Source organism: Bacillus sp. 22475 (genome assembly GCF_052044835.1).
Classification (GTDB): domain Bacteria; phylum Bacillota; class Bacilli; order Bacillales; family Bacillaceae_G; genus Bacillus_A; species Bacillus_A cereus.
In genome coordinates this window covers 1-53,313 of record NZ_JBQENW010000031.1, presented here as the reverse complement: position 1 = coordinate 53,313, position 53,313 = coordinate 1, and the positions used below count along the sequence as shown (strand labels likewise).

The window sequence follows — 53,313 nt, the reverse complement described above, 5'->3', positions numbered from 1 at the left end:
CTAACATTCACAAACCTTGCACTTGTCCATCCCCCACGGCTAACAGTTTAAATGTTGTTCAAACTACCCCATCAATAGTCTCGGTAAATTCTGCGATTCCACTAGATACCGTGGTAAATTCTAATGGTACGGCAATCTCATTCACACCACCAACAACTGTTTTACTTGAAGGTGGAAGAACCTATTTGGCAATCTATGAAGTGCAAGTTATCATTCAACCAGGAGGTAATTCGGCAGGTATCACTATGTATCTTAATAATAATCCAATCATTGGCTCTGGTACTTCTCTGGGATATACTGCAGGATTCACTTCTGTATCAGCACCCGCTATTTTCACTACACCTTTAGGTATAACAAGTACTCTTACTGTTAATGTAGGACCATATTCTAATACATTAAATACATTGGGCTTAACTCTTGCTGTTGTAGCATTAACATAATAAAATGTAACACTCTCTAAAATGATTTTATTTATCCCTTAACTGTCTATTGGGCTAGCCTCTAAGAACTCCACATAACTACATATAGAAAAAGAACATTATTTGGTTCCATAGTACTAGGTGACTCGGCTAGCACAATTGCTGAGTCACCTATTTATCTATAATAAAATAACGCTTTTGTTTAATTTATTACTTGTTCTTTTTTATGCATTATTCTATTACAATCCATTTTCATGTTATAATTACCAACAGTACATATTTTAATAGGCACAACAAATTCCTATTATTTCTAAATGGATTAACAAATAAAAATACGTGTAAAAGAATTCAGTGTTTTACTGAATTCTTTTTATGGATCTTTCAAAATCTTTTACATCTTCCTTCATTCCTTCTTTTTAATAAACTTCAAATTTTATTACAATAACGCTTTTTTAAAATACAATCGCTTGCCTATAAACTTTGTAACCTTCATTTTCTTTCCTATGATTACAACATCCTCCTAACAACCAAGTATTGGTTATATATCCCATATGAACACCTCTATTTTATTGGCATATACTTTGAAGGAAAAAACATTTCACATTAAACATATACCTACAAACTCAGTTGCTAATAATTTACCAAAAATTACTTAATATTCAATTTTTAAAAGGAGGTATTTATGAGATATAATCGAAAATCAAATTCCAAAAATCCGTGTGATAAATTTCAGCAACCCTGCTTTATTTCTATATCCCCTTGTGATCAAAGTAATTGCTGTACACCTGTTTTTTTCTCGAATTCTCAACAACAAGAATTATTACAAATAATAAATCAATTAAATCAAGCCATCCTTTCTTTTTTCACAACACCAAATCCAACAACTATACAAATACTCCAATCAGCATTACAGGCATTAAATGATTTATTAATAACAGTACAACCAAATACACCAAATAGAAATTTAGTTATAAGAACTATAAATCAATTAATTAATTCCTTACCTACCGCATCCCTCACTCAAATCTCAGCATTATTCCAATTTCTATTCCAAAGCTTGTCTTCACTTATAAGTTGTTCAAATATATCAGACCCCTTATTGCAGCAAACATTCAACTTAATTTTACAAGGAATCTTAAATAGTTCGCTATTAAGTAACATCGGAACACCGGGGCCGACTGGAGCCACTGGACCTAGAGGATTTCCTGGACCTAGAGGCGCTCAGGGTTCTCAAGGTGTGCAAGGAATTCAGGGGCCGGAAGGACCAGAAGGACCGGAAGGACCTCAAGGTGTGCAAGGGATTCAGGGACCTGAAGGGCCGGAAGGACCGGAAGGACCTCAAGGCGTACCAGGGATTCAGGGGCCGGAAGGACCACCGGGACCTCAAGGACTTCAAGGCGTACAAGGGATTCAAGGGCCACCGGGACCACCGGGACCTACTGGTTCAGGGACCGGAATGGGAATTCCTGGGCCACCGGGACCTACTGGGCCTCAGGGTATCCAAGGGATTCAAGGACCGGAAGGACCGGAAGGGCCCACTGGCCCTCAGGGTGTACAAGGAATTCAAGGGCCGGAAGGACCATCAGGAGCCACTGGACTTCAGGGTGTGCCAGGAATTCAAGGGCCGGAAGGACCACCAGGAGCCACTGGACCTCAAGGGGTGCAAGGAATCCAAGGGCCGGAAGGACCACCGGGACCTACTGGAGATTGTGATTGTCCACCAGGACCTACTGGGCCAACCGGACCTACATGTAATTTCCTAGTATATGCTACAAATGCAGGACTCATAGATGACCCTACAAATGATACAGTATCTGTAATTAACACCGGAACAAATATAGTAGTTGATACAATTACTGTAGGTAATGCACCACTTGAAGTAACCGTTTCACCAAATGGAGCTCGTGCCTATGTTACTAATATTTTTTCTAATACCGTTTCCGTTATTGATACTGCTACGAATACTGTTATCGCTACCATTCCTGTTGGAACTAATCCAATAGGTGTAGCTGTTTCTCCAAATAACACAACTGTTTATGTTGGAAATCATGGTAATAATACGGTTTCTGTCATTAATGCGGCAACAAACACAGTTATTAATACTATTCCTGTTGGCATCGCTCCACAAGGGATTACTGTTTCCCCAAATGGTGCCTTTGCATATGTTGCAAACGAATTAAGCAACACAATTTCTGTCATTAATACTGCTACCAACACAGTTATTGCTACCATCCCTGTTGGTATTCGTCCTAGAATAATCGTGTTTACACTAGATGGTACTCGTGCGTATGTCACGAATCAAAACAGCAATACGGTTTCTGTTATTAACACCGCTACCAATGCAGTTATTAATACAATTAACGTAGGTACCGAACCTGTTGGCATAGATATTACACCGGGTGGAAACCTTATTTACGTTGTAAATAAAGTTAGCAATAATGTATCGGTAATAAATGTGGCGACAAATACTGTGATTGATACAATTTCTGTTGGTTTATCCCCTGATCAAGTAACCATCATACCTGATGGCACTCGAGCATATGTTACAAATCAAGCTAGTAATACTGTTTCCGTTATTGATATTGCTACGAATACTGTTATCACTAATGTCCCAGTAGGTGTCGCTCCAACCGGAATAGCTACTGGAACTATTTGTGAATAAAATAAAGAAGTGAAAGCCACAGATAGTTTTTATTAAAATTGATAGTATGTGATATTCTTTCTTTAACTACGTTCAAACAACCAGGATAAACCTCTATATTCTGTTAATATTCTTTTCTGTTTTGTCTTACAGAACCTGCAGATCAGCTAGCTGTTGTTAGCTGATCTCTTTCTATAAAACCCAAATCACATACCAATTAATTTACTAACATTAAATTTTTTAGAATTTAATAATAATATTTATCTATAAAACCATTACCCTTATACAAAGAGCTATGAGCCTTTCCACTCATGACTCTTTTTTTACGATTTTCACTTCACATCTACGCGATTTTGACTAGCTTCTCGACTAAATCCGTCTGGGTATCTTTCTAAAAATAATCATTTTATCTTTTCAGTAAACTTAGTATCTACACGATCAACCTTACCGTTTATCTAAACCGCGACTTGCTCACCAAATCCGCTCATTGGTGGATTGACTACTGTTACATTTTCGTCCTAAACTATTAAAAGTTTGTTGCTACTAACATCAATTTTTACTTTTTTCATATGTCCATCTACCTTTTACTACCACATGTACTCAACAACATCAGTTTTAAAAGCCACTTCCCAAATAAACTCTTACTGGAATTACTACACGACCTAGCTCGTCCACTTTTCTTGAAACACCTGTTTTTTCATACCTTACTTTCCTTAAGTATTTTTATATTTATTTAGAATCTCATGCAAACGTTTCTTATTACCAATCAGTTCTGCTTATCAAGATTTAGATTTAATTAATTGTAATAAATCAGGTGGGGGGTTATGCAGAAATGCTTTCAAGGAAAAATTTTATAAGGAAATAAAAAATGCAGCAGTGAAAAAAATTAAAACTCGTAATTTAAGACATCCACACGCAACTATACTATTGAAACAAGGAGTTAATCCTAAAATTATCAGTGAGAGATTAGGTCATACAGACATTTCATTAACTCTTAGGATTTATTCTCATGTTTTACCGAACATGCAGGAAGAAGGAGTAAAAAATTTTAGTAAAAGTATCTTTGGATAGCTAACGTTTGAGAAATGTTTGCATTTTATAACAAAAAGCCAAACTAATCTTGTATTAACAAGGTTTATTCACCTTAACATATGTTATTATGTATAATACATATGTTAAGTAAATTCAGAATAACGAGGCAAATATTATGGACTTTGTTTATATTAATCAAAACGTATTAAATAATCTTCTATACATTTTATGTAGTATATTTGTTTTTTATTTCATATATGATAGCCGGCACTATTTAAAGAAATATAAAATACTACTGATCACCCTTTGTTCTAGTATCCCGCTTATTTTATGTATGCGATACCCTATCTATATGGATGAAAGTTGTATTCATGATTTAAGACAAATTCCGGTCATACTAGGTACGCTTTATGGTGGATTCCCTGTCGGTATCATATTGTTTACAATTTTATTAATTACAAGATTTATATTTTATGGCTTTAATATGCTGACAGTCGTTGTTTACGGAATAATGTTCATCGTTACAGCACTCGCATCTTCAAAATTTAATACATATAATAGAAAACTTAAAGTAGCTTTTTCCATGTTTTTAACCTTTTTCCTAGCAATATTTACAACTTTAATTGTATTAACTTTATCAGATTTTGAAGTAAATAATTTGTATATTATTTATTTCATGATATTACCGACTACTTTAATGTTATTTATTGTTTATATAAATGAAGTTATAAAAGATGCTGTATTAATGCGCTCAAAATTAATTAAAATGGAAAAAATGGAGATTGTTAGCCAACTCGCTGCAAGTATATCGCACGAAGTAAGGAATCCTTTAACGGTTGTAAAAGGATTTACACAGCTTTTAAAAACACCAAATTTAACTCCTGAATCAAGAGACGAATATATTAAACATATACTTGAAGAGTTAAATCGTGCCCAAGAAATTATCGATGATTACTTAACGTTTGCCAAACCTGCTCCAGAAAAATTAGATCAAATTTCAATAAAACAAGAGTTAAATCGGGTTATTAATATGATATTGCCATTGTGTAATATGAATACGATACATATTACACAGGATTTTTCTGAGGCAACCATTGTTGGTAATAAACAGCACTTTCAACAATGTTTTTTAAACTTAATAAAGAACAGTATTGAAGCAATGCCTAATGGTGGTACCTTAAATATTTCCTCATCTATCAATAATAGTAAAGTTGAAATACGAATTGAAGATAGCGGAGTTGGAATGTCACAGGAGCAAATACATCGATTCGGTGAACCGTATTTTAGTACAAAAACAAAAGGAACCGGTTTAGGTACGATGGTTGCTGTTAAGATTATTGAGACGATGCATGGAAGTTTAAAAATCAGAAGTATCGTTAGTAAAGGAACGACTTTAACGATTACGTTCCCGAAATATAATAAGAATACGCATTAAAACAAATAAAAAAGGAGCATAGTCGCTCCTTTTTTATTTGTTTCGATACATAAGTATCTTCAATGTTTTTTTAGTTTACATTTGTGAAGACTAATTAAAAATTAGTATCCTCCGCCCCAGCAGCTGCATCCTACAATTATTAATAGAATGAATAACACAACTAGTAAAGCAAAACCTCCACCAAAACCACAAGAACCACCGTAACTCATATTTTCTCCTCCTTTTGGTTTGAAAACTAATAGGTAGTTGATCATTTTAACTGGTTCGTATTATACATTATGTATATATCCCTTTTTTGAGCATGTCTACATAAAAATAAGTAAAAGCACTCGTTTAAAGAGTGCTTTAAAATGGATACCAAAAGTTTTGAAATACGTTTAATTTTAAATATACCGCAACAATAAATATGAAAATACCGGCAAATAAAGCGATGAAATCTTCACGTTTCGCCTTACTTGTATAAAACCATGTACGTTTATCCTTCTTTCCAAATCCTCTTAAATCCATTGCATTTGAAACCGTATCTATTCTTTCTAGAGAATGAATGATTAGTGGCCAGAAAATTAAAACACGGTTCTTCATACGAACCCATAAACTTGCTTCTCCTTTTTCAAAAGCCACTCCTCTCGCTTCTTGCGCGTGTTTAATAATTTTATACTCAGACTGGATGTCAGGAATATAACGTAGTGCAATATTTATTGCATAAGTAATCTTATAATGAATACCAAGTTTACTTAAGCTACTTACAAATTCGCTTGGATCTGTCGTGTAAATAAAAAGAAGTGTAAATGGTAATAACGTAAAATACTTTAATGAAAGTGTAGCTGCATAAAATAATGTTTCATATGTAATCGTTGCATATCCAACATGTAAAAACGCGGTATATGATTCAGTTAATTCAGATCCATGAGTTGGTGTAATAAATAAAATCATGACAGAGTTTAATAAACTAAATGTAAATATGACACTAAAAACAATTAAAATTTTACGAAATGGAATTTTAGCAACGCTGAGTCCGATACACCCAATAATAAATAATATTAGCAACACCCGAAAATCAAAAAACAAAAAAGTAAGCGTCATACAAAAAATAAATAAAAACAATTTCACTACCCCATCCATACGATGAAAATATGTACTATGCACCTTCCTCCCTCCTATTACTGTCTAAATAAAGCTCCATAAATTTTTCTGGACATGCAATCCCACTAAATTTAACAAGCTTGGTTAAAGAACTCTCTCTTAAGTTGGCTCTTTGTAACGTTTCTTGATCGCCTAATACATCAAACACTGTATTATCCGTAATAATTTTCCCTTCATGTAGAACTACTGCACGGTCTGTATATTCTAGCGCGAGATTCATATCGTGAGTGATAAAAACAAATGAAATTCCCTTTTTAGCCAAGTTTTTAATAAACGACATAAATTGTTTATAATGATAATAATCTTGTCCCGCTGTCGGTTCATCTAATATGATAAGCTTAGGATTTGTTGTTAATACAGATGCGATTGTTAATCTCTTTTTTTGCCCATAGCTTAGTGCTTGAATTGGCCAATTACGAAATGGATATAAACCACAAATTTTTAAAGTTCCTTCTACTCTATTCTTAATTTCTTCCTTAGAAAAATTATGTAATGTTAATGTAAATGAAACTTCTTCAAAAACAGTAGGCTGTGTAATCATATGATTTGGATTTTGCATCACGTAAGATATGATTTCCCCACGTTTACGAATAGACCAAGAACTAATATCTTCACCTTTTAACAAGATTTTCCCATTTTTCATTTTATTTATGCCTATAAGACTATGAGCTAATGTTGATTTCCCTGCTCCATTATGTCCTAACAGTGCCACAATTTCTCCTTCATATATTGAAAGGTTTACATTTTCTAATACTTTTTGTTTATTAGAGTATGAAAATGATAAATTCTCCACTTTAAGTAATTCCTTGTTTTTAGTATTCCCTTTTAATATGACTTGTTTCTCCATCCACTCTTTTATAACATTGCTTACCTTTTCTTTTTGAAGGTTTTCCATTGGATATATTACGTCATTATTACTATCAAAATGTAATCTCTTTAATGCTTCGATGTAAATAGGCTCTCTTAAGCCGATACGTGGTAATATATTTGACGCTAAGATTTCTTTTGGTGTTCCTATCGCAATGACTTTACCTTCATCAATTAATATAACTTTGTCTAAATCCAGGTTTAAAATTTCTTCTATTCTATGTTCGATAATAACAATCGTTTTATTATATTGTTCATGTATATCTTTCATAAGTTTTATCGTATGTAAGGCGCTTAGTGGATCTAAATTAGCTAACGGTTCATCGAACAATAATATATCCGCATTTGTTGTTAATAAACCCGCTAGAGAAACTGTTTGCTTTTGACCTCCTGATAATTCATGTGGACTTTGTTTATGAAACGTATGCATCTTCACCTTTCTTAATGAGTCCGAAACAATCTTTTTCATGTCATCTTGCTTTACACATTCATTTTCTAAATAAAAAGCTACATCTTCTTCTACTGTCAGACCAATAAATTGAGCATCTTGATCTTGCAAAATTGTTCCTACCTGTTTACTTTGTTCAAAAATACTTCCTTCCCTCGGGTCTTTACCGGCAATTAAAACGTTACCTGTACTATTCCCTTCGTAAGAAAATGGGATTAGCCCATTTATACAATGAGCTAATGTCGACTTTCCTGAGCCACTTCGTCCAGCAATTAGCACTTTTTCCCCAGGGTATATATGAAAGGTAATATCACTTAAAGTAGGCTGCACAGCATGCCCATATTGAAAGGTGAATTGTTCAAACGAAATAATTGGTTGCATGTTAACATCCCTACTTTTCAATTTTTAAATGTGTATGTTTCTTATTGGATTTCGCCAAACCAATTGTAAGTGGCAATCCAAGTACTAAGAAAACGATGACATCGGAAATTGTTGCTCCTAATACTTGTATAACAATTTTGTCAAATGGTTCTCCCATCACAATAATATCGAATGCCCCAGCAAATATAATAGCAATGACAATACCAACTAGCCCAGTAATTGCTAAATAAGAAATATCCCCCTTGTTAAATGACCCGTTTTTCACACTAAAACCAACTCTTTTTTGAATAAGCCCCATTGAAAAACCAATAATACTTGAACTAATAACCCAGCCCCACCAAATACCCCAGCCAGCAATCGTATCTGTTACGGTATGACCGATAAGTCCGATTAACAGTCCTGCCACTGGACCAAATAATGCTCCAAAAACAGTTAATATAGCTAATGCTGGTTTAATAAATGTATTCGGTGCAATAGAAAATCCCCAAAGTCCTAATATCCCGTATAATGCTGCTCCAATACCAATTGCTACTACTAACTTTGTTGATAATTTGTTCATGACAATTCCCCTCTCGTATTAGTCAACTTTTATTACTCTATATTTAATTTAAAAATGAATTATGCATCGACACTCCCTTTCTATACAACAAAAAAATGACCTCTTACATAAGAGGTCATTTTCTTTCACGTTCAAGAATCCTCTTATCTTTCAAAAAACACATCGTGTCCTCTGCGGAATTAGCACCTTCCTATAAAATTGCATAGGGGTTGCTGAGGTTTCTTAGGGCCGTTCCCTCCACCTCTCTGGATAAGTATTAATTTGTAATTCGTATTATGGCACTAAAGAATGTAAATTTCAACACTTTTCTTACTATTTTTATTTTTTTATTAAACAGTGCATTTAAATCATTGTATTCTTATCGGAATTATGAAATAATTAATTCAAAATCGTTTCGGGAGGAATGCATTATGAAAGTTATTGGTTTGATTGGAGGATTAAGTTGGGAATCTACATCATTATACTATAAACATATTAATACACTTACACTCTCTCAATACGATCAAAATGCAAAGTTAGTTTTATATAGTATGGATTTTGGTGAAGTAACTACTTTATTACAAAACCATCAATATGAAGAAGTGAAAAATGAACTAGTTACAGTTGCAAAGAAAGTTGAAAAATCTGGGGCTGAATGTTTATTAATGTGTTCAAATACCGTACATCTATTTGCCGAGGAAGTAGAACAAGCAATATCTATCCCGCTTCTTCACATTGGTGATGTAAGTGCTAAAGAAATGGTAGAACAGAATATAAAACGTATCGGACTATTAGGAACAAAACAAACGATGGAGCAAGATTTCTATAAATCACGATTAGCGAAATATAACATTGAGACAATTATCCCAAATGACGAGGAAAGAACTTTTATCCACCATGTCATATTAGATGAATTAAGTAGAGGGATCATTTCAGAAACATCTAAAGAAAAGTTATTACAAATTACAAAAGCATTAATTCAAAACGGCGCTGAAGGTATATTATTAGGCTGTACTGAAATACCTTTACTCATCTCCCAAAATGATCTTACTGTTCCCGTTTTTGATACTGCTTTTTTACATGCAAATACTGCTGTACAATTTGCTGGATAAGAATATACAAGCATAAAGGTGAGAACCTCTATGCTTGTGTATACAGTTACGACTATTTATCCCGCTATTTGCAGGCAGTAAAGCCCCACCAATTAAATTTTTACTTTATTTAAAAGAGATTCAATAACTGCAATTGCTTCTTTTGAACCACCACACTCTAAAAAGCTATCATTAAGTTTTCTTATACCATGTTTATACTTTTCATTTGAAAGAACATCTGTTACGGCCTCTTTTAAAGTGTGCACATTAACATGTTCTTTCAATAGTCTATGTGCTGCTTCAAGCTCAGTTAGTCTTTGCGCTATCATTGGCTGGTCTTTATCATGCGGTATTATTACAAATGGGACATTATAATGAATGGCATCGTGTACGCTATTCATACCGCCATGTGTAATAAAAACATCTGCTTCATTTAATATTTCTGATTGAGGTACGTATGGAGCAATTATAAAATTATCTGGCGCTTGCTTTATTTTTGAAATATCATTTCTATCACCAATTGCCATTACAACTATCCCATCAAAATCTGAAAAAGTATCAATACAAGTATTAAAGAATGGTTCGAGTCCTTCAAGCAGTGTTCCCATTGAAATGTAAATAACTTTCTTCTCTTTAAGTGATTCCAGTGGAAACTTTATATTTGTTTTACGCTTTGAAATGCTCGGTCCAATAAAAATGTTATTTTCTCCGAACGATTCGCTATTAGGTTGGAAATAACGACTTGTGTATACGAAACAAACATCACCCTTATTATTCATAAATTGAAGATTATTCTTTGGTTTTACTCCAAATTTATGTTCCATCTGATTTAGTAATTTTTCAGAGATCTCCTCTGGTTGGAATGGTATATCTGCATTTGGATGAAAAGGTAATGTCTTCAAAAACTCTGAAGGAATTAAAAATATAGGTGAGGAAACTACACCTGGAACTTGTAAATACTCCTTTACTAACTCTCCCGCGCCAAATATATCATAAATTACGAAATCAAAATTTATACTTTCACATAATTTTTTCGTAATTTCCAATATATATAAAGAAGTTTGAACATGCACATGAAAGAAAGCATTTAATCCAAATGAGGTTTCAGCATCAATAGAAATCTCCTTTAATAGATCCGGATGAGTATGTACAGTAGCTCCTAAATCTTCAATTCTATCCTTAAAGTTTGCCGTTGTAATATAATGTACGTAATCCCCTCGTTCAGTAAAGGCTTTTACTAAATTTAATGTAGGGTTTACATGTCCCTCTGCCGGAAAATTAACTACTAAAATATTTAGCACTTATTCCTCACTCCTTACATTTCACTGTTTTAATTAAGCATACTGTTATTTGTACAAGTAATCTTCCTCTAATAGTCCTAATATGCTTGCTACATTATGTTGATAAATAATTTTCAGCCATCAACAAAAAAAGCATCTACCTATGTAGATGCCTAACCGTGATAAGGAGTGTTCTGTGAGGTTAGAACAAGCTTTTCTGCTTGTCCTATGCTATCAATATATGATTTATTTTATAAAATGTGAATCGTTAATAGAATTATTTTATCCATTTTATATGATCAAATGGATAAAATACCATTTCTACCTTACCTATTATATTTGACTCATCAATAAGTCCAAGTGTATTCCTACTATCTTTACTATGATTACGATTATCACCTAACACAAATAATTTATGCGTAGGAACTTTTATTTCTCTAAAATTTGAAAAACGATTGGATACTTGTAACATATCTAAATGTATATACGACTCATCACGCTTTTTACCGTTAATATATACCTCATCCTCTTTTAATTGTATATTATCCCCCGATAATCCAATAATTCGTTTCACATAGTAAGTAGGCTCGTCTTCTTTTTTTATGATGACAACATCCCCATGCTGAAAAGACGATAAACAGACGTTTGCCTTATTAACAAGTATATAATCTTTTTCATTTAAAGTAGGTTGCATCGAAATTCCTTCTACCATACAAAATAAAAATGACTTATTAATAAAAATAACCCCTATTATAATTAAGATATAGCTACATATGTTCCTCCAATATTTTAGAATAAACGGCTTCATATATACCTCATTTCTAATCTATTCCCAGATAAAAACGCCTCTAGTTCACATGAATGCTAGAGACGTTTCGTCCATTTTAATTCTCTTTAGAGTTATCTGTTTTTGGCGCTTCACCAGTTAATCGCTTATTTTTCAAATCAAAATAAGCATCTAAAACTTCTTTTCCAATATCGGAGTTAATGCCCGATTTATCATTTTCAACCCACGGTACTACAACAGAAAATGCTACTTCTGGATCATCATATGGCGCATATCCAGCTAATGTTAAGTTATAACATTCTCTACGATCGCCTTTCGCATTTCGCCCAATTTCATTTTCTCCACCATATACAGTTTGTGCGGTCCCTGTTTTACCAGCTGGTTTATATGGTGCTTTTTGGAACGCTCTTACTCCCGTTCCATCTCCTTCTTGAAATACTTTTCTAAATCCTTCTTTTACTTGATTAATATATTCTTGTTTCATATCGATTCTATTTAAAACAACGGGTTCTATTGATTGTACTACTTTACCAACCTCATCTTTTTGAACGGTTTGTTCTCTAATCTCTTGAACAATTTGTGGTTTCATTCGATACCCTCCATTTGCGATAGTCGAAATATATTGTGCAAGCTGAAGTGGTGTATACGTATCATATTGTCCAATAGAATAATCTAATAAGAAACCAGGCTGATTATCTTTTCTTCCAATTTGTCCTGCAGTTTCATTCGGTAAATCAATACCAGTTTGTACGCCTAGTCCAAATTGCCTGAAATAATATCTCATTTTATCAAAATATTCTTGTTTAATATCTAGTGAACTATTTTTCACATAATCCACACCAGCAATTTTTAATGCTATATTAAACATATAAACGTTTGAAGAAACTTGTAACGCTCTTAGATCGTCTATATCACCAAAATTTTTCCAAGACTTCTTTTCCTTGGTTCCTTTAAACTTCATAGGTGCATCATAAAAATGTGTTCCAGGAGTTATTGCATTTGTTTCAAACCCTGTTAACACTGTCGCACCTTTAACCGTTGATCCAAGCTCATATGAACTTGTCAGCGTGCCTAAAGCATAATCTTCTACTTCCATTTTCCCATCTTTTTCTACAAGCCTTTTCCCAGCCATTGATAATACTTGGCCATTTTTAGGATTCATCATCACTACGAAAGCACGGTCTAACATTGATTCTGATCCTTTATATTGTTTTAATATTTTTTCTATGCTCTCCTCTACTTTTTTTTGCAATCCCATATCTATTGTTAAAGTTAAATTTTTACCGCTTTTCCCTTCAGTAACAGTTTCCGTTCTAATAGTATTTCCTTGTTTATCAGCAATGCTTCTTACTTCTTTTTTTGTACCATGAAGTACATCTTCGTATTGCTGTTCGATATAACTTTTGCCGACCCTATCATTTCGACTATAATCACGCACTAAATAATAATCTAATCTTTCACGTGGCAATCCTTCATCAGCATTTGAAACGTTACCAAGGACAGAACGGAATAGACCATCATTTACATAGATTCTCTCCCAATCAACTGATGCATCTACCCCTGGGAGGTTCGCTAAATTTTCACTAATCACCGCATATTCCTGTTCACTAACGTCCTTTTTAATAATTTGAGGTGCCATTTGAAAACCTGAGGTCATTTTACTTTTAATAGCTAACACTTCTATATCTTTAGCTGTTAGTTCTTGAAGATTTTTATCTGTAACGCGCTTCCTTTTTAAATCTTCTATTTTTTTGTCTAGCTCTTTTCCGGTAATATCCTTATTTCGGAACTTATCTATTTCTTTTTTGGATACTAAGTCTTGAGCAAGTTCTGGATTTAATTGCATCCAAAAGTCTTTCTTATCAGTCTCAGTTAACTTATCAATATCTTCTTGTGGCATTTCAATAATGTCTGCAAGTTGTCTTGCTGATTTTAATATTTCTTCTTGTTTTACACCTTTCACCTTTGTATATGTAATCGTACGTAAAGACTTATTATCAACTACTGGATTTCCTTCACGATCAAATATTTTCCCACGTGGTACAGAAAGGCCCACGGTTGCATTTTCTCTCTTCTCTACTTCATTTTTATATGTTTCTCCATCAAAAATTTGCACTTTCCCTAACTGAATAATAATGCCAGAAAATAATAAAAATACACAAAGGAATAAAATATTTAACCGGAGAGGTACTACTCTACCACTTTTCTTCTCTTGCTTTTTCACCTTGTCATAATCTCCTCCTTACAATATTTCAAATAATAATCACATTTCTATATTAAAAGTAATGTACAATTTCTATACATTGCTTTGTACAAATATTAATATAATGTTTAAAACTTAATAGAAATTAAAACAAAGGTAAAGAAAAGGTAAAGTTTACTAAATTAAATATAAAAAATACCCAATAACAAAAAGCTTAGTTTTCACTAATCGCTTTGTTATTGGGTATTAATTGATTTAAGAATTACTACTAGTGCGTATTGGTATACATTTGTCGTCACAATTAGAAAGAGATTGTTTACTTAGTACTTTCGGTAAGTAAATAGTTACTGTTGTCCCGACACCAACCTCACTCATGATACTAATTGTCCCTTGATGACTTTCAATAATTTTATAACTTAACATTAATCCAATACCAGTCCCTTTTTCTTTCGTACTATAAAAAGGTTCACCTAATCTCTTAATTCTTTCTTCAGGTATTCCTATTCCTTCATCTATTACATGAATGATGACACCATCATCATTTATTTCTTTTATGTGAATTGAAATTTCCCCACCATTTGGCATAGCTTCGATTGAATTTTGCAAAATATTAATAAATACTTGTTTCAATTGATTTTCTGAGCATTCAATAATTATATCTTTGTCATCCGTAAATAGTTCAACTTGAATATTTGTCATAATTGCTTTTGTATTCATTAACGATACGACATTTTTAAAAATTTGATAAATATTTTTCTTTTCTGTATTTATCTCATCTGTTTTAGCGATTGATAGAAATTCTTGTAGGATTGCTTCTATCCTTTCAATTTCAGAAAGCATAAGATCAAAATATCTTTCTTGATCTTCTTTATTAATTTGGAATAACTGTATAAAACCTTTAATTACAGTTAAAGGATTTCTTACTTCATGAGCCACGCCAGCTGCTAATTGACCAATTGCTGCAAGCGTATCTGATTTGTTTAACAATTCTTCTGTCTTTTTTCGCTCTGTAATGTCGCGTACAATAATCATAATTTTATCACGTAATAATGGTAAGCACCTAGCTTCAAAGAAATCAATACTTCCATTAAGTGTGAGTGGATATTCTAAAATTACATTCGTTCCTTTTTCCTTCACTTGATTAATGGCTTCCTGAAACTGCTGCGCTACTGAAGATGGTAATACTTCGTAAAACTTTTTTCCCATAAAAGCTTCTGCGGGTACGTAAAACTTCGTAGGAGATCCTGCCTTGTAATCAATAATCGTGCCATCATCTTCTGTTAAGAAACATAAATCTGGTAAAGCTTTAAAAATTAATTCCAGTTCAGATGTTTGTTGTTTTAACTGCTCTTCTATCGCTTTTAAATGCGTAATATCTACACCAACAGCCCAATAACTATATCCTGTTACAGGAAACTGTTCTGATATATTCGACCACATTATTGTTTTGATTTCACCATTTTTACATGTTAAGTGCATTTCCCAATCTCTGAAATTTTTTCCACAAGTTAAAAATTTCTTTTGTATTTGATGGCGATAATTATGATCAGGATACAATAATTGCAGTGCATTTGGATTTCCAATTATTTCTTCAGCGGTATAACCTGTTACGATTTCACATTCTCGGTTCCACAAAACAAAATCTCCATTATAATCAAGCGCATCGACCATAACAGGCATGTTTTGTAAAATCGTATGTAGTTCCTCCTCTTTCCGAGAAAGCAACGTTGTATTTTTACTTTGAAATACCTTTATTGCACCATCTAAAATTAAACTTGAGAGCATTTCAAAGTATTTTTGACAACTGAAAATTTCACTTTTTTTGGACCATACAACAAAAGATCCTAAATGTTGATTGTATAAGAAAATGGGGATTTCAATCTTTGGAAGTTTACTCTTTTTTATCTCATTCATTCCGAATGAAAAAACACACTCTTTTTCAGCATCAAGAAGTTGATGTGATATGTTAGTTAATTTATAAAATTGTTCTGCCATGGTTTCTATTGTACTCACATCAATAAGTTCCATTAGCCGCGAATTCATTCTTTGTTCACCTCAATATGTAAAATTAATACAAATCTAAAATTCATACTTCTCCATTATACGAAGAAAGCTAGTGTAGGTATATAGCTGTAGAATAATTATTCGAACAAATTTTATTTTTCAATTAAAACAAGAAAAGAATATATTTCGTTCATTCCTCATTTATTGTCTAGGTAACTTGAATTCCTCCTTACATTCACTGAATTTTCACTTGAGAGTCATACGCGTCACTAATAGCGGTATAAACATGCAATAAGTATAAAGTTCATAAAATATTCACAATTTTTATGAAAAATATACACATTTATTCCAATATATTCTATATAATGAAATGTAATAAGGCTTCTATGAATCTCATAGAACACCTTACCCCTAATAAAAAAGAAAAAAGAATCCATTTGGATTCTTTTTTCTTTTTTTAATTACATTACATATTTATATAAAGCATGTGCCACACCATGTTCTTCATTTGATAACGTTTCGTATTTACACATTTCTTTTATTTCTTCAACTGCATTTCCCATTGCAATTGATATATTCGCTTTTTCCATCATAGAAACATCGTTTAGTCCATCACCTATCGCTACAGTGTTTTCAACCGGAATATTAAGATGTTCTGCTAAAGTATATAATCCATTCCCTTTTTGAGCATCTCGATGATTAATCTCTAAATTGTGCCAATATGAAGATGTAATTGCTAAATCTGTATTATGAAGAAATGTTTCTTTTAGTTTTTTTAATTTCTCAATATCATAAGAAAATGGTAATAGTTTATGCACATGTATATCTGTTTCTACAATTGGTTTACAACTTTCCGCACTATGAAACGCTGTATGCTCAAGATATAATGCTGCGATTGTTTCTAACTCTTTCAAGTCGAAATTTTCTTTTGAATTCTTCACATACTCAATTTCATTACGTACACTCTCTACTCCATAATCCGGTACATACACACCTTTATCAGTATAAAGCTGATAATATAAACCATTCTCTTCAAGATATTCTACAATTTCAAGTGCCTGCATATTTTGAATTGGATATCTCTTCATCATTTTTTTATCTTTATATATAAGAGCCCCATTTTCCGCAATGATTGGACACTCTAAATTAACTTCTAACAATAATCGCTCAATGTCAACAATAGAACGTCCTGTACAAATTGCTACAACATGGCCAGCTTCTTGACATGTTCGAATTGCTTCTGCATTTTCTTTACTTATCATTTTATTCCCCGAAAGAAGAGTTCCATCTAAATCAATTGCGATTAATTTCATTATTTCTTCACCACTTTCTATAAATACACGAGTTCTAATTAATTATTAGGTATCGTTTCCATACAATCCTCGTGAGGTACTTCTTATTTATAATTTATGAAAAGCGTTTCAGGTCAAGAAATAATTAAAAATAAAATCCAAAGCTTTTCTTTTTAAAAAAGCTTTGGATTTTAAACTATGAATTATAACTAATGTATTTTGTCTCACACATGTACACGTTTTTTTCTTCAGTTGGGATATATACTTTAAACTTTTCTAATCGTTTTCCATAGACATGAATCGTAATAACGCTTTCATTTTTGCTAATTTCAAGAATATGACAATCTGCTGGTGGAATTACTTTATCAGTTTCTCCTTCTCCCAAATAAAGATTTCCTGTATGTGTTAAATAAACAAGTGAATTTCCAAGTTGTTTCGTTTGTATAAAGTTCTGCACCATTATCCTTCCTGAAAAAACGCCTTCTACTCCCCATGTGCCGTCATGATCATGTAAAGGTGTAGATTGTCCATCTTTCCATACGAGAGCTAGTACTTCAAAACGTTTGAGCGGATCTTCATACAATAAATGTCGTGCATATTGAGTCAAATTGGCCTTCTGTTTATCTAACGGAAGCCATGTTTTCTTTTCTAAAAGTTCTTCTAGTAACTTTTCAATGCCACACACTATTTCTTCTTCAAATAAACCGTTTTCCATAAGATCTGTAACACCTTTAATAAACTTTTGAAATGATTTACTTCTATTACAAGTCAACATAAGAATCCTCCTCTACGTTTTACACAATTCCATATTAAGGTAATTGCCAAAAACTCACAATTGAGAAACAAAAAAACAAGATGCAAATTTATGCACCTTGTTAAGATTTTTATTTGGCTTTCAATCGAATAGGTAAGTATTTTAATGTTTGTTCATTTTCCAATATACATTTTTCTAAACAGAAAGATGGAGATAGCTCTATTTTTTCAAAAGCATTTATAAAGGTAGTTAATGCAATCTCAGCTTCTAAACGTGCAAGTGGTGCTCCTAAGCAAAAGTGAGGACCTTTCCCAAAGGTTAAATGCTTTTCATTTCCTGTTCGATGTACATTAAATTGAGAGGCTTGTGAAAATTTTTTCTCATCTAAATTCGCTGCACTAACCCACGCAACAATCATCTGATCCTTTTTCATGAAAGGACCAAATATATTTGTATCCTCTGTAATCCTCCGGGCCAATGTAACAGGAAAGCGATAGCGTAATACTTCCTCAATCGCTTTTGAAATTAAGTTAGGTTCTTTTCTTAACTCTTCATAAATTCCAGGTGAATCTACTAAAAAGCAATAAAAGCTATTAATAATTAAATTTGTAGTGGTTTCATTCCCAGCCGCTAGTAAACCTAATGAAAAGGTTACAATTTCCTCATCGGTTAATCTTTCGCCTTCATATTCAGCTCGAATTAAATCAGATATGATATCATCGGTTAAATGATATCTCTTTTCCTGAACAATCGGTAAAAGGTATGCTTTGAATTCATGTAATGCTATCCCTTTCTCGGCATCCAGATCATTAAACTTTTCTTTACTATACGGCATAAATAAAATATCAGACCATTCTTTAATTTTTTTACGATCTGTTGTTGGGACTCCTAATAAATCGGAAATAACGGTAACAGGTAAAGGTGCAGCAAACTGTTCAACGATATTAACTTCACTACATTTTTCGATATGTTGTACAAGTTCATCTGCAATAGCCTGTATTCGAGGTTTCCACTGTTCTAAACTTCTTGGAGTAAATGCCTTAGAAACAATGGAACGTACATTGCGATGTTCTGGTGGATCTGTAGAGTTTATATTTATTCTAGTTTCTAAAGGAGGGATTGAGAATTGTCTGCGCTCCCTTCTACTTGAAAATAAGCGATAATCTGATAAAACACGATTTACATCATCATATAAAAAAACATTCCATACATCCTGCTCTTCATCATAATGAACTGGGTGATTATCCCTCATCAAACGATACCATTCATATGGATTCCATAATTCTTCTTTTGTTTTCAGCTTTGAAATTTCATGAACTAAAATAACATTTTCAGGTGAAGCCATAGTTCTTTCCTCCCTTTTCTTTTACAATAAAAGTGATAGGTCGGCAGTTCAAAGTTGTATAAACTATCATATGTTATTTTAACATATACCAAAGGGGATTTTTCATTAGAGAACTTGAGAAATATATAAGGGGGATTTTTATGTACGTTGACATTTTACTACTAGCAGAATTAACGACAGGACCAAAACATGGATATGAAATTAAAAAAAATGTTCAAAATCGTTTAGGTGAAAATTTCGAATTAAATCACAACATGCTTTATCCTGCCCTTCGGCGCTTTGAAAATATGGGTGCTATAACGAAAAAAATACATAAACAAGTCGGAAAACCAAACCGAAATATGTACGATATAACAGAAACAGGAGAAGAAATTTTTTCTGAAATGTTACGAGAGTTTCCCGAAAAACTTGCGACAAACAATACAGAATTTCTTGTTCGTATTGCGCTATTTGAAAAACTTGACTATGAGGATAGAAAAGAGATTTTGACTGTACGTCAAAACGTACTACATAATCAGCTTACTGCTATTCAGTCTCTAGATGTTACCTCATCTTTTATTACTGAAGTCATTGAATTTAGTAAATCACGAATTGAACATGAATTGAGTTGGATTACATCACTTATGAAAAAAATATGAAAAAATAACAAGAAAAGTTAAAAACAATGAATGAAAATGATATTTATTATCAATACTATAATTAATAAAAGGGCAACCACGATTTGGCTACCCTTCAAACATTTACACTTCTGGATCGAAAGTTTTGCAATCTGTTTCTTCCGTTGTAGATGCATGTTTACCTTTATGACTTACTACGTAAATTGCCTCTGCACTACATTTATTACCGTTCGCCCAAAATTTACAGTTATTCACTTCACATAAAACGTCTTGTGCCATAGTATCACACCTCCTTGTTCTATTATCATTAACAAAATTCGGAGGTATGATACTATTTGTCATGCATTTTTTATTAGCTTTTTAGCTTTCTTAATGGTTCAATATCTCCTCGTACAATAGCATCTATATTTTCAGTTATTTTTTCAATGTCAAAATGCCACCATTGAATTTGCAATAATTCTTCTATTATTTCATTTGAAAATCTCTCTTTTATTTTATTTGCAGGATTTCCACCAACAATTGTATATGGCGCGACGTCTCGAGTCACAACAGATTTAGCTGCAATGATTGCACCATCTCCTATTTTTATTCCAGGCATAATTGCTGTATCCATACCAATCCAAACGTCATTTCCTATAACTGTATCACCTTTATAAGGTAAATCAGACAAACTAGGTGTATACTTCTCCCACCCATTTCTAAATATATTAAATGGATATGCCGAAAATCCATCCATCCGATGATTGGCTCCGTTCATAATAAAGTTAACTCCAGATGCAATACAACAAAACTTTCCAATAATAAGGCGATCTCCAAGAAATTCATAATGATGTAATACTCGATCTTCAAATGTTTCTCCATCTTTGGCATCATAATAAGAATAGTCACCAACAAGTATATTAGGTTTTGTTATTGTATTTTTTATAAATTGAACGTTTGGATTTCCTTCAATAGGGTATTTAACATTTGGATTAGGATTCATTTTGTACAGCACTTCCTTTACCACTTATTTCACTTTCTACCGCTATTACTGGCTTTAAATTGTATATAGGTAAAATAAACAATAATCCAATTATAAAAAGTAAAGCCGTCCCTTCATACATCATACTTAATGAAAACATCTCTTTTAATGAGCCAGCTATACTCATCGTTACTACCATTGAACCGGTAAAGAGCGGACTTAAAATACCATTTACACGACCTATAAAATCGGTATCGCTATTTTGAATAATAAGCGTATTAATACCAATTTGGATACATGGAAGAGCTAAGCCACTAAAAAGCTGAGCTGTAAGTGTCACCCATAAATTTGTAGAATATCCTATAATGCCAATACCAATTGCTTGACCAAGCATACCGATAATTAACATCTTTTGCGGAGCAACGTTTTTCGCAAATACCATTGCTAATGCTCCGCCAACAATCATTCCCGCACCATTTACTGTTAGTAGCCACTGTAAACTCTCTTTTGATAATCCTAGCTGCTCAGTCACAATAAATATACCTAATGGTTGAATTAATCCTATACCTAGTCCTGCAGCCATAAAGCAAAGCCCTAGCAAAGTTAATGCTTTTTTCTTTTTGACATACTTAATACCATCCTTCATCTCCTGCAACAGAGTGATATCTTTCTTTTCTACGTCGTTTTCAAGATCTTTCGGAAGAAATAACAATACAACTGCCGCAAGTAAAAACGAGATACCTGTTATGATGATTGAAATATAAATTCCAAAACTATGAAAGATAAATGTCCCTAGAATTGGTCCTAATACCATAAATATTGCAAATATCGTTTGATATATAGACATCGCTAATTGAATTTGTTCCGTTGATAAATGTTGTTTAAACAACTTCATTCCAGATGGTTGTGAAAACTGTGAAAGGATTGCAGAGATGAGTGTCACAAAAAACACAATTTTCCACGTTCCAAACATAAGCGTAATTAAGACAGCGAATACTGAAATGGAACTTAACGTTTCACACCATATCATTGTCTTCTTTGGCTTCCACCTATCAGCAAAGGTACCGCCAATAAATGAAAAAATAAAAATTGGAGCGAATTCAGCAACTGAAATCATGGAAATAGCAAAAGCATCACCTTTTGTCATTTCCATTACATATAGTAATACCGCAAAGTTTCGAACCCATATTCCTATTTGTAAAAATAATGCTGATGCTAAAATCCCTTGTACAAACCGATTTTTTAATACTTGTGATACCCCATTGTTTTGTTTCGTTACTACATTTGTCGACATAAAAAAGCCTCCTATTTCATGTTCTGAACAGGAGGCAGCACAAATCATATAAAAAGACTATATATTCGCAGAGCGAAATACATCCCTTTTCTATAAATGTACAGACTAACCCTATTCAGAAGAATATTTCGTTTTTTAACGAAGATCTCTTACAAATAGAATTAGTTGATCATTGGGATGTTTTCACCCTTCCGTTTCGAATTTAAATAACACATACATACTCTATGTAAATCATTTTCGATGTATGCATGTCTCCTTTTAACTATTCTAGAAAGTTAAAGGTAATTCCTCTAAAGAACGCATTAAATAATTACCTTGCCATTTAATTTCTTCACGATTCCCTTTTATTTGTAGTTCAGGCATTCGATTAAACAAAGTAGTAATAGCAATCTTTGCTTCTAACCTCGCAAGTGGAGCTCCTAAGCAGAAATGACTACCATGACCAAAGGCAATGTGACGGTTGTTCTCCCGTGTAATATCAAATATTTCTGGATTTTCAAATACTGTTTCATCACGGTTCGCTGAAGCCAATGCAATAATAACCATATCTCCTTTCTGTATTGTTTGATGGTGAATTTGAAAAGGTTCCGCTGCCCATCTTGCAGTTGTAACCTCAACTGGAGAATAATAACGCAATCCTTCCTCAATAGCCGAATCAATTAGTTTTGGATTATCTTTTAATAACTGTAATTGATTTGGATTTTCAAGAAGTGCTAATACCGTATTTGTAATTAAATTCACTGTCGTCTCATGTCCTGCGACAATTAATAGCATTATCATTGAATATAGTTCCCGAGCGCTAAGTTTATGCCCTTCACTCTCTGCAAGTATTAAAGCACTCACCAAGTCTTCTTTTGGCTCTTTTCTTTTAATATCAACTAAATATTGAAGATATGTAATAAACTCAGATAGTTGTTTTTCGGTCTCTTTTATTTCTTCAGGTGTTTCTGGTGATGCAATAACAGCATGAGACCAAATTCTAAATTTCGCTTGATCTTCTTTTGGAATACCGAGCATCTCACTTATTACAATAATTGGTAATGGAAATGAATAATCATCCACAAGATTTAATGTACCTTTTCGCTCTATATCACTTATCAAATCATCTGCTATTCTCTCAATTCTTCCGTCTAATTGTGCAATCATCTTCGGTGTAAAAGCTTTTTGAACTAAAGATCGTAAACGACTGTGGTTAGGTGGATCTGAATTTAGCATATGTGTTGTTAAGTGGTCACTATTATCAACGGAAAGATACATGTTCTTTATATCTTGAGAAAACACATTTGTCCAATCTTTTTTTAAACGATTATCTTTTAAAAGTGGCAGAGCATCTTCATATCTAGTAATGAGCCATTCTTTACCGATTTCAACTTGGTTTACAAATAATATAGGTTGTTTTTTTCGCGATTCTTTATAAATTTCATACGCATCTTCTTTAAACTGAGCTGAAGCTAAATTAATGCCATCCTCTATGCTTAACCCAACTTTGTTTTTCATTGACATTGTATTCCCTCACTCTCATTTGTTTTTGAAAACCAACCCAACATATGCATTATACTCTAATAAAAACGTGAAAATTGTAAATTTTTAATCAAAATCTTACTTCGTATATTGAAAAATAAAAAAGTGAGAGAGTACAATCGTTTCACTCTCCCACTTCTCTTTATGCGAAGCACATAAAATTACTAATTTGTTGATAGCGATAACTTACTTTACGACGACGACCACCTTGCCAAGTGTAACCTGATACTCCGTTTCTTCTCACTTCAGTCGGAAAGAACCATAAATCTCTTCCAAAAGGCCCAGGACGATGTAAACGTAAATAGCCCCATCTTCCTAAACAGTTACACATCCATGATTTCATATTGCCTGGTTGTGCCGGAGAAGCAAATGTAGACGGTAACGATGGCGCTTGTGACGGTGGTGGTGACGTTGGAGCATCCTCCGCATCATCTGGTCTGTAATCTTCTTGTTCAATATCTCTCACTTCATTTGTAGATTCATACCCGTAGTTTTGTGGATTATAATACATCGCTTGATCATATGGATAATTTTGTTGGTTATACATATTAACAAATCACCTTCTTTTCATTCATTACCTTTATCATTCATATGTGATATGCCCTCTCTGGGAAGCTTATGTATAGCCCAAATTCAACTTAAAAAGCTCGTATTATTAAAAATACGAGCCTTTCAAAAATAGAATGTGTTTATTATTTCCTTAACTTCACACTATAAAAACGCATTTCATCTAACGAACCTTCAAATTCAAATACTTCTTGTTTAATTAATTGTTTCAAGCGATATTCTAAGAAGGTATCTCCAACCAATTGTTCAACAAGACCAAGTGCTTCACCAATTACTCTAGGAGCTTTGAGAAACTCTCGATCAGCACCCACACTTTTCGCGCATTCAATTATAAATTGATCAAAATAATCTTCTTGTACAAAATGCACTTCATTTTCTTTCCACACTCTTAAACATTCTATGCTTTCCGATAATCTATCCCACTCATGTTCAAACTTCATTCGCTTCTCTTCAGTTAAATAAGGTAACTTTATAAAACTTTTTTGGAATAGAGCTAAACTTTCAGGTGGTAATTCTCCCGTTCCACGAATATCATACTCTTGTTTTAATATTTCTCTACTTGCTTCAGACGTATTAATAACTCGAATGTTTTTCTTATCCTTTAATTGTGCTATTACAAAACTTAGGCCTACATGTTCATGTGCATTATCAGCCTTCCAAATTGTAATAGGTGTTTCAACAGGAATAGTATGTAGTTCTTCTATAGTTGCTATAAATCTTGATAAATATTCTTCTTCAAAATAACTATCATAAGCAGTTAAGTTATTTATTAACCACTCCTGTCTTGCTAGTTGCCCCTCATTCGTATGCAACCTATATATCGGTCCAATTGAAAAAAATTCCGAAAAAGCAACAACACTCTCTTCAAATAATTCTTCTTGACTTAACATATATTTTAAGCAACCAGCCGTTGAATCATCAAAAGCAATATGTACGTGCGTACTTTCTTTTACATTCCTTTTATAAGTAGGATTACTTGTTAATTGTTTCGGAATATCCATCAAATTTTTAATTGTATCTTCACTATAGTTTTCTTCTAATAAGTTTAACTGTATGAGAATACTTTGAAGTAAATCTTTAGCCTCATCTTCGTACATATCCTCTACAGCATTTTTAATTTTATCTATCACACAAATCCCTCTATTCATTTCAAAAATAACGTAGATTATAGTGTATCATTTTAGTATAGTTCTTTAAAGTCAAATCCAGATTACTACAGCAATCTGGATTTTCAACAAAAGCTCTCCTTATATTTTTGAATTGCTAAATATTTTTACTTTGAAAATCCCTGTATCTAAATGTATAATTATATAAAAATAAAAATATAGGAGCTATATTTATGGATAAAGTACTTACAAATTATAAACATTACTTAAAAAATTGGAGATTTATATTTATTTGCATACTACCTGCTATTGCCTTATTCGTTACTTTCGATGTAATCTTTGAACTACTGTTTCATCAAAATTTCTACTTATCTAACTTAATTTCTGCTATCATATTATTTTTAATATTTATTAACGTTAAAGATAAATTTAAAATTAAAGGCTAAAAAACACTATTTCAAAATAGCCCTTTATTATTGCATCCTACTATAAAATAAGGATCGTAGTAGATTTTCATAAAAAATAAGAGCACCCTGCAATTGGCTGCTCTTATGTGATTAGAGGTTTTTTCTGAGTATTAAGTAGAACACGAAGATCTTGTCCTACTACATAATATATGCTTGTACTTATTATTTCGTGCATGTATTAAGCACCATGTTCAGGTACTTAATATATGCATAGTCATTGCTAAAAAATTCACTCAAATATTTACTGTACAATTTCATATTTATAAATTAAAAAACATCCTCAATGGATGTTTTTTATCTAACGATTTTAAGCTTCCATAAACTTAGCCGGTACACCAATTTTTTCAACTACAGAAGATATATTAGTAGGATTAATCATTACATTTTCAATACATACTAATTTATTTTCTAATATCCCATTCTCTGTAGTAATAAGTTCTTCAAACCGATCTAAAGTCATTGAGAATTTATGTTCACTTCCACCATTCATACTAACTTTTACATACTTCATAGTGTCACCGCCTTTCATAATAATTTACCTTTCGACAAGAAGGCGCTTACATCCTTTTTATTTACTCTTAGATTTCTCACGTTTACATATATTTTGAGAACGGAAACTACTATTATTCACTCACAAAATTATTGCTAATAAGAAAGATAAAGATAAAAATGCACAAAGTGGAATATATAAACCGGTATCCATTCTTGCAAAGTGCGTATCTTTTTGTCGTTTAAAGATACCAAAATAGTTAAATTCACCAATTACTCTAATAGAAAAGACGATCATACAAATCCAGGAACCGACTTGAATAATAACATTAGGAACTGCAAAATGAACAATATTTGCTTGTTGCAACAAAATTATTGCTGCCATACTTAATAATAATGCAATGAACAATGTCATTCCGGCGCGAGGTGTAAACGCCTTTTCCCCTGATTTGGTTGGAATAACACTATTTGTCCCCCAATTACCTCCGAAAGCCCAATATACATGTAAAAAGCTAACTAAGAATAATATACAAGCAGATATATATGTAATGATAAGCATTTTATCCTCCCCTTATTTTAGTTCCTATCTATAAAATATGCTATTCCCCTCCACAATAGCAACCTTCATTTCATTACATAAAAAAACCGTAATGATTTATCAATATTAAGATAAGTCATTACGGGGTTATTAAACTTCATTATGCATTATACCTATTTCTTCGGCGTTCCATCCTTGTTTGACCTTGAACTGCATTTTCTTTGTATGGATCTATTTGCTCTGTCATTTCATATGTTGCAACTGGTCCTTCGTACTTATACTCATGGATTTTTTCTGGCATTTTACTTTTAGATTCTTTCCCACCAAACTTAAATAGTTTCATCTTTAATTTCGGTAATCTTGGAAGACGAATCTTAAATGATAATCTTTTGCGTTTCTTTTTTGGTCCAAGTAGATTTATATTTTCTTTATTATTATCTTTCTCTTTGCGGTGAATGAACATCGCAAGTAATCCTCCTATTACAAGTCCTCCAATTAATAGTAATATATATACATAATGGCTTGTCATTAAACTCATTATGCGTTCAAGTATGACTAACGACTGTACTTCTTTTATATCCCATAGTAAAGCGGCCCATAATGAGAATAAGCCCAAAGTAAGTCCATATGTACGAAAACGGAATAAACATGGAATTAACGCGACACATGCAGCAATTTTCGCATTTGCTATGATTGAGCTTGTTGCAATATCCTGATGCCAAATAACTAACAGTAGTGTTATAAATGGCGCATACGCTATCCAGCTGCATATACGTGAATACATCTTTTTAGCAAAATAACTACCGAAACTAGTAAAAAATAAAAGCCCTCCAATATATATAGATTGTTCTAGAGGGATTTGCTTTGTAAGTCCTGCAATTGGAAAGAGGCCGCTCAGTAGCATTAAGAGCACATCTAATTTCTTCACAATTCCCCATTCCTTTCAAATTTTTTCAATTAATAAAAATCTTTTTCCATATGATATAGTTTTTGTATTTCTAAAAAACATATTAATCCTGTCTGCACATAAAGTAAATATGCAAACGAAAAGATACTTGACAAAGGATATCCTTATTTACATAAAAAAATGACAAATCCTGATCGATATAACGAGCAGGATTTGTTTACTAGTATTTAAAGTAGAGTAATTGAATCTTTCTTTTCTACCTTTACTACATCTACATCCAATTCATCATCAAATTCTTTAAACTCTCTTGCATCTATGTCAGTAATATAAGCCTTTATTACTTTCTCCATATGTACGGAATATGTAATGTGTACATTCTTTTTCGAAAGCATACTAGAATTACAGCACATGTAATGTATCATTTTAGCGATATAATCCCTTTCTACAGGTTTTACACCCAATGGTAAAATTTCAAGTATATATCGCTGAAAAATCCCACTACAATGAAGTGAATATTCGCCAGTGCTATAATACATCCCTTTTTGATCTGCATATAAGCCAATGCTATCTAGAGCATCATCACATTCTATTACACCGTAACTTGGTACATCAAAACCTGTATTTATTCTAATAATATTTAAATTTGGAACCTTTAACACCTCTGGAACAATATCAGGTAAAATATCTATATTAATTTCTTTATTTTGTAACTCTTTTATCCAATATTTTCTCAAATTTGCATCTACAATGAAGTAAACTTGTTCATTTTGTTCTTTTGCATATTGTACAATTTCCATTAATGTTTCGAAAACATATTGTTTAAAAAGAGCCCCCATATCATTTCTCTTTGATGGTTGTGGCAAAAATGCATTATGTTTATTTATATTTAATAATACGTAATCAATCGTTTGCCACTCTGTACTCCCATATAATTTATATAAAATTTCTTTTCCTTTTATTTTTGAAAAAATAGGTAAGAAATCGAATTTCGATATTCGTTCAATTGATAAACTAACATATGTACAAGGTAAATTTATCTTATTCCAACTACGCTTCAAAAATCCTTTTTGTTCTAATAGACTTAAAATACTATTTACAATTGTTTTACGAGATACACTTTGGCCTATAAATAAATTAATAAATGTTGAAATACGGTTTGTTCGTGCAAATCCCTCTCTAATGATTTGTTTTGGATCAATTTTTTCGCGTCCATCACAATTTTTCATCGCGATTAATGCTAATGTCGCATCACTGCGCTTACCCGCGGTAGCATAGACAGCTTTCTTAACATCATCTACAAGATTTGTTTTATATTTTTGGCAATATTGCATTTTATATGGATTTTGTAACACCTTTTCAATATTGTATCTCACAATCTTTAATAACACTGGAAAATCTGTATTCAATACATAAGAATTTTCACCAACTTTAGTCAAAACAATTTTGCTATCAAGTAATGCTTGTTCTATTTCCAGCGCTATATTTTCAGACCAAACTTCTAATGTTAATGTCTCTAATCCTTTTGGTGCAAATAAAGGAAATAATTCATTTTTGTTATTTGTTGCTACCTTTTTACATTCTGGAAGTATTGTGAAATAAGAGAATTTACGCTGAAATTCTTTAAATAAATACTCTCTTTCCTTTACTGTTATACCCGGTTCTATTTTAGTGCCTTGAACTTTATAAATTCTCTCATTGTATGGAAATAACACCCTTTTATTTTCTCCTACAATATAATCTTTCGGATATTGGAGAATATGGTCTAAATCCACCTCTCCTCCTATTTGAAAATCATCTTTTAAATTTCTAAATATCTTAATCCATTTCATACCGGTTGTAGCTTGTTGTATTTTTAGTTTTACAAACCGTATTTTTTTATTATTTGACGCAAACTCTGAGGTAGAAATCAATATCATGCCTCGTTTCCGTCTTAAAAGTAAAGGAATATCTGGGTGATTATATTCTTGATATTAAGAATGTTTTTATGATTCCTTGGTATTAGTGTGTTCTAATTGATTATGGCAATTATTAAAGATGACATATCAGCGATAATTTATGTCTATTTCTTATAGGTGTTAGCAAGTTCGTTTGCAAACTTGTTAGCACTTTTTTATTTCTTCTATTAACATGCACCCTCACAAACAGGTCATTCTAATCTGCTAATTCCTTCAATTTTTTCTCTCTGTATTTAACAACTACAAAAAATGAAGTACTACTATTTTTCGCTCTAAAAATATGCTTTCGTTATATATAGTTTCATTTCACGCATCACATTAAATGCGCTTTTATCTAATAACGTTTTTCTGCAGTATCACTAAAGAATTTTGTACAAGCAAAAATATAGTCATACCATATAAATATATAGAATGTAATAAAAAATTTCTAATTAATTATGGGGATGTATAATGCATAATTACAATTGCTTTAGTTGTGATGGGAGGAAAATGCAGGGAGCTACTGGACCTACCGGAGCTACTGGAGCTACTGGAGCCACTGGTCCTACCGGAACTACTGGCTCTACTGGAGCTACTGGTCCTACTGGGACTACCGGAGTCACTGGTCCTACTGGGACTACTGGCTCTACCGGAACTACCGGCTCTACTGGAGCTACTGGAACTACCGGAGTCACTGGTCCTACCGGGGCTACCGGCTCTACTGGAGCCACTGGAGTTACCGGAACTACCGGCTCTACTGGTCCTACTGGGACTACTGGAGCTACCGGAACTACTGGAGCCACTGGTCCTACTGGAACTACCGGAACTACCGGAACTACCGGCTCTACTGGAGCCACTGGTCCTACCGGAACTACTGGCTCTACTGGCTCTACTGGAGCTACTGGAACTACCGGAATTACCGGCTCTACCGGAGTCACTGGTCCTACCGGGGCTACCGGCTCTACTGGAGCCACTGGAGTTACCGGAACTACCGGAGTTACTGGTCCTACTGGGACTACTGGAGCTACCGGAACTACTGGAGCCACTGGTCCTACTGGAACTACCGGAACTACCGGCTCTACTGGAGCCACTGGTCCTACCGGAACTACTGGCTCTACCGGAACTACTGGAGCTACCGGAACTACTGGGACTACTGGCTCTACCGGCTCTACTGGAGCCACTGGAACTACCGGAACTACTGGAGCCACTGGTCCTACTGGAACTACCGGAACTACTGGAGTTACTGGTCCTACTGGAACTACCGGAACTACTGGCTCTACTGGAGTTACTGGTCCTACTGGAGCCACTGGAACTACCGGAGTTACTGGTCCTACTGGAGCTACCGGAGTCACTGGTCCTACTGGCTCTACCGGAACTACTGGAGCTACCGGAGTCACTGGTCCTACCGGGGCTACCGGGGCTACCGGAGCCACTGGTCCTACTGGCTCTACCGGAGCTACTGGTCCTACCGGAGCTTCTTTTTCTTCTCTTGTATTTAATGCTCAAATGATAAACCAAGAAGGGGCAGGGACTCCTAACACGAATCAACCAATTGGTAATAATAATTCATTCATCATTCGATCATATTCATTAAATTCAGGTAACAGTGTTACGGTCACATTCAATATTCCGCAGGATTTCATAAGTAGTACACAGCCTACGGTAATTATTCATTTTGATACTCAAAATAGCGCCCAACCTTCCAATAATGTTGAAATAAGTCTGAGTACAATTTTCGTCCCAGCTGCTGGGGCTAATATTAATATTAGTGAAGTTGTGAATTATTCTGGTGTAATTATTCCGGTTTCACCCGCATCCGTTGCAAATAGCTTCAATCATTATAGTGTAAGCTTTAGGCTTAATCAAACGATTGCTGCTGGAGATTTTGCCCTAATTTCAGCCTTCCGAATAGTGCCCACTTCAGGAGTAGATTTTAATGATCACATTTTCTTAACGAGTATTGAATTTAGATATGCAAATTAGCTTTTATTTTTAGGGTCCACCACATTTCTATCAAGCTAAGATTTTAAAGAACCTCCCGTAGCGGAAATTAGTTTGCAGTGAGAACAGTCCTTAAGATGAAAAAAGACCCTAATTCTATGAAAGTAACAGGTTCTATTTTCAACGCATATCGCATATTTGATAAAAGTATGAAGCCTATATTACGCGCATTAGCTAAAAAATAGTGTTTGGAAATCATAGAAACAAAAATAAGAGCCGCCCAACAGGACGGCTCTTATTTTTGTTAATCAAACTATTCTTTTATAGAAAATTACTTCACATATACATAGGTTTCATTTGCTGTTAAACAGGTTTTAGTTTATATAAAGACTTTGAGTTTATCTAAAATTTCTGTATTTACATTTTTTTCTTTTTATCTCATAATTTTAATTGGGGAAAGGGAGGAAAGAAATGGTTCAAATTAAAGTAACACCTGAAATGCTAGAAGAAGTTGCGAATCGTGCAAGTAATACCAGGATCGCATTAGAATCTATACATAATAATTTATGTAATGAAATTGATCATTTGTGTTTTCAATGGATTGGGGCCTCTAATCAACAGTTCATTCAAATGTTCAATGATGCGAGACCAAAAGTTTTTACATCTATCAATTCAATTATACAAGTGGAAGAGGATTTGAAACGCATTGCCGAAAAATTCCGCAACACAGATAATCAAGATGTTACAATGGAAGAAGGTGCAATGTGTGGTAAACCCTCTTCTGAAGAAAAAGGATTTGATGGCGGTAAACTAGCTCGAGATATTACTGGTGAATTAACTGGTGAGTATGATATTAGAAGAGCGTGGGACGGAGTTGATCCTTCTACCGGAGAAAAACTGTCAACCTGGGATAGAATTTTTGCAGGTGGAATGGCAGTTGCCGGACTAACACCCATTGGTAAAATTGCTAAAGTAGGAAAAGGCGTTAAGATGACGCATGCTGCAATAGAAAGTAAAAATCTTTTACGAGGAGAGGATTACTTAAAATCAGCAACACGACCAAATGGTATTGGTAAACCACATATTGGTGAGAACGGCAACTTAATTCCAGCAAATAAAGAAGGGATGTATAAGGGCCGACAAGTAACTGTAACTGAACATATCTTAGGTGGATATCGTAGAGGAGCAAAACATAATAGTCCTTATACTAGTTTCTCAATAAAACCTGAGGTTGCAAGTAATTATGGTAAAAATATTATTGATATTGATTTACCTGCTTTAAGAAAAGGGATTAGGGAAGGTGAAGTAAAAGATGTTGCTATTTTAAGTCCTAAGCAAATAGAGCGTTTAATAAAGCAAGATTCCGCAACTACAGATCACTGGAAAAATCTCGCTTTAAATTGGACTAAAAGGGATACTGAATACCTTATTAGAGGGGAAATTCCTAGTAAATACTTTAACATTAAGAAATGAGAGGGATATTCGCTATGAAGCTATACTTTAAAGACATACATTTAGGTGACATTTCAAATGCAAATGGTGATGGTTTTTGGATGTATGGGAATATTAATTTCACTAATAATATTTCTGATTTCAAAAATTTTCTTAACAAAATGGTTGATGAAAATAATCCACCTTTAGATGATGTAAATCCAATCCTATTGGATGAAAACAATTGGTTTGTATCCAAAAATAATCAATTAGAGGGCATTGGAATACCTGCCGTCTACTTTGATTCAAATGAAATAGAATGGCGTTGGAGATAAGTAAAAAGGTTCTCTTAACTGAGAACCTTTTTTTACCTTACCTCACATACACATAAGCTTCATTAGCTATTACATAGTATGTTTTTTTGCTATTGTTTATTTTTTAATGTACTCGTAGAACCATTTACCCTCAGGTCTATTGTCCATCCAAGCTGTAATCTTATCGAGCTCACCGTTTGTTAACACTTCAGTTTGTAAATATGCGATACCAGTTAATGGATCAGAGATAACCTCCCCTTTAGTTCCACGTTCAGCCATAGCATTTAACACTTCTGGAACCAATGAGACACCAAAACCACCAGATTTAACATATTGATAGCCGCCATTGGCCATAGCTTGTTCTGGTTGTTTTTCTCCTGTAAACCAAGATAATGATTTACTACCAATTAATTTGTTCAAATCACACTTTCCGATACCTGGTACATTTCCTGTCTCGGTGTATTGCCAGATATCACATGGATAAGCTGGTCTATTCCCGCCATAACGAGGGATCCAAACAAAGTCAGATTTTACATTTGCCATACCAAACGGAGCATACATATGATGACCAACGTATAAACCAACTTTCTGAGCACCTAATCGGCGTAATTCATCAATAAATGCTTGTGTGCCCGCTCTCATATCATTCATTGTTTTTACTTCAACATCTGCAACCCAGACTGTCGCGCTCTTGTCTCCACGGTTCCAGAAATCACGGGCTTCTACGCGTGCATCATTTTCAGAAACGAAACGACAGAATGCATAGTTACCAAAAGAAATCTCATGCTGCTTCATAGCTTGTACATACCCTTTATACAATGGATCTACATAATTTGAACCATCTTGTACACGAGCGATGATGAAATCTATATATTGCTTTGCTTTAGGCCAGTTAATGTCACCATTCCATTTTGAAATATCAATAATTTGTCCCATTACTTAACATCTCCTTTTCTATCTTCTTGTTTTTGTTTATCGCCTAAAATCTCAACTGCATTTGTTAAAGCTTGCGGAAGCGGAATGCCCATTCGTCCGGCATTTTCTAACAGTGAAAGTAATTCATTACCCATGAAGAAGAAAATTGTCGCTTCACGAATAGCACTATTACTTCCTAACGCTGCATCTAATTGAGCTGCCGCTCCAACCAAAAGAAAAAGCACCACCTTTTTGGCGATGCCTTTGAAACCAACTTTACTTTTTAATTCTCCGTTATATCCTGCTGCAATCATGCCAGTTAAATAATCAATAACTGCCATCGTCACTAAGATTTTCAATGTTGCATCCCATCCTCCCAAGAAATAACCACAGAAGCCACCCAATGTAGCTATAAATGCTTTCATTAATATATCAATACGATCCATCTTTCCATCTCCTTATTTATAATAAAAAGGAGAGACGCTTGTCCCTCTCTCAATAAGTACTTTTATTTTAAAATATTAGATCATCCCTTTTAATATTAAACCCAAAACTGACATAGTAATTGCGCTAATAATAATTCGTAAAATCCAAGTTGTATTCATGCTAATCTTTTCTAATTGCTTATTAATTGTGGTAATGTCTTTCTCATTAATTGTTGTGCGAGTTTCTAAATTACGAATATCTCGCATAATTTCTTTTTGTTCTGCTTTTAAACTGTCGATTTTTACATATACATCTTCCACTGTATTCACATCCTTTTAAAATCTTAATAAAGCAATCTCTACATGATATGAGACAACCTTATTTATGGTGAATGCATCGCAGAAATTTCAAAACAAAAGCCGTATTTTGTACAAAATAAAAACAGCTTATGGCTGCTCTGGTTTCTTATCATTTAAATTTTGAAGTAACAGTTGTTCTAAAACTTCAATTCTACGGTTCATTTGTTTATTTTCTTCTTTTAACTCTTGAATTTCAGCATCTTTCGCTTGTTTTTCTTCTTGAAATGCCTTTATTTGAATTGCTACTGAAGAATATATTTCAGCTGCATTTCTTGTTTTTGTAACAAAACACTCAGGAGTATTTTCATCATCTGCAATCCACCCATAGTGAGTTTCTATATCCTTTGTTGTAAGGATTGGATCACCTTCAACACGATTCATTCGCTTCTCATATAAGTCTTCTATATCTGTTTTCAAGTTGTATTGTTGGATTTGAAGTGCCATAATTTTTTCTATTGCGCTAAACTGCACATCACGAATATTTGTTTTGTATTCACGTTTCGATGCTGTTTGGAAAGCTGATGCCGTAACAGCATTAAAGGCATCCCCTGTTCCATTTTTAACTTGAAGTGTTTTATATCCCTCAACGTTACCATTTCGTAGCATTACTGTTTGGAATCGAAGGTCTGTTTCAGCGTTGGGCGTTGCAACTATATCAAGCATATTTTTACCTTTTAAGTTGAATACAATGGAAGACTGACTGTCCATCCATACGGATTTAGATCCACCTTTTAATGTTATTCCACCAGCAGAGTCTACCCAAAATGCGTTCGATGGATTAGATACTGTGAAGGTAGCACCGTTGGCTACTTCAACCCAATATGATCCATTTTTTGCATACTGACTTATACCTTTTCCAGAAGTGATAATTGTATGCCCACCAGAATTGATCTCTGTATTCTGATTACTTTTCATAAACAAAGCCCCACCAGTAAGAATATCTACGTGGCTAACAGAATCTAAACGAATTGTATTAGTATAAGCACTCAATTGTTTATCAGACCTTAGGGTGACTCCGTTATTACCAGTAATATAAATATAGTTATCTCCATTAAGAGATACATCCCCTTTTGTATCCACATTTAATTTAGCGCAATAATGTGGAGTTTGATCCGCATCATAACCTTTAACAATACCAAAGCTACCGGTATAGTAATTTTCTCCTTTCACTGGGAATTGAGATATTGTTAAAGTACCATCGCGGAAACGTGATGTATCCACATCATCATGCATAAGTATTGTTGGTTGTATTTGGCTATCAACAGCTCTTTTGTAATAACCAATAAACATTCGCGTTAAATTCGATTCCATCAAGCGTATGAATTGTTTTTGGATGTGTACATAGTTAGTACCGTTGTCTGTCCGTACTGTAGAACCAACTATCTCTCCACCACGTACTAAGTTACCGTTTAGTACACCCGTTGTAATGAAATCAGCGACAATCCTTCCATCCATTGTGATTGCCGTATTATAAGGTCCATTAATGCCTGTGGAAGAATAACCAAATCCATTGATATTCCATTGCCACACTTTTTTAGCGGTTCTTTCATCAGCTGTATCCATAATCAAAATTCTTTCTGGATATATACGAACATGGCCACCGAAACCGCTATTGATTAAATTCGTAGCATTTTCGCGTGCTTGTTCTAATATTGATTTTTCCATTCCTTTAACGTTGTTTTTAATACCATTGACGCTATCTCTAATATCATTGAAGTTATTCTCAACATTATCAACTCTGCCTGTTATATCAACGAATGACTCTTTAAAATTGCCTAATGTCAATTCGATATACTCTTCATTGATCGGGTCGTATTTGTAATGATTAACTTTAGCTTCAATTTCGAAACCGTCTTCTTCATGTATAACTGTTACTGTATCTCCCATATATACACGTTGTAATACCGCCAAATCTTTATACTCTTCAGTTTGAGATAGCTCTTGAAACTCTACTTTATATGTCGCTTTTGGATAATCAACATGTTGTTCATCGTACATTTTTTTTGCGGCATTGCGTAACATTTCATATGCTTGTGGTAACGGAACTGCGTCTTTGTCGTCAGCATAATCACCAATAGCTGCTTTAATGTGTTCAAATTCAACAACTCTAATTTTAGGTTTAATATATTTACTAGCGTTATAGCTTTCCACGTACTTTTCTGGTAACAGTAGTCCATCAAAACCTTTAGGCATCATTCGAGTTATAACACCTTGCCAATCAACATCGCCTTCATATCCTAATAAATCTTTTTTGTGTTGAATAACAACACCTCGATCTTTTCCACGTTCTCTTAGCATGTGGACGGTGAAATTATCCCTTTTTAATTCCCCGCCCCAACGACTAAGAAAAGAGTTGTCCTGGCTGTTATCAAGTATTGCTTCCACTGGGTTTTTTCTAACCAAACGAGAACTAGAAATTGTATTGATATCACTAATGAAATTAAAATTAGTGTTATATTGCATACGTTCTTTCATTTGTTGTAATGCTGCTTGTCCGCCCTTTTCTTGAATAAATGTATCTTCAATCAAGTTATCAACGAGATCATAGAATACGTGATAACAAAATACGTGTAATTCACCCATAGAAGGTGCAGGTCGTGCTACACGAAACAATTGATTGCCATCAGGTGTTGGCGCTTTGATTAAACATTGACCACCTATTTCTAATCCATGCGGAGCGAATAACGGATATTTAAAACTTAAGACATATAAACCATTTAATTCTTCTTCAATAACTGCATCGTAAATATTATCGTCTAAAATACCTATACCATTGTGAGTAAAATCCGTTTCAGTTGGTTTATATAATGTAATCATAAGTAACGCCACCTCGGGTCAATTTGTAACTTTGTAACAGTTCCAGTCCATTTTATTGTGTTTGCACCTTCAGAGAATGTGGGAAAATTACCGATCATATTACTATTCATCGGCGTAGTGTTCGAATATGCTTCTTTTAACTCGGAATCAATTACTACTGAACTATTTACATTTTTAATTAAGAATGAAACATCATTTATCGTAACAGTAATTGATCCACTACCATAAATCGTTATTTTAGGTAATGAATACTTAGTGCCCGAGTTTACAAGAGTAGTTGTCTTAGTTATTTCCAAAGGTTGTAGAATAGCGTATTCGAATGGATCAGCTACAAAAGTAACTTCGAATTGTCCATATTCTTCTATTTCATTAGCGATACTACCTATTTCCACACTTTTTATTTTTCTATAAACGTTATCATCTGTAAAAGAAAGGGTTTTAGCGTTCAATAGCCACGCTTTTATACGTCGTAACAATGGTTTGATGTTATAATCTTCTAACAAGTTAAAGTCAATCTTGAAAGTAACGTCTTCATAACCATTTTTCTTTGTTAATGATCCGTTTTCTCTACCAGGAACTTCAATAAACTCTATTTTTTCTTTTGCTGTTGGTATGTCAGGGCGCTCTACCATACAAAGAAGATAGTCACGTCCTAATATTTCATTTATTCGAATATCAACCACGTCGCGCCCTCCCTATACCGATATTTAACATTTGTCCTTTCTTTGCAAACCAATCATCAGCTTTTTCAAACATTTTATTTAGATCACTTTCATTTTTAACAGTTGTATTAAAAGTCACTTCATTTTTAATTTCTTGTGGTTGTTGTTGCTGATTAGCGTTAACACCTTTACTCAATGACAATGAATTGTTAACAATGTTAGGTAAATTAGAAAGAATACCATTGCCACCTATTGTTTTAATAATCCTTTGTACCGTATCTCCTAGTGCACCTCCAGAAGAGAATGGAGCTAATGGAACGCCTTGATTTAAATTAACAGCTAATGCCCTTGGCGCGGCGAACGATGCAGGCGCGGCGAATGATGCTGGGGCAATTCCTTGATTTCCTGTATTATCGTTAACACTTATAGAATAAGAACTGCTAAATGGATTTAATTTGTTTAAAATGCCACCAGCTTTATTCCACGCTCTTGTAACCGTATCGATAATACCGTTCATTACTCTTATAATAGAATTCCAAAGATCATAAAAGAAACCAACTACACTATTAATCGGTTTGTAAACACTTTGAAGGATATCTGAAACATAACTCCAATTGCTACGCACGATGTTAGAGATATAATTGAATGTTCCAGACACGCCAGAAGACAACCTATCCCAAGCGCCAGTTACATTAGATACGACATTGTTCCAAATACCAGAAGTTATGGCATAAACTACATTCCAAGCGCCTTCAATTCTGCTTTTCACTTCATTTACTGCATTACTAATATTCGAAGTTATCGTATTCCAAACTCTCGAAATAGTAGAAGTTATTTCATTCCATTTGTTGGATGTTGTATTTTTAGTTGAAGTCCAACCGCTTGTAACAGTATCTGTTGCTTTATTTATCTTGTTCCTAATATATCCAACAATCTCATTCCAAACATCAGAAATAAACGTCGAAACCGCGTTCCACGCCTTTGATGTTATATTTAATACGTAATTCCAACATTCCTGTATTTTAAGTTTTATAGGACCCAAAAATTCATTTACAGTATCAGTGATCCATTGCCATGCTTCACAGATTATATTAGTAATCCAATCCCACGCTGTACTGGTTGCACTTGTGATTGCATTCCACAATTCTGTGATAGTGTTAACTAACATATCTCTATATTCTATAAAAGTAGAGGAAATAGCATTCCAAGCTTCTTCGATGTAAGGTTTAATCCATTCCCAGAATTGTGTTACCGGTTCTTTTATTAATTCCCATCCTAAAATGAAAGCAGTTAATAACAACTGTAAAGGGAATGTTATGATTTGGAATAGAATATTCCAAGCTATTTGCGCGATCTCTTTCAAACCTTCCCAGAATGCTGAGAAACCTGATTTTACAGCTTCCCATGCGTCAGAACAAATTTGTTTGAACGAATCCCATGTACTTGAAAACCATTCAATCGTTGCTGTCCACATTTCATTTGCTATGTTGCCAACTTCAGCCCAAAAGTTATTCCAATTATTTTTAAACTCTTCCCATTGTTGACTAAACCATTGCGATATCATATCCCATGCCATTTGAATCGATTGGGTTACATTATCCCAACCTTTAGAACAAGCATCGCTAATTGTTGTCCACAATTCTGACATCCATGTTGAAAATTGGCTCCATTTTTCTTTAAGCCAATCTGTAATACCTCCCCAGTTGTTAAATATAGCTATAACTGCTACGACTGCTGCTATTATTGCAGCTATTGCGGCTACAACTAATGCGACAGGAGCGCCAACAAATGCAGCTATTACGGTGACTACTATCCCTATCGCTTCAGCTATAGCTGAAATCCAACCTATTAGAGTACCGATAAAACCAATTACCGAACCGACGGCGGTTATTATCGTCCCTATGGCTGTTATCGTAGCTCCTATGACTATTAATAACGGGCCAATTGCCGCCGCTAATGCCGCAATAATTACGATTGTTTGTTTAGTTTTAGGATCAAGTTTAGAAATCCAGTCCATTAATTCTTTTAATTTTTCAACAACAGGCATTAACGCAGGTAATATTTCAGTCCCGAATTGTACGGCTAAAGTATGAAGTGTTTGTTGTAATTCTTTGAATTTATTTTCCGGTGTGTTCTCCATTTGTTCAGATAAATGTTTAACCTCTCCGGTAGCATTCCGGGCATCATCAGACATTTTTTTAAGCTTTTCGCCGCCACTATGAACAAGTATTTGCCACGATGCTAAATGTTCTTTACCGAATATTGTAGCGATTGTAGCGTTTTGTTGTTCTTGTGTCATTCCTTGTAAACCGTGTTCAAGTTCGTCCATGACTTGAGGTAATTGTTTCATTTGTCCGTTTGCATCAAATGCACTGAATCCCATTTTCGCCATAGCTTTAGACATTGCTTTTGTTGGCTTAGTTAAGTTAACGAAACCAGATTTCAAAGCCCTTGCCGCTACAGACGCTTCAATACCATTAGATTGTAATAAACCTACAGCAGAAGCGGTTGTTGATAAATCTTGTCCAGCTGAATTTGCAGTTGGCCCAATAATTGACATTGCTTCTGTTAGAGAATGAACGCTAGCTTTTGTATGGTTAGCTGTATAAGCGAATATGTCAGCCATCTTATTGATACCAGCTATATTCTGCTCAGCGTTATTTGTTTTTTGTCCTGTAGCTTCATAAGCAGATCCTAATCCGTCCACAGTTTTTGATAAATCTTCATTCGCGCCACGGGCAGTATGGAGAGAAACAGTCATGATTCGCATCGCTTCTTCTGCTGTGTAACCGTCTTTAACTAGCACAAGTAAACCTTCATTTATTTTTTCGGTACTAACACCAAACTTTTGAGAGTTAGCAAGGGAACTATCCCACATTCTGCTCATAACGTCGTTAACTTGTTGAGAAGTTAACCCTGTTGCGTTTACCTCTTTTCGAATATCAGCCATTTCATGTTGGAATTTCGATGCTTCTTTTGCAGCGTAACCCATGGCGCCAGCTATAGGAGCTGTCACTTTCATTGACATGTCTTTTCCTACACTAGAAACACTTTGACCGACTTCTTTTACTTTGTTACCGAATTCTTGAACGTGTGATTTAGCTGTTTTAAAGCTGTCTCCAACTCTTCTTTCTAGAGCTTGCGTTTCTCTGCCTAGTTCAATTTCAGCTTGTCTTGCCCTATTTAATTCGGTTTCTAACCTTTTAACTTCTTCAGATCCAGCGCCGAATGCAGTTTTAGCATTATTTAATTGTTGCGCTAAATTTCGAGACTGTTCACCAGCGTTTTGTTGCGCTTGCTTTAAATAGTCATATTGTAATTTCGCCTTGGAAGTTTCCGAAGCGTTCTTTCCTAGTGAAGCTGCTTGGAGATCGTACGCCGATTTTAATTTATCAGCTTCAGTTTTTAAACTGGAATGGGCCGTTTTCAAACCTTCTAACGCTTGCTTTGACTTACCTATTTCACTATTTCGTAATGCTTCAGCTTGTTTAGCTTCTTTTAATGATTCGGTAGTAGTTTTTATTTTGTTAGAAATTTCAGTTTCAGCAATTTGTGCACGTCGTAACGCTTCTTCAGCCTTCTTTGTTTCTGTTGCATTTTCTCCCCACACTTGTTTTGTTCTTTGAAGTTGTTCCGCTGTCTCTCTTGTTTTGTTTTTAGCGATATCATATTGCTTCTCAAGTGTGGATAACGAAGTCTTATATTTATCAACATCAGTTCCGGTTAACTTCATTTGTGTTTGAGCTAACTTTAACTCTTGTGTTAAGGCTCTATTCGCCTGATTCATTTCGTTTATCTTAGATTTATAATCAGCGGTGTCAGCCTTAAATTTAATTATGGTTTCTTTTGAAGGAGTAGCCATTTATTTTCCACTCTCCTTTTCTTGGATATAGGCTTTCCACCCTTCGTAAGCACTTTTGTTTTCTGCTATTCTTTGAACATCCCTTAAGGGTAAATTCCAAAAGTCACTTTCCGATATTTCAAAAATAAATACGTATAGACTGTATAAGTCCACAACGAATTCAATTTCGAATTTAGGAAGTTTTAAGCCTTTTTTCCGGCTTTTTGTTGAAAACCTTTTGCCATGTTGTTTTTAGCTTCTTTTTTCATAACTGCACCGAAATAATCGAACGCCTCTGACATATCAACTTCATATACTTCCATGAATGCTTCAAATTCCATATATCCAGTAGGATTTGCTTGACGATAAGCCGCATAAACAATACGGAACGTATCTAATAAATCAATGTTCTGAATTCCGCCAGCGTTTAATAAAGTACTTAAAAATCCTTTATCGATAATGCCTTCTTTTTCTAATTTGAATAATGTTAAAGCTGTTAAGTTAGGATTCGCCTTCACTACTTCACCATTTGATAACGTAATTTCTTTTGTCATGTAATTTCTCTCCCTATAATCAAAATTAAAAGGCACTCATAAAGAGCACCTTTGATAGAATTTATTTTGTTTGTGCTGTTTTTCGTAATTTAGCCGAATCAAATTTTGTCATCCATTCTTTTGCAACTGTTTCCGGTAGTTCGATACCTTCATAATAGAAACGACCGAATTCGTCAGATAACGCTGTTACTTCTAATTCTACTTCGGCTAGTTCTTCAGCACCGTTTTCTACACTCTTAACAAAACCTGTTGCACTTGTACAATTAGGGAATGCGATTAAACGCGTGTTTTCTTCGAATATGTCAAGCTCTTCCGCAACGAACGCAAAATCTTTTCCTAAGCTGTCAATACCATATGAGTAAACGCCATCGATCAACCCTTCGTTTGTAATACCAAAAATGTTACGAATAACCTTTAATTGCATGTGACCGCTAATTTTTACATTCATTTGTGTTGGTTTTGATTTTTTCTTTTGAGTAAAGCCGCCGCATTTCTTTTCAACTGATTTAATTTCTGTTTCTGCATCTAATTTACCTACACAACCGAATGGGTCAGTTACATGTTCACCTTTAAAAAGTACACTAGCATTTTTAATCTCGACCGCATCAAATACATCAACTGTAACTGGCATATTATTGCCCTCCTAAAGTTTTATTTATTTCTTCTATTAAAGATTTATTTAATTCCTCAATAGAGTAATCGACCTTTTTATCCACACCACGCTCCATGAACTTTTTGGCCGCCTTTTTCTTACTTGTACCTAATCCCAAATCAGGGAAAACTAAATATCTATATTTCGATTTTGGTTTTAATGTTAACGTTAAATTCTCTTTGTTATCGTCATTAATAGATTGATATAGTTTAGCGTGGGCTTTCTTTCTATTCGATATAGGCATTAAGCCAAGAACTGACTTTTTCATTACTGGTGCAATTCTAGACTTTAAATCTTCATTTATTATCTTTTCCGCAACGTTTGGTAATCGCTCAATGTTTCTTTGCAAAGATTCAAATTTAGAAGCATCAACACTAAAATTTGCAGGCATATTTTACATTCCTTGTAAGCTCGAATGTTAATACATCAACAAAAAACTCTGTATCTTTCTTCCTCATTTTTTCTTTGAGCGATTTATTACATGTGTGGCCAGTTTTACTTAGTGAACTCATAAACTCAACTTGCAATACATCTAAGTCCTCACGATTTTCCGAAAAATAATAAACTGTTACATCTTGTGTAAATGCGCTTGCCCCCGCTCTAACAAACCCACCTGTTTCAAATACAACATGGTTGATTGTGGATAGATTCGCTTCATCCTCCTGAACTGAGTCCTGGTATACTTCTACAGTGTGGAAGAAAGACTCTAAATGCTGGACTAGTTTACTATTAAACTTTTCAATTAAATCATTCAGTGTCATCTAGACCACCTACCTTTTGCAAGTATAAATACATGCTATTTTTAAAACGATCCGCTTTAATGATGCTATAAGAATGTCCTCGTAATTCAATTATTAGGCTGTCCACATCCTTATTCTTGAACATAGGAGCGTATAACGTTTCAATTTTCATATCTAACTTTTTATCTATACTTTCAGCGAATTGAATATCAACTTCACGGCACGAAAGTTCCGAAAATCTAAGTCTGATAATCTCGACATTTTCACGTCCGATTACTTTTTTAGCGCTATTCCGGATCGTTTTACTTTCCTTAACGCTAATAAATCCATCATTAAATGTTTTTCTATGTTGTTCAATTGCCATTATTCTTCTTCCTTTCATCGATTGCGACATGTAATATCAATCGTGAAAGTGGTTGTCTGAAGTTACTTTCGAAACTGTCTAACACATTGTTATATTCATAACGAATACGGTTAATAACTAGCTCTCTTGCGGATAAATTGACGGCTAGATCAAGTTCAGCGCCTACTAAATCATTGATAAAATAAACGGAACGATCTATAAGCTTTATGATGTCCTTGTCTTCTTCATCCCAAGTGATTGCTAGTGCATGTTTTACATCTTCTAACAAATCAAAAGGCGACTGTAACGTCGCCTGTGATTGATTGTCACTCATAAAGGATCACTCCCTATTTAGTAGGTGCTGGAGTAGTCACCGCTGTACCTGGGTCTTTCATTTCAGAAATATCATAAACTAAGAATGATTCATTTTCTTCAGCACGACCATTAGCGTACATTTTAGCGATGTATAAATCTTCGTCTTCGATAGCGCGTGTTTGATCGTAAACGTCTAAACGTTGTGCTCCACCTAATCCAAGGAAGTAATCTTTTGCCATACCAGCGATTAATTTACCTTTAGGAACAGCATTTGATTTAACGATTTTACCTGGAATCGGAAGAACGTTATAAGTGTAAGTTCCATCCATGTTAGGTCGTGTAGTATAACCATAAATTTTAGACCAGTAGTCTACAGGGTTAACGATTAGTAACACATTAGATGGATTACGTTTACCATCTTTAGTAAGTAGAGCCATGATATTACCTAAAGTGTAAGGATTAAGGTCTTTTAACTTACCAGTATCGGCTTTATCAGCATGTACGCCCCCTGTAACAGTTAATAAATCTTTCATCATGCCTACAGGTTGATCTTTACCAGTACCACGAACGATAGCTAATTCTAAAGCGATTTTTAAAGATTCAACTAATACAGTTCGAACGTAGCGATCTAACCAAGTCGGGCCAAGGTCTAACATTGCTTTACATACAGGCATAAATGCTGATAATTTGTATTCCTCAATTTTAATCGTTTCGAAACCTTCATCTAAAAGTTCTTTGTGAGCCGCGCACAATTTACCCCAGAAGGCAGTTTGGATATCACCTTTTTTCAGAATCCATTCAGTTAAAGCACCGACGTTAACAAATGTAATTTCAGATAATAATTCATGATTTTGAACTAAGTCTTCAAATACTCGTTCGATAACAGTTGGTGGTACTAATGCTTCAGTACCAGCAAAAGAGTTACCTGCAATTACTTCATTGTAGTATTTCGTTTCTTGACTAGTTAAAGCACGTCCACCACGAGCAGCTAAGATAGCTTGATCGCTAGATTGTACTGATGCTTGTGCTAAAATTTTTTCTTGAATACCTTGAGCGAATGCAACTAACGCATCATTCACCTCTTCATCTGAACCAGATGCTAAAACCTTACTTAAATTTTGTTGATTTTCAAATTTCGTTTCTAAGTCTTTAATCATTGTAAATTACCTCCTACAGTTTAATAGATTTTAATAGTGAAACCATAAAGTTAGCTGATTTTTCAGCGTTTTGAGTACGTTTGTCACCTTCGTTTTCGATAGATGCGATGATGGGTTGTTCTTCAACTTCATTTGTAATTACAGATTCACTGTCCACACTTGATTGTATTGAATCAGTGATTACGTCACAGAAACCGAATGACTTAGCTTTTTCAGCGGTCATATAAGTTTCGTTGTCTAGAAGTGTTTCTAGTTGGAAAAACTCACCGTTAAAACGGCTGTTATAAGATTGAATTAACGCTTCGTCAACGTCACGTAGCATTTTAGCTTGCTTCTCTAATGAGTCAGCATTACCGAATGCATATGTCGATGCACGATGTACCATCATAGTGGTATTAGAAGGCATTTCGATTTTATTAGCACCCATCGCAATTAATGAAGCGGCTGAAGCGGCTATACCATCAATAACGGCAGTTACATTAGAAGGGTGATTTTTTAAGTAGTTGCAAATTGCAATCCCTTCAAACGCATCGCCACCATTTGAATTGATGTGAATTTCAATGTCATTTGTAACACCATCTAACATTTCTCTTACACCTTGAGAAGAAATGTCACCGAAAGGAGCTTTACCAACATTCCCATACATATAAATGACTGATTTATTATTGTCCTGTTGATTGTTGTCCATCATTAGGAACTTCGGTTGAATCTTTTCCATTTCCAATATCTTCACCCCCTTTCATAGTTCCGCTTATCCTTGCTCTCTCATAGTTCTTAGTAACATAACGTTCATTAGCCCAATCTTCTTTTATTTGTTCTTTTCCTAAACGTTCTAATACATCGTTTATGCTCATGCCACCGACTGCAAATAGCTTGTCAACGGAATTAGCAAACTTAGTAAGGTCGAACAATTTGAAGTTGTCCATGTTGAATCTAATGTATGTTTTACTTAAATATTGCTCTCTAGAGAACATCTTCTTGTTATATTCGTTAGTAATCATTTCCCCTATTGGTCTTACTGCTAATATGATAAAGTTATCTAAATCGCCAGTAGGATTACCGGTAGTTGAAATGCCACCTTCACTTATTCCACTTAGTAATGAAGGAGGAATGTGGAAGGCAGTTGCCACGAAATCTAACATATCTTTTGCAAGGTTTTTGATGTCCCTCGTATCTAAATTACGTGGGTCCTTGCTTTGATCTTCCATTTGTACGTTGTCAGGTAAGAACATGATTGCTGCTAACTTTTCAGGATTCATATAATCTTTTGCTTTCTCTTCAAAAAGTTCTTGCGAAGCTTTTCCGTTTTCATCAGTTAACGAATTCATGAAACGGCCTCTGAACAAATAACGTATTCTTCCATTGCCTTTGTAATCTGACATCGCTTTAGCTAGTAATAGTCCATATGAACTATATAAACTATTAATCACGTTGTTTATTGACTCTACAGAAAGGCTCAAGTATAGAACGTCTTGTTCTCTAAATTCCTTCGTTAAAAGCTGATTGTTAATCGAAACACTTTTATAAACATACTCATTAAAACCATTCGTAGTTTCACGATGAAACGATTCAGCTATCCACAGTTCCTCACCTATAGGTAAAATTAACGCTTCCTTTTCGTAAATTAACTGATGGACAACCTTATACCAAAACTCATGGGCATTTTCATTCTTATTTGGTGCCACATTTAATTGGTAGTAGTTCAAACTTCTTTTTAACTTGCCACTTCTATATGTTTCAAAATCACAAGCTACTAAACTACGAGCAATTAAATCGATAGCAGCGTTAACATACAATTTCTTGTAAGCAATTTCAGCTTTAAGTGTCATCACACTACAATCAACATCCGGGACTGTTCCATTATCACTTTTTCCTAAAAAGGTTTTAAAAACATTACGAATTCCCATTTTTTCACCCCCTTTCTCAGAATGACCATACTTGCATATCGTTTAAATCGACTGCATAGTCTTCAAGATCACCGTCGAAATTGAGCGCATGTGTGAACGCAAAAAACCCGTCAGTTTTTCTTTTGACAGGGTCGATTTTTTTATATTCTTTTGAGCCATTTCCTAGTTCGTCCACATAAACATTCCCGCAATACCAACGCATAACAGGATCGTCGTGGAAAACAATATTATGATTTATGAATAGATGTTGGATTAATGGGTCTAACATAGCATGAATGTACTGCCCGCGCCTTACTATCTCAACTCTTTCGTTAAAACCAGCTTCTTCTAATAAAGGTTTCAAGATTACAGAACGGAATTTATCAATCGCGATACGCTTAATGTCGTATGTTTTCGATTTTTCTAAAAACCAATTGATAACACGTTTGGGCTCGATTTCTTTATCATAGACGATGGTGAAGAGTCCTTTTTCCACACCTATATCTATAATATCTTGATTAATATCCTGCATTTTCAATGCCTGATACCATATAAAGGTATGGTGAATCCAATAACGCTTCCCTTGCCGTTTGAATAGCAAACCGACGCTGCAGAAGTCGCGTAATTCTGCGTAATCTACACCACCAATACATTCATATTTGTGTAAATCATCAGGTAAAGGTTGATCTGTTGCAAGAAGATCCTCATAAGTAGCGATTTTATGTTGAAATAGCTGCTTCGGAATGTTCATCCGTTTTGTCATGAATTCAACATGCATAGGAATGTTGGTTTGACAATCGGCCCATTCTTCTTTCATCGTTTCGAATAATTCCATATTATCTCGAATAGAAGGATTGGCTTTTTCCCAGTTTGCAATATCTTCGACTTCTTCTTCGGAGTCTAATTTGCAGATGAAGGGGAATAACTTACTCCTTTCAACTTCGCCACTTAGAATCATTCGAGCCTTCTCTTTCATATCATCCAAAACGCCACCACGGACATATCCATCCGTTGTTAAATAGAAAGTTCGTCCATCTTTAACTTTACCCAAGGCTGAACGGAATACTTTAATCGACTTATAATCTTCATATTCATGAATTTCATCGAACCAAACTGATCCAGGACGTCGTCCATCTTTCGTTCTAGCATTAGAAGTATTGAATTTCATGTGAGATTTGTTTGTTTTATGTTTAATTAGTACCTTTGTAGCACTAAATGATTTCTTTAAAACCTTATTTGCAGGATTTTCTATTACTTCCTTCACGTCATCGAATGTAGTTTTTGCTTGTTCTTCAGATGTCGCGATCCATTCAATGTGATATCTATCTATACCAAACTGTTTAGATAGCATATAGAAGTTTAAATATCCGGCATATCCGTTTTTACCACCGCCACGTCCCATCAGTATTAATATTTGATTCCAAACAAGACGGTTGGTGTCCTTATAACGAACGCCGAACACACAAGCGTTAACAAAACGTTGCCATGCGAATAATTCGAATGGAAAATATTTAGCTGGGATATTAACACTATCCTCAATAGCTTGAACATCAACATAAACATTTGGATCATCTAAAGTTTTTCGAACTAAGGTCATTAATTGTTTTTGTTCATTACAAGAACGGATAGATCCGCTTTCCACAGCATGCATGTACTCACTAATGAAAGGATGATATTTATAAGGAAGATTAGACTTCTGCATCATCGTCATCATCCTCACTTACCGCCTTAAGTCCTAACTCGTTAAGAATCTTTAACATTTGCGTGTTAGTTTTATTCAACTCGTTAATGCTATCGTTTTTTTTCATAAATCCATTAGCGCCTAGTACAGATACACCGCGATCTTTTACATCAGCTATCAATCTGTTTTTTATATCCCAAAATGACATATAATCTTCTACTAAATCCATAAAATGAGCGTGTATGATACCGTTCGTGCCGAGTTGTTCATATAAATCATCTCTTATTTTATTTCTAAGCGTTTTTTCTCTGTTTTTTTGAAGTTTTGCAACCTTTTCCGAAACATTTTTTAGACCTTTTTCATTTATCATGTCTTCCCAATAACGGCTGCGCCATGATTTAACAGTGCTAACAGATACGTCATATTTATCCGCGATATCCTTGTATTTAACACCTTCTAAGAAATCTTTGAACGCTAATTTATATTTACTTTGTTTTCCGCTCACAATATCACCACCCCGCTTTTTCATTGGATTTTTTCGAAGATTAATTTTAAAAATGACACTTGTAAAGACGAGAATAATCATGTATATTTTTACTTAGAAGGAAACAGTGGCGACGGTCCACTGATTACAAATACATATCGAAAATTTTAATCATCCCAGAGAAGGGATGGTATTTTTTTTGCCTTTTTTTCTATTCCCACGCGCGTAACGCGAAAATAAAAAGAGAAATCCCCCCTCGCGTTGCTCGGTCCCCCAGCAAAATTGTTTCTATATTTTACCCGGGGGGTGTCTCAGGGAATTTGCCTTAAATTATTTTATAGCTAAACCAAAGAATAGCTCAGCATATTCAATAACTATGTGAGCTTCTGTTAAATTCATATTTAGATAATGTTCTAACCAATGTTCACGTAGACTTTTCTTTACCGTTTCAAGTGTAGTCTTCTCACATGCTCTTGGATTACATATGTGACGTATCTGTTTGTATGTTGTGTAGATATCTTCACGAAACTGTTTGTATATCTCAGCTTCTTTTGTAGTAGCTTCAACTATTCCGACATCTATAATAGACAAGTCATATGTGTTACCTTGTATCGTTAGGCTGTCCACACTTACCACCTCTCTTCATCTACTATCGTGCAGCGCTTCTTCACTATGTTCTTCTCTTTACCATGTTCTTTGTTATGGCATTGAATACATAGCGTTTCTAGGTTACTTAATGTATAAGCTAAGTCTGGTCTGTCACGTAACTCCTTGATATGATGGACGTTCCTACCCTTGCTATACTTACCTTTGCGCTTGCATTCCTGACACTCACTATTATCTCGCTCGAGCGCTAATATTCTTATGTGCTTACGCCAATACGGATGCTTATAGAACTTAATGATATTATCTTGTTCGTATAGTTTATTAATCTCTTGTATTGTTAGAGGTTGCATTGACTATCCTCGTCTCTTATCTTTCTTAACAATTTGATACATCATCAGTCCATTACATTTAGGACATTTCCATCCATCACGTATCTTATGAGAAGTCTCTTCGAATCCGCATCGTTTATCCATACACCAATGTTTTGTTAATGGCATTTTCAAAGTTCTTCCTCCTCCAAAATAAACATACTAAGATTAGTAGTGCAGACCAAGGCATTGGTTCGCACTACTATTTTTTATATAGTAGAAGTGAAGAAAGGGTCGTGGGTGCTTTGGGATCTTGAATCCGTAAAATAAACTGACCTTCTTCACTTACCTTATTTGAATCAGTTTTTAGTATGTTGGTCCTCGAGATCGTGTATAAGAAATGGGAATCGATAAGTGTAAGTTGAAGACTTCAATTTCACCTAAGGAGGAACTTTATGGAACACGTAATTGCGTTTGACGTCAGTATGGGTAAAAGTTACATGGTAATTTATAATGCACAAAAACAATGTGTATTTGAAAGTGAAATCAAGCATTCTAAACCCGAATTCGAAAAGCTACAAGAAAAAATTCATGAACTTGCAGATAATACTGGTGAATTACCTGAAATTGTGTTCGAATCAACAGGTATCTATTCCAGGCAGCTAGAACGATTTATGCAAGATAACCAGTATACGTATTGTTTATTAAACCCATTAGAAGCCAAACTACAATGTGATTCCTTACGGATTCATAAGACCGACCGAAGCGACGCACATCGATTAGCTCTCACTCACTTCACAGTTACCCGAAGGGTATCTAATGGAACTATCAACTCATTCCATCAGCTAAAATCTCTTTCTAGATGGTATAGCGAATTGGACAGTGAATTATCGATAATTCGTGGTCGTATGCACAAAGTAATTCAATTAACTTTTCCTGAATTGGAAAGAATGTTTACCAGTAAATCTGATTTGTTTTTAAATTTTGTTCAACTATTCCCCCACCCAGATTGTGTTTTAGGTCTTTCAAAAACAATCATAAAAAATCGTATTCGTGCCAACACCAATAAAAAAATATCAAATATTACAGCCGAGAAAAAAGCGATTCAGATAATTGAAATAGCGAAAACTTCCTATCCGGCTGTTTCTGAGAACGATGTTCTTTGTGATCAACTCAAATTATATGCAAAGCGCTATCAAGAGCTTCTTCACCAAAAAGAATGCTGTATTAACAAGATGGTATATATAGCCGAGCAACGTGCAGAATACGGTATCATTCTCAGTCTTCCTGGGATTGGCCCGAATACTGCAGTACGCTTGATGGCTGAAATAGGAGATATTACTCGTTTTAACAATAACAAGCAGCTCAATGCATTTGCAGGTATTGATATACGCCGTTTTCAATCAGGTAAAACCTTTTATAAAGATAAAATTAACAAACGTGGAAATAAACATTTGCGGAAGCTCCTTTTTCTCATCATCCAGAACATGATTAAACAACGACGTTACGGACAAAATCACATTGTTGAGTATTACGATAAATTAAAAACGCAACCCTATAACAAATGTCATAAAGTTGCGTCCATTGCATGTGTAAATAAGTTCTTGAAACTTCTCTTTCACCTTATTACACATGATATACACTATGATTATCGGTTAACGGCCTAATATCATAGTTTCATTCATCATATCATATCTCACCCCTAGCAAAAAACGAGTATATATTAGGGGTCTTTGTTATGCATGATAATAAGTATATGTTTATTCTGATATTCACTCCAGTAAAAACCTAAAAATACAGGTTGACTAATCGTAAGAAAA

Annotated in this window: 52 protein-coding genes, 2 pseudogenes and 1 riboswitch; of the genes and pseudogenes, 11 read left to right on the top strand and 43 right to left on the bottom strand. The window is 34.2% G+C overall.

The genetic code is table 11. The features are described from left to right. Together ACTJJY_RS27640 and ACTJJY_RS27635 are read left to right on the top strand one after the other, a co-directional pair. Window positions 1–440, top strand: a 440-nt coding sequence (locus tag ACTJJY_RS27640) for a hypothetical protein (protein ID WP_440607085.1), incomplete at its 5' end; no start/stop codon positions are given. A 661-nt stretch (window positions 441–1,101) separates the two neighbouring features. Next, window positions 1,102–3,081, top strand: a complete 1,980-nt coding sequence (locus tag ACTJJY_RS27635) for a YVTN family beta-propeller repeat protein (protein ID WP_440607084.1) — start codon at window positions 1,102–1,104, stop codon at window positions 3,079–3,081. Between the two features lie 434 nt (window positions 3,082–3,515). Here ACTJJY_RS27635 and ACTJJY_RS27630 read toward each other — a convergent pair. Next, window positions 3,516–3,629 (bottom strand): annotated as a pseudogene (locus ACTJJY_RS27630) (DUF3954 domain-containing protein). 196 nt (window positions 3,630–3,825) lie between these two features. Between ACTJJY_RS27630 and ACTJJY_RS27625 the strand changes: the two are divergent. Both ACTJJY_RS27625 and ACTJJY_RS27620 read left to right on the top strand, forming a co-directional pair. Then, window positions 3,826–4,131: pseudogene (locus tag ACTJJY_RS27625) on the top strand (tyrosine-type recombinase/integrase); the annotation flags it as partial. A 136-nt stretch (window positions 4,132–4,267) separates the two neighbouring features. Next, on the top strand, window positions 4,268–5,527 hold the full coding sequence (locus ACTJJY_RS27620) for a LytS/YhcK type 5TM receptor domain-containing protein (protein ID WP_440607083.1): 1,260 nt from the start codon (window positions 4,268–4,270) through the stop codon (window positions 5,525–5,527). Between the two features lie 101 nt (window positions 5,528–5,628). Here ACTJJY_RS27620 and ACTJJY_RS27615 read toward each other — a convergent pair whose 3' ends face one another. The 4 genes from ACTJJY_RS27615 to ACTJJY_RS27600 form a co-directional block, all read right to left on the bottom strand. Next, window positions 5,629–5,736 (bottom strand): YjcZ family sporulation protein, encoded by a 108-nt coding sequence (locus tag ACTJJY_RS27615; RefSeq protein ID WP_000120182.1) that lies wholly within the window; start codon window positions 5,734–5,736, stop codon window positions 5,629–5,631. Between the two features lie 136 nt (window positions 5,737–5,872). Further along, window positions 5,873–6,673, bottom strand: coding sequence for an energy-coupling factor transporter transmembrane component T family protein (locus tag ACTJJY_RS27610; protein WP_088065402.1), 801 nt, complete (start codon window positions 6,671–6,673; stop codon window positions 5,873–5,875). After that, the gene (locus ACTJJY_RS27605) at window positions 6,666–8,366 is read right to left on the bottom strand and encodes an ABC transporter ATP-binding protein (RefSeq protein WP_440607082.1); all 1,701 of its coding nucleotides are present in this window, start codon (window positions 8,364–8,366) and stop codon (window positions 6,666–6,668) included. The genes ACTJJY_RS27610 and ACTJJY_RS27605 overlap by 8 nt, the downstream gene beginning before the upstream one ends. Before the next feature lie 10 nt (window positions 8,367–8,376). After that, complete coding sequence (locus tag ACTJJY_RS27600; RefSeq protein ID WP_001038214.1) at window positions 8,377–8,925, bottom strand: ECF-type riboflavin transporter substrate-binding protein; 549 nt, start codon at window positions 8,923–8,925, stop codon at window positions 8,377–8,379. Between the two features lie 140 nt (window positions 8,926–9,065). Next, window positions 9,066–9,181, bottom strand: a riboswitch (SAM riboswitch). A 154-nt stretch (window positions 9,182–9,335) separates the two neighbouring features. On the opposite strand from ACTJJY_RS27600, the gene ACTJJY_RS27595 reads away from it, so the two are divergent. Continuing rightward, entirely contained in the window at window positions 9,336–10,016 is a 681-nt protein-coding gene (locus ACTJJY_RS27595) for an aspartate/glutamate racemase family protein (protein WP_098377086.1), read from the top strand. A gap of 92 nt (window positions 10,017–10,108) precedes the next feature. Here the strand turns inward: ACTJJY_RS27595 and ACTJJY_RS27590 are convergent, their stop codons facing one another. The 7 genes from ACTJJY_RS27590 to ACTJJY_RS27560 form a co-directional block, all read right to left on the bottom strand. Continuing rightward, complete coding sequence (locus ACTJJY_RS27590; protein WP_440607081.1) at window positions 10,109–11,296, bottom strand: macrolide family glycosyltransferase; 1,188 nt, start codon at window positions 11,294–11,296, stop codon at window positions 10,109–10,111. A 256-nt stretch (window positions 11,297–11,552) separates the two neighbouring features. After that, the gene (gene lepB / locus ACTJJY_RS27585) at window positions 11,553–12,083 is read right to left on the bottom strand and encodes a signal peptidase I (protein ID WP_097966418.1); all 531 of its coding nucleotides are present in this window, start codon (window positions 12,081–12,083) and stop codon (window positions 11,553–11,555) included. 76 nt (window positions 12,084–12,159) lie between these two features. Beyond that, window positions 12,160–14,286, bottom strand: coding sequence for a peptidoglycan D,D-transpeptidase FtsI family protein (locus ACTJJY_RS27580; protein WP_097966417.1), 2,127 nt, complete (start codon window positions 14,284–14,286; stop codon window positions 12,160–12,162). A gap of 234 nt (window positions 14,287–14,520) precedes the next feature. Further along, the gene (locus ACTJJY_RS27575; RefSeq protein WP_440607080.1) at window positions 14,521–16,308 is read right to left on the bottom strand and encodes an ATP-binding protein; all 1,788 of its coding nucleotides are present in this window, start codon (window positions 16,306–16,308) and stop codon (window positions 14,521–14,523) included. A gap of 422 nt (window positions 16,309–16,730) precedes the next feature. After that, window positions 16,731–17,582, bottom strand: a complete 852-nt coding sequence (locus ACTJJY_RS27570) for a Cof-type HAD-IIB family hydrolase (RefSeq protein ID WP_097960824.1) — start codon at window positions 17,580–17,582, stop codon at window positions 16,731–16,733. A 175-nt stretch (window positions 17,583–17,757) separates the two neighbouring features. Beyond that, window positions 17,758–18,336, bottom strand: coding sequence for a cysteine dioxygenase (locus ACTJJY_RS27565; protein WP_440607079.1), 579 nt, complete (start codon window positions 18,334–18,336; stop codon window positions 17,758–17,760). Window positions 18,337–18,445: 109 nt separating this feature from the next. Continuing rightward, window positions 18,446–19,660 carry a cytochrome P450 gene (locus ACTJJY_RS27560; protein WP_440607078.1) on the bottom strand — a complete coding sequence of 405 codons (1,215 nt, stop codon included), beginning with the start codon at window positions 19,658–19,660 and terminating at the stop codon, window positions 18,446–18,448. Window positions 19,661–19,800: 140 nt separating this feature from the next. On the opposite strand from ACTJJY_RS27560, the gene ACTJJY_RS27555 reads away from it, so the two are divergent. Beyond that, window positions 19,801–20,298, top strand: a complete 498-nt coding sequence (locus tag ACTJJY_RS27555; RefSeq protein WP_000289124.1) for a PadR family transcriptional regulator — start codon at window positions 19,801–19,803, stop codon at window positions 20,296–20,298. Window positions 20,299–20,400: 102 nt separating this feature from the next. On the opposite strand, the gene ACTJJY_RS27550 is transcribed toward ACTJJY_RS27555, so the two are convergent. From ACTJJY_RS27550 to ACTJJY_RS27525, 6 genes are all read right to left on the bottom strand, one after another. Further along, window positions 20,401–20,556 carry a DUF1540 domain-containing protein gene (locus ACTJJY_RS27550; protein ID WP_000046095.1) on the bottom strand — a complete coding sequence of 52 codons (156 nt, stop codon included), beginning with the start codon at window positions 20,554–20,556 and terminating at the stop codon, window positions 20,401–20,403. A gap of 73 nt (window positions 20,557–20,629) precedes the next feature. Next, on the bottom strand, window positions 20,630–21,259 hold the full coding sequence (locus ACTJJY_RS27545; protein ID WP_440607077.1) for a Vat family streptogramin A O-acetyltransferase: 630 nt from the start codon (window positions 21,257–21,259) through the stop codon (window positions 20,630–20,632). After that, window positions 21,249–22,532, bottom strand: coding sequence for an MFS transporter (locus tag ACTJJY_RS27540; protein WP_000106396.1), 1,284 nt, complete (start codon window positions 22,530–22,532; stop codon window positions 21,249–21,251). The genes ACTJJY_RS27545 and ACTJJY_RS27540 overlap by 11 nt, the downstream gene beginning before the upstream one ends. Window positions 22,533–22,799: 267 nt before the next feature. Next, window positions 22,800–24,035: a cytochrome P450 family protein gene (locus ACTJJY_RS27535; RefSeq protein ID WP_440607076.1), complete on the bottom strand. Its 1,236-nt coding sequence runs from the start codon at window positions 24,033–24,035 to the stop codon at window positions 22,800–22,802. A gap of 160 nt (window positions 24,036–24,195) precedes the next feature. Beyond that, window positions 24,196–24,600, bottom strand: a complete 405-nt coding sequence (locus tag ACTJJY_RS27530) for a hypothetical protein (protein ID WP_065483779.1) — start codon at window positions 24,598–24,600, stop codon at window positions 24,196–24,198. Window positions 24,601–24,745: 145 nt separating this feature from the next. Further along, complete coding sequence (locus ACTJJY_RS27525; RefSeq protein WP_000565687.1) at window positions 24,746–25,750, bottom strand: DUF1835 domain-containing protein; 1,005 nt, start codon at window positions 25,748–25,750, stop codon at window positions 24,746–24,748. A 209-nt stretch (window positions 25,751–25,959) separates the two neighbouring features. Between ACTJJY_RS27525 and ACTJJY_RS27520 the strand changes: the two genes are divergently transcribed. Further along, entirely contained in the window at window positions 25,960–26,172 is a 213-nt protein-coding gene (locus ACTJJY_RS27520; RefSeq protein ID WP_000362067.1) for a hypothetical protein, read from the top strand. 328 nt (window positions 26,173–26,500) lie between these two features. Here the strand turns inward: ACTJJY_RS27520 and ACTJJY_RS27515 are convergent, their stop codons facing one another. From ACTJJY_RS27515 to ACTJJY_RS27495, 5 genes are all read right to left on the bottom strand, one after another. Then, window positions 26,501–26,704 (bottom strand): hypothetical protein, encoded by a 204-nt coding sequence (locus ACTJJY_RS27515; RefSeq protein ID WP_000878369.1) that lies wholly within the window; start codon window positions 26,702–26,704, stop codon window positions 26,501–26,503. Window positions 26,705–26,824: 120 nt separating this feature from the next. Then, the gene (locus ACTJJY_RS27510) at window positions 26,825–27,241 is read right to left on the bottom strand and encodes a DUF3995 domain-containing protein (protein WP_000905571.1); all 417 of its coding nucleotides are present in this window, start codon (window positions 27,239–27,241) and stop codon (window positions 26,825–26,827) included. Between the two features lie 139 nt (window positions 27,242–27,380). Next, window positions 27,381–28,148, bottom strand: a complete 768-nt coding sequence (locus tag ACTJJY_RS27505; RefSeq protein WP_440607075.1) for a DUF3959 family protein — start codon at window positions 28,146–28,148, stop codon at window positions 27,381–27,383. Between the two features lie 206 nt (window positions 28,149–28,354). Further along, window positions 28,355–30,037 carry an RNaseH domain-containing protein gene (locus ACTJJY_RS27500; protein ID WP_440607074.1) on the bottom strand — a complete coding sequence of 561 codons (1,683 nt, stop codon included), beginning with the start codon at window positions 30,035–30,037 and terminating at the stop codon, window positions 28,355–28,357. Between the two features lie 503 nt (window positions 30,038–30,540). After that, window positions 30,541–31,494 carry a hypothetical protein gene (locus ACTJJY_RS27495; RefSeq protein ID WP_440607073.1) on the bottom strand — a complete coding sequence of 318 codons (954 nt, stop codon included), beginning with the start codon at window positions 31,492–31,494 and terminating at the stop codon, window positions 30,541–30,543. Window positions 31,495–31,567: 73 nt separating this feature from the next. On the opposite strand from ACTJJY_RS27495, the gene ACTJJY_RS27490 reads away from it, so the two are divergent. The 3 genes from ACTJJY_RS27490 to ACTJJY_RS27480 all read left to right on the top strand — a co-directional run bounded on the left by ACTJJY_RS27490 (window position 31,568) and on the right by ACTJJY_RS27480 (window position 33,768). Beyond that, a complete protein-coding gene (locus ACTJJY_RS27490; RefSeq protein ID WP_440607072.1) occupies window positions 31,568–32,044 on the top strand; it encodes a hypothetical protein in 477 nt (158 codons plus the stop codon). A 429-nt stretch (window positions 32,045–32,473) separates the two neighbouring features. Further along, on the top strand, window positions 32,474–33,475 hold the full coding sequence (locus tag ACTJJY_RS27485; RefSeq protein ID WP_440607071.1) for a WXG100 family type VII secretion target: 1,002 nt from the start codon (window positions 32,474–32,476) through the stop codon (window positions 33,473–33,475). 14 nt (window positions 33,476–33,489) lie between these two features. Then, on the top strand, window positions 33,490–33,768 hold the full coding sequence (locus tag ACTJJY_RS27480) for a hypothetical protein (RefSeq protein WP_440607070.1): 279 nt from the start codon (window positions 33,490–33,492) through the stop codon (window positions 33,766–33,768). Window positions 33,769–33,864: 96 nt separating this feature from the next. Here ACTJJY_RS27480 and ACTJJY_RS27475 read toward each other — a convergent pair whose 3' ends face one another. The 20 genes from ACTJJY_RS27475 to ACTJJY_RS27380 form a co-directional block, all read right to left on the bottom strand. Continuing rightward, on the bottom strand, window positions 33,865–34,683 hold the full coding sequence (locus tag ACTJJY_RS27475) for a GH25 family lysozyme (RefSeq protein WP_440607069.1): 819 nt from the start codon (window positions 34,681–34,683) through the stop codon (window positions 33,865–33,867). Then, window positions 34,683–35,108 carry a phage holin family protein gene (locus ACTJJY_RS27470; protein WP_440607068.1) on the bottom strand — a complete coding sequence of 142 codons (426 nt, stop codon included), beginning with the start codon at window positions 35,106–35,108 and terminating at the stop codon, window positions 34,683–34,685. The genes ACTJJY_RS27475 and ACTJJY_RS27470 overlap by 1 nt, the downstream gene beginning before the upstream one ends. 75 nt (window positions 35,109–35,183) lie before the next feature. Beyond that, complete coding sequence (locus tag ACTJJY_RS27465) at window positions 35,184–35,408, bottom strand: hypothetical protein (RefSeq protein WP_050843043.1); 225 nt, start codon at window positions 35,406–35,408, stop codon at window positions 35,184–35,186. Window positions 35,409–35,534: 126 nt separating this feature from the next. After that, on the bottom strand, window positions 35,535–38,264 hold the full coding sequence (locus tag ACTJJY_RS27460; RefSeq protein ID WP_440607067.1) for a phage tail spike protein: 2,730 nt from the start codon (window positions 38,262–38,264) through the stop codon (window positions 35,535–35,537). Then, window positions 38,261–38,947: a hypothetical protein gene (locus ACTJJY_RS27455; RefSeq protein WP_000227695.1), complete on the bottom strand. Its 687-nt coding sequence runs from the start codon at window positions 38,945–38,947 to the stop codon at window positions 38,261–38,263. Before ACTJJY_RS27455 ends, ACTJJY_RS27460 begins: the two co-directional genes overlap by 4 nt. Further along, on the bottom strand, window positions 38,940–42,788 hold the full coding sequence (locus ACTJJY_RS27450) for a phage tail tape measure protein (RefSeq protein ID WP_440607066.1): 3,849 nt from the start codon (window positions 42,786–42,788) through the stop codon (window positions 38,940–38,942). The genes ACTJJY_RS27455 and ACTJJY_RS27450 overlap by 8 nt, the downstream gene beginning before the upstream one ends. A gap of 182 nt (window positions 42,789–42,970) precedes the next feature. Then, the gene (locus ACTJJY_RS27445; protein WP_000159510.1) at window positions 42,971–43,321 is read right to left on the bottom strand and encodes a hypothetical protein; all 351 of its coding nucleotides are present in this window, start codon (window positions 43,319–43,321) and stop codon (window positions 42,971–42,973) included. A gap of 61 nt (window positions 43,322–43,382) precedes the next feature. Continuing rightward, window positions 43,383–43,952 (bottom strand): hypothetical protein, encoded by a 570-nt coding sequence (locus ACTJJY_RS27440; protein ID WP_001145608.1) that lies wholly within the window; start codon window positions 43,950–43,952, stop codon window positions 43,383–43,385. A 1-nt stretch (window position 43,953) separates the two neighbouring features. Then, entirely contained in the window at window positions 43,954–44,364 is a 411-nt protein-coding gene (locus tag ACTJJY_RS27435; protein ID WP_001111193.1) for a hypothetical protein, read from the bottom strand. Then, window positions 44,348–44,734, bottom strand: a complete 387-nt coding sequence (locus ACTJJY_RS27430; protein WP_440607065.1) for a hypothetical protein — start codon at window positions 44,732–44,734, stop codon at window positions 44,348–44,350. Before ACTJJY_RS27430 ends, ACTJJY_RS27435 begins: the two co-directional genes overlap by 17 nt. Continuing rightward, the gene (locus ACTJJY_RS27425) at window positions 44,721–45,077 is read right to left on the bottom strand and encodes a hypothetical protein (protein WP_000963758.1); all 357 of its coding nucleotides are present in this window, start codon (window positions 45,075–45,077) and stop codon (window positions 44,721–44,723) included. Before ACTJJY_RS27425 ends, ACTJJY_RS27430 begins: the two co-directional genes overlap by 14 nt. Beyond that, the gene (locus ACTJJY_RS27420) at window positions 45,067–45,390 is read right to left on the bottom strand and encodes a hypothetical protein (RefSeq protein WP_098566951.1); all 324 of its coding nucleotides are present in this window, start codon (window positions 45,388–45,390) and stop codon (window positions 45,067–45,069) included. Before ACTJJY_RS27420 ends, ACTJJY_RS27425 begins: the two co-directional genes overlap by 11 nt. A 13-nt stretch (window positions 45,391–45,403) precedes the next feature. Beyond that, entirely contained in the window at window positions 45,404–46,528 is a 1,125-nt protein-coding gene (locus ACTJJY_RS27415; RefSeq protein WP_000588590.1) for a phage major capsid protein, read from the bottom strand. 13 nt (window positions 46,529–46,541) lie between these two features. Beyond that, on the bottom strand, window positions 46,542–47,174 hold the full coding sequence (locus ACTJJY_RS27410) for a head maturation protease, ClpP-related (RefSeq protein ID WP_003272656.1): 633 nt from the start codon (window positions 47,172–47,174) through the stop codon (window positions 46,542–46,544). Between the two features lie 16 nt (window positions 47,175–47,190). Continuing rightward, window positions 47,191–48,435 (bottom strand): phage portal protein, encoded by a 1,245-nt coding sequence (locus tag ACTJJY_RS27405; protein WP_440607064.1) that lies wholly within the window; start codon window positions 48,433–48,435, stop codon window positions 47,191–47,193. A 16-nt stretch (window positions 48,436–48,451) separates the two neighbouring features. Continuing rightward, window positions 48,452–50,128, bottom strand: coding sequence for a terminase TerL endonuclease subunit (locus tag ACTJJY_RS27400; protein ID WP_335390636.1), 1,677 nt, complete (start codon window positions 50,126–50,128; stop codon window positions 48,452–48,454). Further along, window positions 50,103–50,600 carry a P27 family phage terminase small subunit gene (locus ACTJJY_RS27395; protein WP_440607086.1) on the bottom strand — a complete coding sequence of 166 codons (498 nt, stop codon included), beginning with the start codon at window positions 50,598–50,600 and terminating at the stop codon, window positions 50,103–50,105. Before ACTJJY_RS27395 ends, ACTJJY_RS27400 begins: the two co-directional genes overlap by 26 nt. Window positions 50,601–50,909: 309 nt before the next feature. Beyond that, window positions 50,910–51,206 (bottom strand): hypothetical protein, encoded by a 297-nt coding sequence (locus ACTJJY_RS27390; RefSeq protein WP_097923811.1) that lies wholly within the window; start codon window positions 51,204–51,206, stop codon window positions 50,910–50,912. 2 nt (window positions 51,207–51,208) lie between these two features. Beyond that, window positions 51,209–51,535 carry an HNH endonuclease signature motif containing protein gene (locus tag ACTJJY_RS27385; RefSeq protein ID WP_076872697.1) on the bottom strand — a complete coding sequence of 109 codons (327 nt, stop codon included), beginning with the start codon at window positions 51,533–51,535 and terminating at the stop codon, window positions 51,209–51,211. 3 nt (window positions 51,536–51,538) lie between these two features. After that, window positions 51,539–51,688: a hypothetical protein gene (locus ACTJJY_RS27380; protein WP_157418283.1), complete on the bottom strand. Its 150-nt coding sequence runs from the start codon at window positions 51,686–51,688 to the stop codon at window positions 51,539–51,541. 260 nt (window positions 51,689–51,948) lie between these two features. Here ACTJJY_RS27380 and ACTJJY_RS27375 point away from each other — a divergent pair, with 260 nt between their 5' ends. Next, entirely contained in the window at window positions 51,949–53,160 is a 1,212-nt protein-coding gene (locus ACTJJY_RS27375; RefSeq protein ID WP_440605350.1) for an IS110 family transposase, read from the top strand. Window positions 53,161–53,313 lie beyond the last annotated feature (153 nt).

Bases quoted from the DNA above. Each gene is read 5' to 3' on its own strand.
- ACTJJY_RS27375 (WP_440605350.1), top strand. From the start codon at position 51,949: ATGGAACACGTAATTGCGTTTGACGTCAGTATGGGTAAAAGTTACATG.
- ACTJJY_RS27620 (WP_440607083.1), top strand. From the start codon at position 4,268: ATGGACTTTGTTTATATTAATCAAAACGTATTAAATAATCTTCTATAC.
- ACTJJY_RS27490 (WP_440607072.1), top strand. From the start codon at position 31,568: ATGATAAACCAAGAAGGGGCAGGGACTCCTAACACGAATCAACCAATT.
- ACTJJY_RS27470 (WP_440607068.1), bottom strand. From the start codon at position 35,108: ATGGATCGTATTGATATATTAATGAAAGCATTTATAGCTACATTGGGT.
- ACTJJY_RS27435 (WP_001111193.1), bottom strand. From the start codon at position 44,364: ATGCCTGCAAATTTTAGTGTTGATGCTTCTAAATTTGAATCTTTGCAA.
- ACTJJY_RS27425 (WP_000963758.1), bottom strand. From the start codon at position 45,077: ATGGCAATTGAACAACATAGAAAAACATTTAATGATGGATTTATTAGC.
- ACTJJY_RS27510 (WP_000905571.1), bottom strand. From the start codon at position 27,241: ATGCTTATCATTACATATATATCTGCTTGTATATTATTCTTAGTTAGC.
- ACTJJY_RS27410 (WP_003272656.1), bottom strand. From the start codon at position 47,174: ATGTATGGGAATGTTGGTAAAGCTCCTTTCGGTGACATTTCTTCTCAA.
- ACTJJY_RS27635 (WP_440607084.1), top strand. From the start codon at position 1,102: ATGAGATATAATCGAAAATCAAATTCCAAAAATCCGTGTGATAAATTT.
- ACTJJY_RS27480 (WP_440607070.1), top strand. From the start codon at position 33,490: ATGAAGCTATACTTTAAAGACATACATTTAGGTGACATTTCAAATGCA.
- lepB (WP_097966418.1), bottom strand. From the start codon at position 12,083: ATGAAGCCGTTTATTCTAAAATATTGGAGGAACATATGTAGCTATATC.
- ACTJJY_RS27535 (WP_440607076.1), bottom strand. From the start codon at position 24,035: ATGTCAATGAAAAACAAAGTTGGGTTAAGCATAGAGGATGGCATTAAT.
- ACTJJY_RS27450 (WP_440607066.1), bottom strand. From the start codon at position 42,788: ATGGCTACTCCTTCAAAAGAAACCATAATTAAATTTAAGGCTGACACC.
- ACTJJY_RS27550 (WP_000046095.1), bottom strand. From the start codon at position 20,556: ATGGCACAAGACGTTTTATGTGAAGTGAATAACTGTAAATTTTGGGCG.
- ACTJJY_RS27605 (WP_440607082.1), bottom strand. From the start codon at position 8,366: ATGCAACCAATTATTTCGTTTGAACAATTCACCTTTCAATATGGGCAT.
- ACTJJY_RS27405 (WP_440607064.1), bottom strand. From the start codon at position 48,435: ATGGGAATTCGTAATGTTTTTAAAACCTTTTTAGGAAAAAGTGATAAT.
- ACTJJY_RS27540 (WP_000106396.1), bottom strand. From the start codon at position 22,532: ATGTCGACAAATGTAGTAACGAAACAAAACAATGGGGTATCACAAGTA.
- ACTJJY_RS27460 (WP_440607067.1), bottom strand. From the start codon at position 38,264: ATGATTACATTATATAAACCAACTGAAACGGATTTTACTCACAATGGT.
- ACTJJY_RS27400 (WP_335390636.1), bottom strand. From the start codon at position 50,128: ATGATGACGATGATGCAGAAGTCTAATCTTCCTTATAAATATCATCCT.
- ACTJJY_RS27575 (WP_440607080.1), bottom strand. From the start codon at position 16,308: ATGAATTCGCGGCTAATGGAACTTATTGATGTGAGTACAATAGAAACC.
- ACTJJY_RS27555 (WP_000289124.1), top strand. From the start codon at position 19,801: ATGTACGTTGACATTTTACTACTAGCAGAATTAACGACAGGACCAAAA.
- ACTJJY_RS27615 (WP_000120182.1), bottom strand. From the start codon at position 5,736: ATGAGTTACGGTGGTTCTTGTGGTTTTGGTGGAGGTTTTGCTTTACTA.
- ACTJJY_RS27600 (WP_001038214.1), bottom strand. From the start codon at position 8,925: ATGAACAAATTATCAACAAAGTTAGTAGTAGCAATTGGTATTGGAGCA.
- ACTJJY_RS27430 (WP_440607065.1), bottom strand. From the start codon at position 44,734: ATGACACTGAATGATTTAATTGAAAAGTTTAATAGTAAACTAGTCCAG.
- ACTJJY_RS27475 (WP_440607069.1), bottom strand. From the start codon at position 34,683: ATGGGACAAATTATTGATATTTCAAAATGGAATGGTGACATTAACTGG.
- ACTJJY_RS27545 (WP_440607077.1), bottom strand. From the start codon at position 21,259: ATGAATCCTAATCCAAATGTTAAATACCCTATTGAAGGAAATCCAAAC.
- ACTJJY_RS27530 (WP_065483779.1), bottom strand. From the start codon at position 24,600: ATGTATAACCAACAAAATTATCCATATGATCAAGCGATGTATTATAAT.
- ACTJJY_RS27515 (WP_000878369.1), bottom strand. From the start codon at position 26,704: ATGAAGTATGTAAAAGTTAGTATGAATGGTGGAAGTGAACATAAATTC.
- ACTJJY_RS27440 (WP_001145608.1), bottom strand. From the start codon at position 43,952: ATGCCAGTTACAGTTGATGTATTTGATGCGGTCGAGATTAAAAATGCT.
- ACTJJY_RS27565 (WP_440607079.1), bottom strand. From the start codon at position 18,336: ATGTTGACTTGTAATAGAAGTAAATCATTTCAAAAGTTTATTAAAGGT.
- ACTJJY_RS27385 (WP_076872697.1), bottom strand. From the start codon at position 51,535: ATGCAACCTCTAACAATACAAGAGATTAATAAACTATACGAACAAGAT.
- ACTJJY_RS27570 (WP_097960824.1), bottom strand. From the start codon at position 17,582: ATGAAATTAATCGCAATTGATTTAGATGGAACTCTTCTTTCGGGGAAT.
- ACTJJY_RS27420 (WP_098566951.1), bottom strand. From the start codon at position 45,390: ATGAGTGACAATCAATCACAGGCGACGTTACAGTCGCCTTTTGATTTG.
- ACTJJY_RS27485 (WP_440607071.1), top strand. From the start codon at position 32,474: ATGGTTCAAATTAAAGTAACACCTGAAATGCTAGAAGAAGTTGCGAAT.
- ACTJJY_RS27520 (WP_000362067.1), top strand. From the start codon at position 25,960: ATGGATAAAGTACTTACAAATTATAAACATTACTTAAAAAATTGGAGA.
- ACTJJY_RS27415 (WP_000588590.1), bottom strand. From the start codon at position 46,528: ATGATTAAAGACTTAGAAACGAAATTTGAAAATCAACAAAATTTAAGT.
- ACTJJY_RS27560 (WP_440607078.1), bottom strand. From the start codon at position 19,660: ATGGCTTCACCTGAAAATGTTATTTTAGTTCATGAAATTTCAAAGCTG.
- ACTJJY_RS27595 (WP_098377086.1), top strand. From the start codon at position 9,336: ATGAAAGTTATTGGTTTGATTGGAGGATTAAGTTGGGAATCTACATCA.
- ACTJJY_RS27445 (WP_000159510.1), bottom strand. From the start codon at position 43,321: ATGACAAAAGAAATTACGTTATCAAATGGTGAAGTAGTGAAGGCGAAT.